Raw genomic sequence first — 57,671 nt, 5'->3', positions numbered from 1 at the left:
AGGCCTTTTGCTTCAGGGGCGGCAGCTTGTTGAAGGGGCCGTGCTGCATGTCCCAGCCATCGGTGCGATGGGTGATGAGGCGCGATTCGACATCATCGCGGCGGGCCAGGTCGAACAGTTCCTGGCGCGGCAGCGGCGCGGTGAAATTGGGGATGGCGTTGCGGATCAGGAGCGGCTTCTTGTGCCAGTAGTCACGCAGGAATTGGGCGGGCGTGATGCCGCCGAGCAGATCGAGTTTTTTCATGGTCGCCATTATAGAGGTGCCAGCGCAGCCGTACGCCATTGGCGGCGGCCAAGTTTGATGCAGGTATAATCGCGGAGTCGAGATACCGTTTTTGAAAGCGTCCTTGCCTCGCGGGAATGGCAAGGGGATGGTTCTTAGGCCCCAACCCGGGTGGCAGGTGTCCCGCGCGACGCTTCCGCAGCAGCTGCCGCTCCCGCACCACTATCGATACAAAGGACCCTTACGATGAAGATCGCGAAGAATACCGTCGTTTCCGTCAACTACAAGCTGTCGGATGCCCAGAACAACCTGATCGAGCAAAGCAGCGAGCCGATGGTCTACCTGCACGGCGGCTATCACAACACCCTGCCCAAGATCGAAGAAGCGCTGGACGGCAAGGAAGTCGGCTACAGCACCACCATCCAGGTCGAACCGGAAGATGCCTTCGGCGAATATGATTCCGAGCTGGTCAAGATCGAGCCGGTCGAGCGCCTGCCGCAACCGCTGGAAGTGGGCATGCAGTTCGAAGGTTCGCCCGATGACGACAGCGAAGAGTCGGTCATCTTCACCGTCACCGAAGTGGCGGACGGCAAGGCCGTGCTCGATGGCAACCACCCGCTGGCCGGCATCGCGCTGCGCTTTGAACTGGCGGTCACCGAAGTGCGCGCCGCCTCCGAAGAAGAAGTGGCCCACGGTCACGTCCACGGTGCCCACGGCCACCATCATCACCACGATGATGAAGATGAAGGCGACGCCGGCGACCACTTCCGCAGCCAGCCGCTGAACTGATCGCTGAATTCTGATCGCAGCGCCGCAAGCCGATCCCGGAAATCGGGATTTTCCTTCCGGCGACCATGCAAAAACGCCCGCAGATGCGCTCTGCGGGCGTTTTTCTTCATTTAAACCGTAAAAATCCGTTTGCCGGCAAGGATCTTGTACCTGGCATCGGGCAGCTAGCGCCGTTCTCCATCCGCATCGGCCACCGCAAACAGCTGTGGCAGATGGTCATCCACCACCACCTTGAGCCAGCGCTCACCCACGCCCACACTGCCCAGGTTGCCGGTCCAGAGGATATGGGCGGGCGTCTTGTTCTTGCCGCCCTGGGCATGTACCACCAGTACCCGCCCCTGGAACTTGCCGGCAAGCTCGGAGAACAGCTTGCGCGTCTCGGCAAAGCCATCGCGCTGGGTGCGGAAGAAGGAACGCTTGGGCGGCGGACCGAAGGGATTGCCATCACTGAAGAAGACGATGGCCGCGCTCTTCTTCAAGGCGGCAAAGGCGAACAGATGCTGCAGCCAGTTGCGGTTGGCGATGAGGCGGTCCTCGAACTCATTGTTGCGGCCGCCATCGAGCAGGAAGTGATTGTTGGCCGCCGGCAGGTTCACGGTGGCAAAGAGCACGTTGCCGATTTCCCAGCGGGTGTTCTCGGCATAGCTGCGGAACTTGGGCGTGAGCGACTGGCGCAGCATCGGCAGCCGGCTCGCGCCCAGCGAGAATTCGCTGGCATAGAAGATCTCGCGCATGCGGGCCAGGCGTTCGATGGCGTCCGAGCGGTTCTCGCGGTCGCGGCAGGTGATCCAGTCGCTGCCGGCCAGCGACACGAAGATGCCGTTCTGTGCCTGCGAGAGCATCTCGTGGCGCTCGGCATAGAGCGCGTCATCACAGCTTTCGGAGGGGGATTTGATGCCATTGACCACCACGAAGGCGAGGTTGTCGGCATCGGTCTCGGTCAGGGCCTGGCGCAGCGCCTGGTCGCCCTTGACGCCGGGCGCGGCATGGTTGATCACGCCGAACGAGAAATCCTGCCCGGCGGCCTGCGCCGCACCGCCCGCCATCAGGATGGCAGCGGTGAAGCAGGTGCACAGCAGGATGCGTCGGATCGGGCGGATCGGCATGCAGTCTCTCTGCGGTTCAAAGGGCGGCACGAAGCCGGCGTCCCCGTGGTGTTGTTATTGTCCCCGGCTCAGGGCCTTCAACTGGTAGAGCGCGTCCAGCGCCTGGCGCGGCGTCAGGGCATCGGGATCGATGCCGTCCAGCGATTGCAGCAGCGCCTGGGCCAGCGGATCGGGTTCGACCGCGCTGGCGGGATTGCGTTCATGGTCCGCTTCTTCAGTTTCCTCTTGCGTTTCCATGAAGGAAGGGGCGCTGAACAGGTCGAACTGCGGCGTCGGCTGCATGGACTGGCTTTCCAGCGCCGACAGATGCTTGCGCGCCGCGCGGATCACCGGTGCCGGCACCCCCGCCAGCTGCGCCACCTGCAGCCCGTAGCTCTGCGAGGCCGGGCCGCTCTGCACGGCATGCAGGAACACGATGCTGTCCTTGTGCTCCACGGCCGACAGGTGCACGTTGGCCGCCGTCGGGTGGATCTCAGGCAGCTGCGTCAGTTCGAAGTAGTGGGTCGCAAACAGCGTGAAGCTGCGCGTCACGTCGATGAGGTGCTTGGCAATCGCCCAGGCCAGGGCCAGGCCGTCGAAGGTCGAGGTGCCGCGTCCGACTTCATCCATCAGCACCAGCGAATGTTCGGTGGCGTTGTTGAGGATGGAGGCTGATTCGGTCATCTCCACCATGAAGGTGGAGCGGCCGCCGGCCAGGTCATCAGCGGCGCCGATCCGGGTGAAGATGCGGTCGATCGGCCCGATCACTGCGCTGGTGGCGGGCACGAAGCTGCCCACGTAGGCCAGCAGCGTGATCAGCGCCACCTGGCGCATGAAGGTCGATTTACCGCCCATGTTGGGACCGGTAATGAGCAGCAGCTTGCGCTCTGCGGCGAGCTGGCAGTCATTGGCGATGAAGCGTTCGATCTGGTTTTCCACCACCGGATGGCGGCCTTGCTCGATCTGGATGCAGGGCTCATCGACCAGTTGCGGCGCGCACCAGTTGTTGCGCACGGCATGGTCGGCCAGGGCCACCAGGGTGTCGAGCTGGGCCAGCGCATGGGCGATGGATTGCAGGCGCACGATGTGCGCGCCCATGTCATTGAGGAGCTGCTCGTAGAGGAATTTCTCGCGCGACAGTGACCGTTCCTGCGCGGAGAGCGCCTTGTCTTCGAAGGCTTTCAGCTCGGGGATGATGTAGCGTTCGGCATTCTTCAGGGTCTGGCGGCGGCGATAGTCTTCCGGCACCTTGTCGGTCTGGCCGTGGGTGACCTCGATGTAGAAGCCATGCACCTTGTTGTATTCCACCCGCAGGTTGGCGATGCCGGTGCGTTCACGCTCGCGTGCTTCCAGTTCCAGCAGGTACTGGCCGGCGTTTTCCGACAGGCCGCGCAGTTCATCGAGTTCAGCGTCATAGCCGCGCGCGATCACGCCGCCGTCGCGCACCATGGCGGCTGGCTCCAGCATGATGGCGCGTTCCAGCAGGTCCAGGCATTCCACGGGCGTGGCCAGGTCTTCGTGCAACTGGCCCAGCAGCGGTGCTTCAGCGTCGCGGGCGCACATCTCCACGTAGGCACGCAATGAACCCAGCTGCTGCAGGCCGCTGCGCAAGCCCGCCAGGTCGCGCGGACGGGCCGAGAGCAGGGCGATGCGGGTGGTGATGCGTTCGATGTCGGGAACGGCTGCCAGCGTGGCCGACAGGCCCGAGCAGGCATCCGTGCGCATCAGTGCATTGATGGCGGCATGGCGTTCGCGCGCGACTTGCTGGTCGCGCAGGGCGTGATGCAGCCAGTGGCGCAGCAGGCGCGAGCCCATCGCGGTACGGCAGTGGTCCAGCGTGGAGAACAGCGTCGGGGCCAGGGCATTGGCATCCTGCGCGCGGATGGTTTCGGTCAGTTCCAGGTTGCGGCGGGTGGCGGCATCCAGGCCGATGAATTCATTTTCGGATTCGACCGTGAGCGTGCGCACGTGCTGCAGGCCGCGTCCCTGGGTCGATTGCGCATAGCGCAGCAGGGCACCGGCGGCACAGATGGCCGGGCCCAGGCCATCGGCACCGAAGCCGTGCAGGGTGGCCACGCCCAGTTGATCGAGCAGGGCCTTCTCGCTGCTGGGCTGGTCGAAATGCCAGTCCGGCACTGTCACGGCGCGGTTGGGCAGGAGCGGCTCGCACTGCTCCAGCTGGCCATCGGCCACCAGCACCTCGGCGGCCGAGATGCGTTCCAGTTCCTGCTTCACGCGGCCATCGAGCGAGCTGCTCTCGACCGTGATTTCCATCATCTTCAGCGCGCCGCTGGCCATGGACAGCCAGGCCAGGCCGACCTGCATCTGCTTGCGCGACTTGGAGGGCAGCAGCTGCATGGCCAGCAGGCAGCGCTCGGATTTCTCGGGCAAGAGGTCGGAATCGGTCAGGGTGCCGGGCGTGACGACCCGCACCACCTTGCGCTCCACCGGGCCCTTGCTGGTAGCCGGGTCGCCGATCTGTTCGCAGATCGCCACCGATTCGCCGAGCTTGATCAGGCGTGCCAGGTATTGCTCCACCGAATGGAAGGGGACACCTGCCATCTTGATCGGGTTGCCGTTGGAGGAGCCGCGCTGGGTGAGGGTGACGCCCATCAGGCGCGAGGCCTTTTCGGCATCCTCGAAGAAGAGTTCATAGAAATCGCCCATGCGGTAGAACACCAGCGTGTTGGGATGGTCGGCCTTGATGCGCAGGTACTGCTGCATCATTGGCGTGTGGGCGGCGAGGTCTTTGGTCATGAGTCTGGGTGGCGATGCAGGGATCGCTTCTTGCAAGTTCGGGAATGCAGGGCCGCGCGGGCAGGCCACGGTGTGATCAGGCCACGGCGGGCGGCGGGAAGTCAGCCTGGCGGCCGCGCCGGGCGGGCCACCATAAATCAAAAATGCGGACCTTGGTCCGCATGCTTGAGCCGGGATTGTACGCGCATTGGGGGAGTGCAGCCAAGGGTAGCGCCCTGCATGGGGTTGAAGCAGGACAAAGAAGCGAGCGCATGTCCAGAAAGTTCGATTTTTTTGACTGTTCAATCAAGCCTTGGGCCCAAAAAAACAGGCGGCCACCGAAGTGGCCGCCTGCCCAGTCCGCAGGGGGGAGACGGACTGTGGGGGGAGAGCTTGTCGATCAGTGCGCCGAGCTCGTATCGGCCACCCGTGTCGGTTTCGGTGCCAGCCACACCGCCAGCGCCGCCAGCGAGAAGGACACCGCCGCCATCATGAAGATGTGGTTGGTGGCCAGCATCACGGCCTGGTTCTGCACCGTCTGCGCCAGCGAGCCCGTTGCCTGCTCGGCACTCATGCCGGAGGCCATCATGGCATTGACCGCATCGCCGCTGCGATCCACCAGGCCGGACAGTTCGGCGTGGAAGTAGGTGGCGTCGTTTTCCCAGCTGGTATTGACGATGGAGGTCGCAATCGCCCCGGCCATGGTGCGGCAGAAACTCATCAGGCCGGCCGCCGATGCGGTCTCTTCCTCGTTCACGCTGGAGAGCGCCAGGCCGGTGAGCGGCACGAAGAACAGCGGCAGTCCGATCCCCTGCAGGAACAGCGGCCAGCCGATCTGGAAGAACGACATGTCGGTGTTGTTGAAGGCCCGCAGGAAGGTGATGAAGCCCAGCCAGGTCACGCCGATGCAGACCAGCTTGCGCGCATCGACGGTGGTGGACATCTTGGCCACCATGGGGGCGGTCAACACGGCCAGGATGCCGGTCAGCGCCGAAATGCAGCCCGACCAGGTGGCGGTGTAGCCCATGTAGCCCTGCAGCCAGAGGGGTGTCAACACCACCGAGCCGAAGAAGGCACCGAAGGCCAGGCAGATAGTGGTCACGCTGGCGGTGAAGCCGCGATGGCGGAACACCCGCAGGTCGACGATGGGATTGTGCTCGGTCAGCTCCCAGATCAGGAAGGCAATGAAGAACACCACGGCGGTCACGGCCAGCAGCACGATCTCGGTGGAGGCGAACCAGTCCTTCTCCTTGCCTTCATCGAGCATCAGCTGCAGGGCGGCCACCCAGACCACCATCAGGATCAGCCCCACGCGGTCGATGGGCAGTTTGCTGGTCTTGGTCTCGAAGCGCTTGAGCATGCGCCAGCCGAGATAGCCGCAGATCAGCGCCACCGGCACGTTGATCCAGAAGATGTAGGGCCAGCTGTACTGGTCGCACAGCACCCCGCCCAGGATCGGGCCGGCAATCGGCGCCACCAGCGTGGTCATGGCCCACAGCCCCACGGCAGCCGGCGCTTTTTCCTTGGGGAAGATGCGCAGCAGCAGGGTTTGCGACAGCGGCATCAGCGGCCCCCCGGCCAGGCCCTGCATGACGCGGAAGGCGATCAGCATGCCCAGCGAATTGGCCAGTCCGCAGAGCGCCGAGAACAGCCCGAACATGACCATCGACAGGATGAACACGCGCACCGTGCCGAAGCGATTGGCCAGCCAGCCGGTCAGGGGCACGGTGATGGCTTCGGCCACCGCATAGGAGGTGATGACGTAGGTGCCCTGGCTGGTCGAGGCGCCCAGAGCCCCGGCGATGGTCGAGACCGAGACGTTGGCAATGGTGGTGTCGAGCACCGCGATGAAGTTGGCGGCGGCCAGCAGGATGCCGGCGCCCACCAGCTGGCCGCCGGTCAGCGGGGCCTCGAAGAGGCCGGGCTGGGCGGCAGGCTTGGGGGCGGGCAGGTCGCCCGCCGCTGCGCTTGTTGTGGATGACATGATGAGTCTTTCCTTGTGCTCGCCGGTTTACAGCGCGCCGGCCCGGGTCTCGGTGCTGGCCGACTTGGGCTGAGCGTCACCGGCCTGCATCTGGCCGCGCGTATCGATCTCCACCACCATCGACAGGCCCACCGACAGCGGACGCTGCGCCAGTTCCTTGGGATCCAGCGAGATGCGCACCGGCAGGCGCTGCACCACCTTGATCCAGTTACCGGTGGCGTTCTGCGCCGGGATCACCGCAAAGGCCGAACCGGTACCACCGGAGAGGCCGGTGACCACGCCGTGGTATTCCACCGAGCCGCCATAGATGTCCGCCTTCATGGTCACCGGCTGGCCGATGCGCACCTTGGTCAGTTGTCCTTCCTTGAAGTTGGCATCCACGTGCATCTGCTGCAGCGGCACCACCGACAGCAGGCTGGCGCCGCTCTGCACGCGCTGGCCGACCTGCACCTGGCGGCGGGCAATGACGCCATCCACCGGGGCGCGCAGCACGGTGCGTTCGAGATCCAGCTTGGCCTGATCCAGCTTGGCGCGGGCCAGGACCACTTCCGGGTTGTCGTCCACGGTGGTATTGGCCGTCAGTACGGTACTGGCCTTTTGCGCACCCTGGGTCGCCTTGATGTTGGCGCGGGACTGCACTTCGGCAGCTTCAGCGGCTTTCAGGTTGGCCTGGGCGGTCAGCAGGGCAGTGCGCGCATTGCTCAGTTCTTCACCCGACACCGAACCCGACTTGGCCAGCGCCTCGCGGCGCTGCAGGTCGATCTCGGCGCGCTTCATATCGGCCTGCGCCGACAGCAACTGGGCACTGGCACGCTTCTGCTCGGCCTCACGGGCCAGCACCTGGGCGGCCAGGCCGGCATCGTTGGCGAAGTAGCCCTTGACCTTGCGCTCGGTGCGGTCCAGGTCGGCCGCGGCCTGGTCCACGGCCAGCTTGGCATCGGCGTCGTCGATGCGCACCAGCACGTCGCCCTTCTTGACGGCCTGGGTATCGACCACGTCAACGGCGGCCACGATGCCATTGATGGCCGGGGTGACGGTGGCCACTTCGGTGGCGGTGTAGGCATTGTCGGTCTCGACGTAGCGCGAGCCGATCAGGTACCAGTAGCTGCCATAGCCGATGGCGGCGATGGCGACCACGCCGCCGAAGATGGCAAAGAGCTTCTTGCGCTTCTGCGCAGCGGCGGCCTTGGTGGCCGCTTCATTGCGCTGACGGGTTTCTTCGGCCAGGGTATGCGCCGCTTGGGAATCGCTGTGGGACATGATGTTCAACCTTTCGCTTGCTGTTCGGTGTGGGGCGCGGTGGCGCTGTCTTGGCTCTTGCTGTCGGCGGCGGCGCGGTAGCCGCCGCCCAGGGCGCGCACCAGCGCGACATCCAGGGTGAACAGGCGCGAGCGCAGGTCGGAGAGCTGGCGCAGGTTGCTGATGAGCGTGTCCTGCGCATTGAGCACGTCGAGGTAGGTGTTGAGGCCGCCGTTGTAGCGGTTGCTGACGATGCGATAGGCCTCTTCGGCAGCGTCGGCTGCAGCTTGTACGTCCTGCAGTCGGCCGGCCAGGGCCTTCTCGCTCACGCCGACGTCGGCCACATCCTGCAGGGCCTGGGTGACGGCCTGGTCATAGTTGGCCACGGCTTCGTCATAGCTGGCGCTGGCCGAGCGGAACTGACCGCGCAGGCGGCCGCCATTGAAGATGGGGAGCGAGATCGCCGGGCCGAAGCTGCCGATGTCGGAGCCGCTGCGGGTAAGCATGTCGATGCCCAGCGACTGGAAGCCGAAGTAGGCCGACAGGTTCACATTCGGATAGAAGGCTGCACGCGCCACCTTGATCTGCTTGCCCGCCGCTTCGGCGCGCAGGCGAGCGGCGACGATGTCGGGACGGCGGCCCAGCAGTTCCACCGGCAATTGCGCGGGCAAGCCAAAGGGTTTGGACAGATCGATCTGCGGACGCGCCAGCTGCAAGCCGCGATCCGGGCCTGCCCCGGCCAGTGCGGCCAGCTTGTTGCGTTGCAGGGCGATGGATTCGTCGGTGGCTTTGAGGTCGGCCTGGGCAATGGCGCGGCGCGCTTCCATCTGCTTGACCGAGCCACGCGTCTCCAGACCATTGGTGAAGCGCTGGTTGAACAGGTCCAGGGTTTCTTCACGCACCTTGAGCGCGGCTTCATTGGTGTCGCGCTGGGCGTAGAGCTGGGCCAGGTCGGCGTAGGCCGAGGCAATCGAGGTGGCCAGGGTGATGCGCGCCTGGGCGGCATCGGCCCGGCTGGCTTCCAGTTCGGAGGTGGCCGCCGCCAGCGCGGCGCGGTTCTTGCCCCAGAAATCGATTTCGTAGCTGAAGTCCAGCGTGGCGCGGGTTTCGTTGTTGTAGCCCTTGGGCACGAAGTCCGGCGGCACGCCATTGTTGTAGGACTGCTTCATGCGGTCCAGCGAGGCATTGCCGCTCACCTGCGGATAGAGTGCCGCACCTTGCTGCTGGGCCGTGCCCTCGGCCTTCATCAGGCGGGCCTTGGCCACGGCCATCGAGGGCGCATTTTGCAGGGCTTCGGCGATGAGGGCATTCAACTGGGCATCACCGTAGACCGTCCACCACTGGTCGCTCGGCCAGGCGGCTTGCACGGCCGTGGCGGCCAGGGTCTGGCTGCTCTGGTAGTGGTCGATGGACTTGGGTTCGGCGCGCGCACCGAGATCGGTGAAGGAAGCACAGCCGGCCATGAGCGCCGCTGCCAGCACGGCCGCCGAGACCGCCGCCGCCCGCCGCCACGGCAGGGTAGGCCGCTCGGACCGCAGCGCCGGATAGGGCGCGCGCTGGTCGGGGAGAGATGAGTTCTTGTTCATTTGCGTGGAGAGTGGAGTGAACGACTGAATCAGAAAATCAGGTGTTTATTAACTGTACAGTTCAGTATAGTATTCGCTTTCATGAAGTGTCAAGGCGCTTTGCGATAAATTGCTCGTCTTTTCGAGGCATTGCCGCAACAGGTTTTTTTGGCCGCGATTTGAGGGCAATCAGGCGGCTTTCGGCGGCATCGTCGCCTATAATTCGGGATTGGCCGGTTTTCTGGCCGGCATTACAGGACAATCATGCGCAAGAAGAGTGAAGAACGGCGGCAGCAGATGATCGACATCGCCGCCGAGGTATTCAACGAAATCGGGTTCGAAGGCGCCTCCATGGCGGAAATCTCGGCCCGTATCGGGGGCTCCAAGGCCACGCTGTACAACTATTTCAGCTCCAAGGAAGAGATCTTCGTGGAGGTGATGATCAAGCAGGTGGGTTGCCAGTTTGAAGAATTGTTCATGGCCTTGCGTAACGAAGACGAAGTACGCGCAGGTTTATTGCGGCTGGCGAATCATTATCTGGGCGTGGTGTTCCGGCCGGAGATTGTGGCGGTGAAGCGGCTGGGGATGTATTACGCCGGCAAGTCGGAACTGGGGCCGCTCTTGTACGAGCGCGGACCCAAACGTGGCTGGACGCGCATTGCCGATTTTCTGAAGGTCAAGATGGACGAGGGCAAGCTGCATGCGGGCGATCCCTGGATTGCCGCCATGCAGTTCCGCGCGCTGATCGAAGCAGAATGGATGGACGTGCGCATGCTCAATGTGGTCACCGAGATTCCGCCGGATCAGCTGCGGACTTCGGCGGAGCGGGCGGTGGAAGCTTTCCTTTATCTTTATCAGCCGCGCTGAGGGGATTCAGAAGCACTCGGTGACCCGGGCGACTGCAAGGCGGGGCAGACCAGAATTGATCCGGCATGGATCTTCCTTTAATTCAAGCTTCCACGCATGCGAAAAAGTTGGATCAATGGTCACAAAATGAAGTCCCTCAGAAAAACCGGACTTGCCTCAACGGCAAGCCCGGCTTCCCCCGCATCGGGGCAGATATGAACGATTTCAGCGCTGATGCACTCGCACCCCCGCCGAATAGGTTGCGGCGATGGCACGGTCGTCACCCAGGATGGCCAGTGCGAACAATTGTTCCTCCAGGCTGTCGGTGGTGGCACTGCGGCGGGCCAGCAAAGGCGTGGCCTGCGGATCAAGCACGATGAAGTCGGCATCACAGCCCGGCGTGAAGCTGCCGATGGTACCTTCCAGCTGAAGCGCGCGGGCACCGCCCAGCGTGGCCAGATAGAACATGCGCTGCGCCGGCAGGTAGGTGCCGCCCATGCGGGCGACCTTGTAGAGCTCGTTCATGGTCTGCAGCATCGAGAAGCTGGTGCCGCCGCCTACATCGGTGGCCAGCGACAGCGGCACCCGCGCCGCATCGGCACGGGCAAAATCGAACAGGCCGCTGCCCAGGAACAGGTTGGACGTCGGGCACAAGGTGGCGGCCGACTGCGTGGCTGCCATGCGGGCGCGATCCTGGTCGTCCAGCCAGATGCAGTGCGCATACAGCGCACGCTGGCGCATCAGGCCGTAGCCGTCATACACGTCCAGGTAGCTGCGGGCATCGGGATAGAGCTCCTTGACCCATTTCACTTCGTCCGTATTTTCGGCCACGTGGGTTTGTATATACGTGTCCGGATACTGCGCCGCCAGCTCCCCGGCCAGCTTCATCTGTTCATGTGTGGAGGTCGGGGCAAAGCGTACGGTGATCGCGTAATGCTGGCGGCCCTTGTTGTGCCAGCGCGCGATCAGCTCCTCGCTCTCGCGCACACCCGACTCGGCCGTATCTCGCAGGAAATCCGATGCATTGCGATCCATCAGGCACTTGCCGGCCACCATGCGCAGGTTGCGTGCATGGCTGGCCGCAAAGAAGGCATCCACCGACTGCGGATGCACCGTGCAATACACGGCCGCACTGGTGGTGCCGTTGCGCAGCAGTTCGGCCAGGAAGAAATCGGCCACCTCGGAGGCGTGTTCCGGCTGCTCGAAGCGGCGCTCGGCCGGGAAGGTGTAGTTGTCCAGCCAGGGCAACAAGCCCGGTGCGGGCGAACCGATGATGTCGGTCTGCGGATAGTGGATGTGGGTGTCGATGAAGCCGGGGCAAAGGATCTTGCCGCGCAGGTCTTCGATGACGGTGCCGGGCGGCAGGGTGGCGGCCAGCGTGGCGTAGTCGCCGGCGGCCTGGATCTTGCCGTCTTGTACCAGCAGCAGGCCATCGCTGTGCCATTGCGTGGCGTGTTCGTCGAAGGCGGGATCGTTGGTGAAATACAGCAGGCTGGCGCGGTAGGCTTGCAGGGATGGGCTCATGGTGTTTCCTCGATGCAGGCGGCGCCGCGCGCACGGGCGCGGGCCGTCGATTCAGTGGTCATCATACTGGAAGGCATGGTCGTGACGATGCTTTCCGTGTTGCGAGAGTGGAATCGAAGGGGAATCCGGTGCGATCAGCCAAAACGTGTCGACAGGATTCCCGGAAGGGGTGACGGCAGGGTGTTCCTTCAGCCTCTGCCGTCCAGAGCGTGTGTGGCCAGACTCAGTGGCCATGCCTTGGGTTTGGGTTGGGTAAAGCGCAGTTCCCACAGTTGCATCAGTTGTGCCACCACCGCAATGGCGATGCTGGCCGGTTCCTTGCCATAGATGCCGGGGATGCCGATGGGGCAGGTGATACGTTCCAGCTGCGCCGCCGAGAAACCGCGCTCCGAGAGGCGATGCTCGAACTGCTTGCGCTTGGTGATGGACCCGATCAGCCCGAACCACGCCGCATCTTCACGCTTGAGGATGCGTTCGCTCAGTTGCTGGTCGAGGGCGTGGCTGTGGGTCATCACGAGATAATACGCGCCGGGTTCGGCCATGTCGACCGCGGCATTGGGCACGTCGGTGGCCTCGATGCGGATCTGCGGCGGCAGGCCCGGCGGGAACATGTCCTCGCGCTCATCCACCCACAGCACCCGGCAAGGCAGGGTCGACAAGACCTTGACGATGGCCGCTCCCACATGCCCGGCGCCGAACAGCACCACCTGCGGCTGATGTGCCCGGCACAGGTCGAGCAGCCAGCGGCGGCCCTGGCCGTCGCGCACCAGCTGTGTCTGGTGTGCGTGTCGGATCACCTCCGGCGGCAGGCCGAGCTCAGATGAATCGTTCTCCAGCAGTTGCAAGGGCGCGTCGTGATCCAGCGGCAAGGCGCGCCAGCGGTCAGTGCCGCTGCACCACGCCTGTTCCAGCGCCTGCCAGGTGTGCAAGGAGGTAGCCTCGGTATCGATGCGCTCGAAACAGAGAAACACCACACCGCCGCAACACTGTCCCAGGCTCGGCCCGAGCGCGATGCGTTCCAGCCGTCGCTGATCGGCCAGCGCGTCGGAATCCGCCGCCAGCATGGCCCGCGCGATCTGCGCCGCACGCCATTCGAGGTGGCCACCGCCGATGGTGTCGAACTGGCCCTCGGCGGTGTAGAGCATGCGCGCCCCTGGCTCGCGCGGGGTCGATCCCTGGATCTGCGCCACCGTCACCAGCACTGCCGGGATGCTGTCCTGCTGCATCAGACGTAATGCGCTCAACCATGTGCTCATGATGTTTCTCCGCCGCGTATTACTGGGTCAGCGTGGCCGCGCGCACGGCATCGACCGCATCGAGGATGGCCTCGCTGGTGGCCGGTGCGCGCAGCGGCGGATTGATGCGATGCGCGCCCACCGACGAGACCGCATCGCGGATCGCCAGGAACACCGAGAACGGCAGCAGCAGCGGCGGTTCACCGACCGCCTTGGAGCGGTGGATGGTGTCGGACACATTGCTGTTGGCATACAGTTCCGTGCGGAAGGCTTCCGGACAATCCGAGATGGCCGGGATCTTGTAGGTGGAAGGTGCATGCGTCATCAGCTTGCCGTCCTTGTTCCACCACAGTTCCTCGGTGGTCAGCCAGCCCATGCCCTGGATGAAACCGCCTTCGACCTGGCCGATGTCCAGCGCCGGGTTCAGGCTTTCGCCGGCGTCATACAGCAGGTCGGCCTGCAGCAGTTTCCATTCGCCGGTGAGGGTGTCGATCACCACTTCCGACACCGCCGCCGCATAGGCGAAATAGAAGAAGGGATGGCCGTGCATGCGCTTTGCATCCCAATGCACCTTCGGTGTGGAATAGAAACCATCGGACCACAATTGCACGCGTTGCAGGTAAGCCTTCATCACCAGCTCGACGAAGGGCAGGGATTGCTCTCCCGCCAGCACCAGGCCATCGGCAAAGCGCACCGTTGCGGCCTCCACGCCAAAATGACGAGCCGCCACATCGGCCAGCCGCGCGCGGATCTGCAGGGCGGCGTCCTGCGCCGCCTTGCCGTTGAGGTCGCTGCCGGTGGAGGCGGCGGTGGCCGAGGTGTTGGCGATCTTGCTGGTATCGGTGGCGGTGCAGCGCACCTGCTCCAGCGGCACGCCCAGGGCGTTGGCCACTACCTGCGCGACCTTGGTATTGAGGCCCTGGCCCATCTCGGTACCACCGTGATTGACCAGCACCGAGCCATCGGTATAGACGTGCACCAGCGAGCCGGCCTGGTTCAGGTGCGGCACGTTGAAGGAAATGCCGAACTTCACCGGCGTGAGCGCCAGGCCTTTTTTCAACACCGTGCTGCCCGCATTGAACTCGGCCACGGCGCGGCGGCGTTCCTGGTAGCGGCTGCTGCGTTCGAGCTGATCAACCAGGCCGTGGATGACGTTGTCTTCCACTTTCTGGCCATAGTGGGTCACGTTGCGCGCCTCCGGTCCCTCGGCATCGCTGGGCCCGTAGAAATTGTTGCGACGGACCTCCAGCGGATCGCGTCCCAGATTGCGGGCGATGTCGTCGAGGATGTATTCGATGGCCAGCGCACCCTGCGGTCCGCCGAAGCCGCGGAAGGCGGTATTGGATTGCGTGTTGGTCTTGCCGCACATGGCGTGGATTTCCACGTCCGAGAGATAGTAGGCATTGTCGAAGTGGCAGACCGCGCGCGTGGCCACCGGGCCGGACAGGTCGGCCGAGAAACCGGCGCGCGAGATCATGTCGATCTTGGCCGCGAGGATGCGCCCGTCATCGTCATACCCGATCTCGTAGTCATAGGCAAAGCAATGGCGCTTGCCGGTGACCATCATGTCGTCATCGCGGTCGGCGCGCAGCTTCACCGGGCGCCGCAGCTTGGCCGCTGCAACCGCCGCTGCGCAAGCCCACAGCGCCGATTGCGATTCCTTGCCGCCGAAGCCGCCGCCCATGCGCCGGCATTCCACCAGCACATCGTGCGAAGCCAGTTTCAGAACGGTGGCAATGTGGTGCTGCATCTCGCTGGGGTGCTGGGTCGAGCAATACACGTGCATGCCGCGTCCCTCCTTGGGGATGGCATAGGAGATCTGTCCTTCCAGATAGAACTGTTCCTGCCCGCCCACATCGAATTGCCCGCGCAGCTTGTGCGGTGCCAGTGCCAGCGCCACCGCCGGTTCGCCGCGCGACAGATGCATCGGCGGCAGCACGTAGGATTGCGCCGCATGGGCATCACGCGGGGTCAGGATGGGCGGCAGTTCTTCGTAGTCGATCACGGCCAGGCGGGCCGCGCGGCGGGCCTGGTCATGGCTGTCGGCCACCACGATGAAGACCGGCTGGCCCACGTATTGCACCAGGCCATCGGCCAGTACCGGGTCGTCGTGAATGATGGCGCCACATTCGTTCTCGCCCGGAATATCGGCAGCGGTGAAGACGGCACGCACACCGGGGGCAGCCTTGACCTTCTCCAGGTCGATGCCGCGCACCCGCGCATGGGCCTTTTGCGACAGGCCCAGCGCTGCATGCAGGGTGCCGTGCAGTTCGGCGATGTCATCGGTATAGGTGGCTTCGCCGGTCACGTGCAGGATCGCCGATTCATGCGGATGCGGCTTGCCCACGGTGGCCCAGTCCTTGGGCGGCTGCACCAGGGTGTTGAGGAATTGTTCGGTTTGCTTGTTCATGCGGTTCTCCTGCAGGTTCGGTCCAAGGGCTTCACGCGGCGCTGATCGCGAAGGCGCGCACATCCTGGCGCGCCAGGGGCGCATCGGTGCGCGTTTCCAGCCAATAGCGATAGAGCAGGTTCTGCGCCGTGCGCAAGCGATAGGCGGCGCTGGCCCGCATGTCCGACAGCGGTGCGTAATCCTGTGCCAGTGCGGCCATGGCCGCCTGCACTTGCGCTTCGCTCCAGGCGCCGCCTTGCAGCAGTGCTTCGGCGTGGGCCGCACGCTTGGGGGTGGCGGCCATGCCGCCGAAGGCGATGCGCGCCTCGGCGATGGTGTCGCCGTCCATGCGCAGCGCGAAGGCGGCACAGACCGCAGAGATGTCCTGATCGAAGCGCTTGGAGAGTTTGTAAACCCGGAAGCGCACGTCCTTGCGCGGCAGCGGGATGCGCACGGCCTGCACCACTTCATCGGCTTGCAGGGCCGACTTCTGATAAGCCAGGTAGAAATCTTCCAGCGGCATGACGCGCTGGCCACGCACGCTGGCCAGCACGATCTGCGCGCCCAGTGCGATCAGCCAGGGCATGGAGTCGCCGATGGGCGACCCGTTGGCGACGTTGCCGCCCAGCGTGCCGGCATTGCGCACGGGCAGGGAGGCGAAGCGCTGCCACAGTTCCGACAGCTCGTCCGGATAGTGGCGCGCGGCTTCGGCGTAAGCCTCTTCCAGCGAGACGCCGGCCCCGATCTCCAGCATGCCGTCCTGCACCTGCATGGCGCGCAGTTCTTCCACGCGGCCGATATAGACGATATCGCCCAGCTCGCGCATCTGCTTGGTCACCCACAAGCCCACATCGGTGGAGCCGGCCAGGATGCGCGCCTTGGGCAGGTCGGCGCGCAGTTGCACCAGTTGTGCCAGCGTGCGCGGGGCGTGGAAGGTCTGGCCGGCATGCGTGACGGCCAGCGGCGTGTCCTGATCGATGGCGCGCAGGGCAGTCTTGACGGCCTCGCGGTCGAACTCGACCTTGGGCAATTCACCCATGCGGCGTGCCGCATCGATGATGGGACGATAGCCGGTGCAGCGGCACAGGTTGCCGGAGAGGGCGTCGTCGATCTCGCGCTTGTCGGGCGTGATGCCGTCCTTGTCATGCTTCAGGTACAGGCCCCACAACGACATCACGAAGCCCGGCGTGCAGAAGCCGCACTGTGAGCCATGGCATTCCACCATGGCCTGCTGCACCGGATGCAGGCAGCCGTCGGCTTGCTTCAGGTCTTCCACGGTGAACAAGGCGCGGCCGTCCAGCGTCGGCAGGAATTGGATGCAGGCATTGACCGTCTTCAGTTCCAGCTGGTCATCGCGCAGTTCACCCACGACCACGGTGCAGGCCCCGCAATCGCCTTCGGCACAGCCTTCCTTGGTGCCGGTGCAATGCAGGTCCTCGCGCAGATGCTGCAGAACGGTGCGGGTCGTGGGTTGGCCTGCTACTTCGTGGGTCTGGCCGCGAAAGTAGAACTGGATGGGGCGGGTGGTCTCTGGCATTTGGCTTTACTCGAATTTGGATTGTCTACAAAACAGACTGCTTTATGGCGCGCTCCAGGGCGTATCGTGGGGCGTGCTTCTTGTTGTTGGATCTGCTTTCAGGCGGCACCTCCGCTTGGGGCGGTGGCCGGCCTGTGGTGTCTCCCGTGGCCAGATGGCATTCAAGAAACGTGCCGGGGTCGTCAAAAGAGGAAACGGATTGTCCGCGCGCGATTGTTGCGGACGATTGTCGGGCTCCCTCTTGTCACGATCCCGAAGAGGCGGCCGGTTTGTTACCGGGCTGCCTCTTCGATTTTTCCTTTTACTTCATGAGGCCGCTTGGCCGCTCATTCACCGCCGAGGTAGATGATCTTGAACAGGAAGATCGCGGCGATGATCCAGATTACCACTGATACATCCTTCATACGACCCGTCAGCAGCTTCAATCCGGCATAGCTGATGAAGCCCAGTGCCAGGCCATTGGCAATGGAGTAGGTGAAGGGCATCACCAATGCGGTGATCACGGCCGGTACGCATTCGGTGGTGTCTTCCCAGTCGATGTGCACCAGTTCGCGCAGCATCAGGCAGGCCACGAAGAACAGTGCCGGTGCCGTGGCGTAGGCGGGGACCACGCCGGCCAGCGGGGCGATGAACAGGCACAGCAGGAACAGCACGGCAATGGCGACCGCAGTCAGGCCGGTGCGGCCACCGGCCTGCACGCCGGCAGCGCTTTCGATGTAGGCGGTGGTGGAGGAGGTGCCCAGCAGGGAGCCGGCGACAATGGCGGTGCTGTCGGCCATGAGGGCCTTGTTCAGGCGTTCCATCTTGCCGTCCTTCATCAGGCCGGCACGGGTGGCCACGCCCATCAGGGTGCCGGTAGCGTCAAACAGCTCGACCAGGAAGAACACCAGCACCACATTCAACAGGCCCATGGAAATGGCACCCTTGATGTCCAGCTGCAGGAAGGTCGGGGCGATCGAGGGCGGGGCGGCGAAGATGCCCGAGAAATGGTTGCCGCCAAAGACGAAGGACAGCACCGTCACCAGCAGGATGCCGATCAGCAGCGCGCCACGCACCTTCAATCGGTCCAGCGCCACGATCACCAGGAAGCCGATGATGGCCATCACCGGGGCCGGCTGGTGCAGGTCGCCGAGGGTGACGAAGGTGGCTGGGTTGGCAGCGACGATGCCGGCGCTCTTCAGGGAAATGATCGCCAGGAACAGTCCGATGCCGGCCGGGATGGCCGTGCGCAAGGACTGCGGGATGCTCTTGATGATCAGCTCACGTACCCGCAGCACGCTCACCAGCAAAAACAGGCAGCCCGAAATCAGCACCGCGCCCAGCGCAGCCTGCCACGGGAAACCCATGCCCTTGACCACGGCATAGGCAAAGTAGGCATTCAAGCCCATGCCAGGCGCCAGGCCAATCGGATAGTTGGCATACAGGCCCATGATCAGCGTGCCCACCGCCGCCGCCACACAGGTGGCCACAAACACCGAGTCCTTGGGCATGCCGGCATCGCCCAAAATGCTGGGGTTGACGAAGATGATGTAAGCCATCGTCAAAAAGGTGGTCAGGCCGGCCAGCAACTCCGTGCGGACGGTGGTGCCGTTCTCTTCCAGGCGGAAGAACTTGTTCAAGGCGTTCATTGTGGGTTGTCTCCGTTTGGTCCGTTTTTATGCGCCGGAAAACTTGCCTGGCATTGGCGCTGTGCATGCGCTTGAGCATGCGTCAGGGCCGGGGGCAGGCAAAAAATGGGCGGTGCTGGTGGGGGTGCTTTTCGCATTGTTTTGGCAGCGTTGCTAATGTCGTTGAATTTCATCTGAGGGATGTAAGGGATGGCACATAGCCATTATTAACCTGGAGTTATAAGTGGGATTTTCGGCGGAAATCAGCGCTGGCGCTGGAGATTGTTGCTGCGCATTGGTGACACGGAGGTATGGAATCTTGTGTTTCGCAGGCGAGATTTTGCCAGTTTTATCTGGCGGGGGCTTTTTGGGGCTTGGTTTGTTGTTTCGTGGAAATTATTTACTTGCTTGCTTGCTTGCTTGCTTAAGTAGTCTGCACGGAATGCTTTCCTGCGCTCTAGCTTAATTATTTTCTCTCTCCGGTCGGGAGAACGCGCCGGGAGCGGCCCGGCAGCCGCTCACTTTTCTTGTCTCGCCAAGAAAAGTAAGCAAAAGAAGGCGACCCCAAAGAGCCAGCCCTCCTGCGGAGGGTCCCCGCCGCAGCAGAGCGAAAAGTGGGAAGGATAGAGTCGCTTCGCTCCCACTATCCTTCTGATCCACTTTTCGCTCCGCTGCGGCGGCTGGCTCTATGGGGACCACCCCATACGGGCTCGCCTTCGGCCTCGCCCTTTCTCGCTCGCCTGCGGCCTCGGCCGTACTCGCCTGCGGCTTCGTCGGCTTTGGTTTTGCCCTTGTTTTATCGACGCCCGTTCGTCCTGAGTAGGCCCGTCAGGCCCGTATCGAAGGCGCACCGTCCCCTGTTTCACACCTTCCGCGCCCGATTCCAGTAATCCTGTTGCCCGTAAACGTCCTTCAAGTAATCAATGAAAAACCGCGTCTTCGCCGGCAAATGCCGCTGCTGCGGATACACCGCCATGATGTCGTAATGCGGCAAAGCATACTCATCCAACACCGTCACCAACTCCCCCGACGCCAACTGCGCCTGGATCTCCCACGTCGACCGCCACGCCAGCCCCAATCCCTCACTGGCCCAACGATGCAGCAATTCCCCATCGTTGCAATCAAGATTACCCTGTACCTTGGCAATCACCGGCTTGCCGCCCTGCTGGAAATACCACCCGCGCTGCTGCCCACCCTGCAAATTGAACGCCAGGCAGTTGTGCTGCGCCAGATCATCCAGCGTGCGCGGAACACCATGACGATGCAAATACTCCGGCGCCGCACACACCACCCGCCGGTTGCTCGCCAACCGCACCGCCACAAAACTCGGCTCAATCGCCCCCCCAATGCGGATGCCCAGGTCATACCCCTCACGCACCAGATCCACCACGCGATCCGTCAGATTGAATGAAATCTGCACCTCCGGATGCGCCGCCAAAAACGCCGGCGCATGCGGCGCCACATGCAGCCGCCCATACGCCGCCGGGGTCGAGACCACCAGGTGGCCTGTGGCCTTGTGGCGCCCCTCGGCAATGCTCTTCTCGGCCGTGTCCATCTGCTCCAGCAACTTGCGGCAATGATCCAGGAACACGCTGCCCTGCTCCGTCAACGTCAAATGCCGCGTCGTGCGATGCATGAGCTTGGTGCCCAAACGCTTCTCCAACGCATCAATGCGCCGCCCCATCATCACCGGCGTCACCTTGTCTTCCAGCGCCGCCGCTGCCAGGCTGCCCTTGTCCACCACCAGCACGAATGCTTCGATCTGCTTGAGTTTGTCCATCAATCCCTCCCGGCCTGAGTGTAATTCAATACTTTTTGGATGTTTCCATACTTTTTCTCAGTAATCAGTGGACTGTGATGATACTTATCATCCGGATTTGTAATGACTAGCATGGCCTCCAGCGATCACACATCCACCAACGGACATCCTGGAGAACGAGCATGGCAAAGATGAGAGCAGTCGACGCGGCAGTGCACGTATTGGTCAAGGAAGGCTGCCTGCAAGCCTTCGGCGTGCCCGGCGCCGCCATCAATCCCTTCTACTCGGCATTGAAGAAACACGGCGGCATCAGCCACATCCTCGCCCGCCACGTGGAGGGCGCCTCCCACATGGCCGAAGGCTATACCCGCGCCAAGGCCGGCAACATCGGGCTGTGCATCGGTACCTCGGGGCCGGCCGGGACCGACATGATCACCGGGCTCTATTCCGCCCAGGCCGATTCCATCCCCATCCTCTGCGTCACCGGCCAGGCCCCCCGCGCCCGGCTCTACAAGGAAGACTTCCAGGCCGTCGACATCGAATCCATCGCCAAGCCCGTCACCAAATGGGCCGTCACCGTGCGCGAACCAGCCCTGGTGCCGCGCGTGTTCCAGCAAGCCTTCCACCTCATGCGCTCCGGCCGCCCCGGCCCGGTCCTGATCGACCTGCCCTTCGATGTGCAGATGGCCGAGATCGATTTCGACCCCGATACCTACGCGCCGCTCCCGGTCTATCGTCCCGCCGCCACCCGCACCCAGATCGAGAAGGCCTTCGACATGCTTAACGCGGCCCAGCGCCCGCTGCTGACCATCGGCGGCGGCGTGGTCAACGCCGATGCGTCCGCACTGGCCGTGGAGTTCGCCGAGATCACCGGCATCCCCGTGATCCCGACCCTCATGGCCTGGGGTGCGATCGCCGATGATCACCCGCAGATGGCCGGCATGGTCGGCCTGCAAACCAGCCACCGCTATGGCAACGCGACCCTGCTGGCCTCGGACTTCGTGCTCGGCATCGGCAACCGCTGGGCCAATCGCCATACCGGTTCCATCGATGTCTTCACCAAGGGCCGTACCTTCGTCCACGTCGATATCGAACCGACCCAGATCGGCCGCGTCTTCGGTCCGGATTACGGCATCGTCAGCGATGCCGGTGCCGCGCTGAAACTCTTCGTCGAAGTGGCCAAAGAGTGGAAGACCGCCGGCCGCCTGCCCGACCGTTCTGCCTGGCTGGCCGAATGCCAGCAGCGCAAGAAGTCGCTGCAACGGCGCACCCACTTCAATAACACGCCCGTCAAGCCGCAACGCGTGTATGAGGAAATGAACCGCGCCTTCGGCCGTGAGACCTGCTATGTAGCAACCATCGGTCTGTCGCAGATCGCCGCCGCGCAATTCCTGCACGTCTATCGCGATCGCCACTGGATCAATTGCGGCCAGGCCGGGCCGCTGGGCTGGACCATTCCCGCTGCACTGGGCGTGGTGGCGGCCGATCCGCAGAAGAAGGTGGTGGCCATCTCGGGCGACTATGACTTCCAGTTCATGATCGAGGAACTGGCCGTGGGCGCGCAGTTCAAGCTGCCTTACCTGCACGTGCTGGTCAACAACTCCTACCTCGGCCTGATTCGCCAGGCGCAGCGCGGTTTCGAAATGGATTACTGCGTGCAGCTGGCCTTCGAGAACATCAACGCCCCCGAACTGAACGGCTATGGCGTGGACCACGTGGCGGTGGTCGAGGGCCTGGGTTGCAAGGCCATCCGCGTCACCGATCCCAATGCCATCCAGGATGCCTTCGCCCAGGCCCGGCGCTGGATGGCCGAATACCGCGTGCCGGTGGTGGTGGAAATCATCCTCGAACGCGTCACCAATATCGCCATGGGCACCGAGATCGATGCCATCAATGAATTCGAACCCCTGGCCGAACGCGCCGATGATGCGCCCACTGCCATCAGCCTGCTCGACTGAAAACCAAGGAGACTCGCATGACCAAACTCGCCGCCAATCTCACCATGCTGTTTACTGAACAGCCTTTCCTGGAACGCTTCCAGGCCGCATCGCAGGCCGGCTTTCGTGCAGTGGAATTCCTCTTCCCCTACGCCTTCGCGCCGGAACAGATCGCCGATCAATTACGCACGCATCGCCTGCAACTCGTGCTGCACAACCTCCCGGCCGGCAACTGGGACGCCGGTGAACGCGGCATCGCCTGCCATCCCGATCGCGTGGCGGAGTTTCGTGCCGGGGTCGATGAGGCGATCCGCTATGCCCGCGCGCTGGAGGTGCCGCAACTCAACTGCCTGGTCGGCATCCTGCCTCCGGGCGTCTCGCGCGAAGCGGCGCGCGAGGTGCTGGTCGGCAATTTGAAATACGCGGCCACGCGCCTGAAGGAGCAGGGCATCCGTCTGCTGATCGAGCCGATCAATCACTTCGACATTCCCGGCTTCTTCCTCAACACCACGCGCCAGGCGGTGGAGCTGATCCTGGCCACGGGCTCGGACAATCTCTTCGTGCAATACGACATCTATCACATGCAGCGCATGGAGGGCGAACTGGCCAACACGCTCAAGGCCAACCTCTCCCTGATCGGCCACGTGCAACTGGCCGACAACCCCGGACGCGGCGAACCCGGTAGCGGCGAAATCAATTACCGCTACCTGTTCAAGTGGCTGGAGGAGATCGGCTATCGCGGCTGGATCGGCTGCGAATACAAACCGCAGGCCGGGACCACCGCCGGACTGGGCTGGATCGCGCAACACGGATTGCAGACAGCTTGATCACATGACAGCAGGATTTCATCTTTCTTGAGGAGATACAGCATGGCAAAAGTTGGATTCATCGGCCTGGGCATCATGGGTGCACCCATGGCGGACAACCTGCAGAAGGGCGGCCACAAGCTCTACCTGCACGACCAGAAAAATCCCCCGGCGCCCTTGCTGGAGGGCGGGGCCACCGTCTGCACGTCGGGTGCGGAAGTGGCGCGGCGCGCCGACATCGTCATCGTCATGGTGCCGGACACGCCCCATGTGCAGGCCGTTCTCTTTGGCGAGAAGGGCGTGGCCGAAGGCCTGTCGCCGGGCAAGATCGTGGTGGACATGAGCTCCATCTCGCCCATCGCCACCAAGGAGTTCGCGCAGAAGATCAATGCGCTCGGCTGCCAATATCTGGACGCGCCGGTCTCGGGCGGTGAAGTGGGCGCCAAGGCGGCCTCGCTCACCATCATGGTCGGCGGTTCGGAATCGGCCTTCAACGACGTCAAGCCGCTGTTTGAACTGATGGGCAAGAACATCACCCTGGTCGGCGGCAACGGCGATGGCCAGACCACCAAGGTCGCCAACCAGATCATCGTGGCCCTGAACATCCAGGCCGTGGCCGAGGCCTTGCTCTTCGCTTCCAAGGCCGGAGCCGATCCGGCACGGGTGCGGCAGGCGCTCATGGGTGGATTTGCCTCCTCGCGCATCCTTGAAGTGCACGGCGAGCGCATGGTCAAACGGACTTTCGCGCCGGGCTTCCGCATCGAGCTGCACCAGAAGGATTTGAACCTGGCCCTGCAAGGCGCCAAGGCACTGGGCATCAGCTTGCCCAATACTGCCGCGGCCCAGGAGCTGATGAACGCCTGCGCGGCCAATGGGCTGGCGGGGATGGATCACTCGGCGCTGTGCCGGGCGGTGGAGATCCTGTCCAATCACGAGATCGCCAAGGCTTCCTGAGCGGGCCGCATCATCGCCAAGAGGGCTTGCCGGGGGCAAGCCCTCATCGCTTGCGCCTTCGCGCATGTCGTCCACGCCATCACAACCTGTATTACGGGAGATTCCTATGCGCCGCCTGCGCCAGGCCAAAATCGTCGCCACCCTGGGTCCCTCCAGCGCCACGCCGGAGATGATCCGCGCGCTCTTCGACGCCGGGGCTGACGTATTTCGTTTCAACTTCAGCCACGGCAGCCACGCCGATCATCACGCGCGTTACCAGATCGTGCGCCAGGTGGAGCGCGAAATCGGCCGCCCCATCGGCGTGCTGGCCGACCTGCAGGGACCCAAGCTGCGCATCGGCCAGTTCGACGGGGGCAGGGCAGTGCTGCAGGCCGGACAGGCGTTCACGCTCGATCGTGATGCCTCCCCCGGCGACCAGCACCGCGTCTGCCTGCCCCATCCAGAATTGTTCGAGGCCATTCAAGCAGGACAAAGCCTGCTCATTGATGACGGCAAGCTGCGCCTGCAGGTAGAAGCCAGCGATGGCCATGCCATTCGCACGCGCGTGGTCAATGGCGGCGTGGTCTCCGACCGCAAGGGCGTCAATGTGCCCGACGCGGTCTTGCCGATTCCTGCGCTCACCGCCAAGGATCGCCGTGATCTGGACTTCGCGCTGGAGATGGGGGCGGACTGGATCGCGCTGTCCTTCGTGCAGCGCCCCGAGGATGTGCTGGAGGCGCGGGCGTTGGTAGCGGGCCGCGCGGCCATCCTCTCCAAGCTGGAGAAACCGGCCGCGCTGGAGCGGCTCGACGAGATCGTGGCGGTGTCGGACGCCATCATGGTGGCACGCGGCGACCTCGGCGTGGAGCTGCCGCCGGAGTGCGTGCCGGGCACGCAAAAGCGCATCCTGCGCGCCTGCCGCCAGCAGGGCAAGCCCATCGTGATCGCCACGCAAATGCTGGAATCGATGATTGCCGCACCGGTACCCACGCGCGCCGAAGTCTCGGATGTGGCCAGTGCCATCTATGACGGATCGGATGCGGTGATGCTGTCGGCCGAGTCGGCCAATGGCAGCTATCCCTTGCAGGCGGTCACGATGATGGACCGGGTGATTGCGGAGGTGGAGAAGGATCCGCTGTATCGCACCCTGATGCAGGCGCAATACGCCACCCCCGAGCGCAACCGGCCCGACGCCATCTGCGCGGCGCTGCGCGACGTCACCGGCATCCTCGGGGCCAGCGCCACCGTGACCTATACCAGCTCGGGGCATACCAGCCTGCGCGCGGCGCGTGAACGGCCTGCTGCGCCCATTTTGAGCATCACGCCGCAACTGGCCACGGCACGGCGGCTGGCGCTGGTGTGGGGCGTGCATTCCACCATCAGCGAAGCCGTGCATGACGAGCGCCAGATGGTCAGCGCCGCCTGCCAGGCGGCCGTGCGGGAAGGATTTGCGCGCAAGGGAGATCAGATCGCGATCACCGCGGGCATGCCCTTCGGACAGCCGGGCAGTACCAATCTGTTGCGGGTGGCGGAGGTGTGGGGGTAGGGGGCCGACACAATGAAAACGACCCCTTGCGACGTTCTGGAGGAGGACGTCACAAGGGGCCGTGCTTCATCATGGCGGCTTACTTTGATTCAGCCAGCTTGCTTTCCTTGACGCCGGCCTGTCCTTCTTCTTCATCGACCAGGTGCAACTTGTTGCGCGCCATCAGGATACCCATCTTCACTTCCTGCCAGATATAGGTCAGTACGCCCGGCTTGGCATCGATCTCCAGCGTTTCGGTATTTTCGGCGGTGGAGGTGATGACGTGCTTGCCAGGCGTCAGCTCCTTGTAGAGATAAGTGTGTGCAGCCGTGCGGCCCAGGGGCGCGCCATCCACCGCGACATCCATGCGCACGGCCGCGCCCATGGTTTCATTGCGATAGATGTAGACGGCACTCTTGTCCTTGTCGATCTTGAATTCCTTGAGTTGTGCATCCTTGGCCGGATCGGCCATGGGTACGGCGCAACCGGACAGCGCTGAGACCAGCGCGAGACTGAACAGCATGGCTTTCATTGGTTTTCCCCTTGGGTTGTGACGGCGATGTCTTTCTTGCTTCTTATTTCTGGAAGGCGCCTGCTTTGGCGGAGCCATTCGTCTCGATCTTCTTGTCGATCACGGTATGCGTTTGTTCTTCCTCGATCCATACCGCGGAATAATCTTCGCCCAGTTCCCCCTTGACCACGTAGACCTTGCCGGCTTCCGGCGTGAACTGGACCTTGCCCTCAACGCGATAGACAGGATTGGTCAAGGCCAGGATGGGCGCGGCATATTGCGTCTCGCCGCGAATGCCCAAGGTGGTGGGTTGGATCGGGAAATCGTGGCTGATCAGGTAGACACGCATGAACAAAAACTTGCCCTGGTTCTCCGCGCGCGTACGCATGGGGGAAGTGAGGACTGACTCGCCATCAACGGTATCGATGTAGAAGATATCGGCTTTTTGGGACGAGTGGCGCTTGGTCGAATCCTTGATGGTTGCCTTCGGCCCCTGATAGTTTTCCGGCAGCGTCTGCTTGAGACTTGCGCAGCCTGTCAATGCGATGGCCGTGGCCAAAGCCAATCCAGTCAATCTCATTTTTCCCCTGACATCTGTGTTGTTGAATGTCTTATTTTTCTACTTCTTCATTTTTCGCCACTGCCCTGCGCTCTCGGCGCAGCTCAGCAATGACGGGAGAAATAATAATCCATCTTGCAAGAGTTGTCAGGGCACCGCTTGCACCTGCGCCGGTTGCAGAGGATCGTGGCGAACCGGCGTTGCGCTCCCCGAGCCTCACGCCTCAAGCCTGAACACTTCCACCGCCTCCCGCAACTGTCCGGCCTGATGGTGCATGGCCTGGGCCGCTGCGGCTGCTTCTTCCACCAGCGCCGCATTCTGCTGGGTCGATTCGTCCATGAGGGTGATGGCACGGTGGATCTCTTCGATGCCACTGCTCTGTTCCCGGCTGGCGGCGCTGATTTCCGTAATGATGGCGTTGACCCGCTGCACGCTCTGCACCACGTCATGCATGGTGCTGCCGGCCTGCTGTACCAGCGTGGCGCCGCTGTCGATGCGGCCCACCGAATCGTTGATCAGCTCCTTGATTTCACGGGCGGCGGTGGCACTGCGTTGTGCCAGTGACCGCACTTCGGAGGCCACCACCGCGAAGCCGCGTCCCTGTTCGCCCGCGCGCGCCGCCTCCACGGCCGCATTCAGGGCCAGGATGTTGGTCTGGAAGGCAATCCCATCAATGACGCTGATGATGTCCACGATCTGGCGCGAGGAGGCATTGATGTCGGCCATCGTCCTGACCACCTGCTCCACCACTGTGCCGCCCTGTACCGCAATGTGCGAAGCATTTCCGGCCAGCTCGGTGGCCTGGCGGGCATTGTCGGCGTTCTGCCTGACGGTGGAGGTCAGTTCTTCCATGGCGGCCGCAGTCTCTTCGATGGAGCCTGCCTGCTGCTCGGTACGCGCCGACAGGTCCAGGTTGCCGCTGGCGATTTCTTCAGCAGCATGATGGATGGTGTCGGTGCCAAGGCGCACGCGGCTGACGATGTTGCGCAGGTTGTCGTTCATCAGTTTCAAGGCCATCATCAGTTCGCCTGTCTCGTCCCGTGACCTCACCTCGACCCGCGCCGACAAGTCGCCTTGCGCCACCCGCCGCGCCACGTCCACCGCATTGACCAGCGGCCGCGCAATGCTGCGCGAGACCAGCCATGCCACGCCCGCCGCCAGCAGCAGGGCAGCCAGCGCCAGGCCGTTGATGATGTTGCGGGCGCTGGCGGAGTCCTGGGTGGCGGCCTCGCCGGCTGCATCCATCAGGCCGCCCTGGTAGTCGAACATGGCATCGAGCGCGATGAAGTACTTGATCTGTACCGGCATGAATTGCTGCGGCAGGTATTGTTTGGCCTCGTCCACCTGGCCCGCCAGTGCCAGGGCCAGGAGCTTGTCGCGCGCCGGTACGTAGGCCTGGCGCGCGGTCATGGCAGCCTCGACGTAGCGCTTGTCTTCTTCGGACCGCGCTACCTCCTTGAGCCTGGCCAGCGACTCGTTCATCTTGCGGTCCGCTGCGGTGGCGTCGGCGACCAGGGCCTTGATGCGTTGCGGATCATCAGTGAGCAGGATGTCGCGGATGTCGAGCGCGATCTTGTTGACCTGGATCTGTACCGTGTTGGCCATCACTGTCTTGGGGTAGCGGTCCTTGACAATCAGGCCGATCCCATCGGCCAGTCGCCCCAGTTGAAGATTGCCCAGTACCGCAATGGCCAGCAACAGCACCATGACGGCTCCGAAACCCAGCGCCAGTCGCGCCCCTATTTTCATGTCTGCAATACGCATGCTGCTTTTCCTTTTGCCCATGTCAGCGCGCCGCTTCGGCGAGCTGGTACGCGAGATGATTGTGCCGCTCCAGCACCGCCCCCAGGTCAATGGTGGTGAGCTGTCCCTCGCGCACGATCACGCGGCCGTTGATGATGCTGGTGTTCACGTTGGCCGGGGTGCAGAAAACGAGTGCGGCCACCGGATCATGCAGTGCGCCGGCAAAGGCGATCTGGCGCGTGTCGAACATCACGACGTCGGCGGACATGCCGGGCTTGAGCGCGCCGATGTCGTCGCGATTCAAGACCTTGGCGCCGCCCAGCGTAGCCACTTCCAGCGCCTGGCGTGCGGTCATGGCGTCGGGGCCGAAGCCGACACGCTGCAGCAGCATGGCCTGGCGGACTTCGCCCAGCATGTGGGCACTGTCATTGGACGCACTGCCGTCCACGCCCAGGCCGACCGGTACGCCCGCATCCAGCATCTTGCGGATGGGCGCAATGCCGGAGGCCAGCCGCATGTTGGAACAGGGACAGTGCGCCACGCCCGTGCCGGTGCGGGCAAACAGCTCGATGCCATGCTCGTCGAGCTGCACGCAGTGGGCGTGCCAGACGTCGTGGCCGACCCAGCCGCAATCTTCGGCATATTCCGCCGGCGTCATGTTGAATTTCTCGCGGCTGTAGGCAATGTCGTTGACGTTCTCGGCCAGGTGCGTGTGCAGCGATACGCCATAGTGACGCGCCAGGTCGGCGGCCTCGCGCATCAGGTCGCGTGAGACCGAGAAGGGGGAGCAAGGGGCGACGACGATGCGCTGCATGGCGTGGCGCTGGCTGTCGTGGTAAGTCTCGATGAGACGCTGCGTGTCCTTCAGGATGGCAGGCTCTTCTTCCACCACACGGTCCGGCGGCAATCCTCCCTTGGACTGGCCTACGCTCATGGCACCTCGCGCTCCGTGGAATCGCATGCCGATCTGGGCCGCGGCCTCCAGGCTGTCGTCCAGGCGGGTCTGGTTGGGGTAGATGTAGAGGTGGTCGCTGCTGGTGGTACAGCCCGACAGGATCAACTCTGCCATGGCCGTCAGCGTCGATACCCGGATCATCTCCGGCGTCAGGCCCGCCCAGATCGGATACAGATTGGTCAGCCAGTTGAACAGCTCGCCATTCTGCGCGCTGGGGATCGCACGCGTCAGGCTCTGGTACATGTGGTGGTGCGTGTTGATCAGGCCCGGGATGACCACGTGATTACTGGCATCAATGATCTCGTCCGCCTCTTGCGGCAGATCCTCCGTCTTGCCAACCTGCTCGATGACCTTGCCCCTGATGTAAAGCGCACCATCGGCGATCTCTTCACGGCCCTCGTTCATCGTGACCAGGACGCGCGCGTTCCTGATCAACAGCGTCTTGCCTGTTGCTTGCTCTTGCATGATGTTGGACTCCTTCTTGGCTTCCTTGTTGATGTGTTTGACTTGCGGGTCGGCGCAGGTGACAGGGGGGAGTCCCTTTCTTGCCCTATTAACGACTGCGACGGGTGGGGTTGTTGGGAGGGTTTAGGTCCGTTTAATGCTGGTTTTGTTTTGCGTTAAGGTTTGCTTAATGCTGGTGTTTCGCTGTTTTTGCTGTTTTTGCTGGTTTTGTGTTTTGGGTAGTCTGCACGGATCGCTTTCCTGCGCTCTAGCTTAATTACTTTCTCTCTCCGGTCGGAAGAACGCGCCGGGAGCGGCCCGGCAGCCGCTCACTTTTCTTGTCTCGCCAAGAAAAGTAAGCAAAAGAAGGCGACCCCAAAGAGCCAGCCCTCCTCCGGAGGGTCCCCGCCGCAGCGAAGCGAAAAGTGGGAAGGATAGAGTCGCTTCGCTCCGGCTATCCTTCTGATCCACTTTTCGCTCCGCTGCGGCGGCTGGCTCTATGGGGACCACCCCCACTCGGGCTCGCCTGCGGCTTCGCCCTTTTTTGCTCGCCTGCGGCTTCGGTCGTACTCGCCTGCGGCGTCGTCCGGCCCGGTGCTGCAAGTTCCCGTTCGGACTGAGTAGCGGCGCAGCCGCGTATCGAAGACGCGCAGAACGCTAAATCATATAAATCATTAACGCTTCGCCTCAAAACTGCGCAGGAAATCCAGCAAAATCTGCCCCGATACCTCCGCATCATCCGCCGTCATCGTCTCCAGAGGATTGTGGCTGATGCCGCCATTGCCACATCGCGTAAACAACATGCAGACATCCGTCAGCTTGGCTATCGCCATCGCATCATGCCCGGCTCCGGAAGCCAACTCGAACGGCGTCACCCCCGCACGCTCCGTCGCGGCACGCAACTGATCCATCAGCCACGGCGCACACGGCGCTGCCGCTGCGCTCAAGGTCTCCTCCAGCTTGAAATCAATGCTGCGCCGGCCACAGATCTCCTCGATCTTGCTCAGGATGTCCTTCACCGCCGCCATACGCACATCATCCACCGCCGCACGTATGTCCAGCGACAACTGGCACGCACCCGGAATCACGTTCGTCGACCCGCGCGGTACCTGCAACTGGCCCACCGTGCCCACCAGCGCCGCATGCTGGTCCTGCGAACAACGCTGTTCCACATAAAGGATGATCTCGGCCGCCGCTGCCGCCGCATCCTTGCGCATGTCCATCGGCGTAGTACCGGCGTGGCTGGCCACACCCTTCAACTCCACCAGGTAGCGCGAACTGCCCGCAATCGAGGTGACAATGCCCACCGGCAAATCACGATTGAGCAATACCGGTCCCTGCTCGATGTGTACCTCCACATAGCCCAGGATGTCGGCCGGATCGCGCGCAATCTGCGGGATGGCCGCCACATCATGGCCCGCCTGGGAGATCACCTCGCGCATGCTGATGCCATCCTTGTCCTGCAGGTCCAGCAGCTTCATGTCGAAATGGCCGGTCACCGCATTGCTGCCCAGGAAGGTGCTCTTGAAACGTACGCCTTCTTCTTCCGAAAATCCAATCACCTCGAAATGGAAAGGCAAGGTCTCGCCACGTTCATGCAAATGCTTCACCACCGCAATGGGCAGCAAGATTCCCTCGCGCCCATCGTACTTGCCGCCATTGCGCACCGTGTCGTAGTGCGAACCGGTCAACAAAGTCCTGGCCTGCGGATCGGTGGAAAGATAGCGCCCCACCACGTTGCCCACCGCATCGATATGCACATGCATGCCCGCCTCGCGCATCCACTGCGCAATCTGCTCGGCAGTACGCTGGTGCGTCTCGGTGAGATAAGTGCAGGTGAGCGCGCCTTCGTCTTCCGACAGGGCGCCGATTTCTTCCGCCCACTGCATCACCGTCGCCCCCATCGCCGGGCGATAGCCCAGCAGGTCGTTGATGCGCATCTCGGCAATGCGGCCGATCTGGCGCAGGGCTTCACGCAGTTCGTCTTCCGGCTGGTTGCGCAGGCGGCGGGCAAAGGTGGCGATGATCTGCTGGCGCGTCAGGCCCGCACCAGTGGGGCCCTTCACCGCCAGGATGAAGGGAAAACCGAATTTCGCGTTGTAGTCGGCATTGAGCTGTTGCAGCCGGGCAAATTCTTCCGGGCTGCACAGGTTCAGTCCGGCCTTGGCCTGCTCACCCGTGGACTCGGCCGTCAGCTCGCCGGCAATCGCGGCGCGACCCGCCAGTTCCGGGTGGGCGCGGATCAGGCCCAACTGCTCGGCTCGGCTGGCGTCGGTCACGACCTTGTGCAAGGCCAGCTTGAAGGCGGTGAGATTGCGGAACGGACGCTGCAGCGCCGCCCGCTCGGGAATCCAGGGAGAGTGCTCGTAAATGCCGTGCAAGGCGGCGATGAAGGCCGAAGTCTCGGCTGCGTTCAGGTGTTCCAGTGTCGTCGTCATGTGCTGGCCGGTCGGCTCGCCGCCGGCTCCCTCGCTGTGTTCATGGGTGATGCCGCAAAGCCGACGCCGACATCCCTCATGAAAATCAGGATTGTCGGCACCGATTGTTGTCTGCGGCTGTCGTCTCACGGTCTGCGCCAAAGCCCGCCCGGTGCGGTCTGCAGCGCAGATGAGACTTTAAAACATCTTGGCCCGGATGGCATCAACGGTTTCATCTGGGCCGTATGCGCAGCGGCATATCTCGCCGCACCCGCTTCAGTGATCCGAACTCTGCGCCGCCGCCACCGCATAGCGGGCCACGTCCTCTTCACTGCCCCGGCCATTGAAGAACAGGTTCAATCCGACCGCCATGGCCGAGGCCAGCAGGATGCCGCTGTGGAAGATGGTGCCCAGCAGATGCGGCATCTTGTCGAAGAAGGTCGGCGCAACGATGGGGATCATGCCCACGCCAATGCTGATGGCGACGATGAAGAGATTGTTGCGGTTGCCGTGGAAATCGACCTTGGACAGGATCTTGATGCCGGTCGCCGCCACCATCCCGAACATCACGATGCCGGCACCGCCCAGCACGAATTGCGGAATCGACGCGGCCACGTGCGCCATCTTGGGGAACAGGCCAAACGCAATCAGGATCACCCCGGCCGCCACACAGACGAAACGGCTGCGAATGCCGGTCACGCCCACCAGCCCGACGTTCTGCGAGAAGGAGGTGTAAGGGAAGGTGTTGAAGAGACCGCCGATCACCGTGCCCAGGCCATCCACGCGCAAGCCGCTGGCCAGCGTGCGGTCGTCGATGCGGCGGCCGACGATGTCGCCCAGGGCCATGAACATGCCGGTCGATTCGATCATCGTCACGATCATCACCAGGCACATGCTGATGATGGAGGCAATGTCGAATTGCGGCAGCCCATAGTGAAAGGGCTGGATGAAGGCGAACCAGTCCGCCGCATCCAGCCCGTCAAAGCTGATCTTGCCCAAGGCAAAGGCAATCACGAAACCGACCACCATGCCCATCAACACCGATATGTTGGAGATGAACCCCCGCGTGTACTTGGTGATGAGCAGGATCGAGACCAGCACCACCGCCGCAATCGAAAGCGACAGCGGCGAGCCGTAGTCGGGATTGGGCACCTTCACGAACACCCCGTCGACCAGCTTGCCGATCACCGGCTGTCCACCTGCGGCCCAGTTGATGCCCACGCCCATGAGCGAGACGCCGATCACCGTGATGACGGTACCCGTGACCACCGGCGGAAAGTAGCGCATGAGCTTGCTCATGTAGGGCGAGGCGAGGATGCAGAACACGCCCGAAGCAATCACCGCCCCGTAGATATGCAGGATGTTCAGCTGCGGATTGTTGGCCATGGCCACCATCGGCCCCACGGCGGCAAAGGTCACGCCCATCATGACGGGCATGCGGATGCCGAATTTCCAGAGACCGGCACTCTGGATGATGGTCACCAGCCCGCAGCAGAACAGGTCGGCACTGATGAGGTAGGCGATCTCGGACTTGGGCAGGTTGAGCGCACCACCGATGATGAGCGGCACGGCAATCGCACCGGCATACATCACCAGCACGTGCTGCATGCCGAGGGCAAAGAGCTTGAATACGGGTAGGCGTTCATCCACCGGATGGCGAGTGGCTTGCATGGGATTGTCTCCTGGTATTTTTTATCGATGGAACCTGGCATGTGACCGCGCCACCGTGATCATTCTGAGAGGGTGGCGTGCCTTGCCGCTTGAAGGTGGTTCCGGCCCAGTACCGTGCTCCGCGTCTTGGTGGGGCTTGTGTGCGGATGCCGGTCTGATGCTGGCGATACTAATGCAATCCGGGGAGTGCGATATATAAGCCCCGGCATACCGGCTGGCGCGCCGCCGATATATGCCGGAATGCCCGTTTCCTTTGCCGGAGCGGCCCGGCACCGCTTCAGGCGCGGCCCTGCGCCATCATCTTGGCCGCCGCGCTGACCTGGGCGCGCAGCCATTTGTGCTCGGTGGCCTGGTGCACCCGCTCGTGCCACAGCTGGTAAAAACGCAGCGGCGGGAACTTGATGGGTACCGTATAGCTTTTCAGGCCCAGGAGTTTTTCGTAGAAGCTGGCGAACTGCTGGCCAGCCGTCAGCACCAGGTCGGTCTGCGCCACCATGTAGGGCAGCATGCGGAAGTGCGCCGATTCCACCACCACGTTGCGATGCAGGTTCTGCTTTTCGAGGAAGGTATCGATGGTGCCGTGATAGCCGGGCAGGATCTGCGAGGGCGCGGCGTGCGGCAGCGAAAGATAGTCCTCGATGCTCATGGCGTCGCGCGCGGTGCGCTTGGCGTAGGCGCAGTCAGCGCGCATCAGGCAGACGATGGGATCGTCAAACAGCTTTGACAGGTGCAAATGCGCAGGCGGCTCGTCCCAGTTGGCAATCACCAGGTCCAGTTCCCCGTCCGAGAGCAGGCGCACGTAATCGTTATCCGGACCCAGCGCATGGATGACGATGCGGCTGCGCGGCGACTCGCGCCGCAGGCGGGCGATCACCTCAGTGAAGAAGGGCGTGTTCATGTAGTCGGGCGCGGCGATATGGAAGGTGCGCTCTTCCTCCTGCGGCACGAAGGCAGTCTTGGGCACGAACAGGCGCTCGGTCTCGTCGAGGATGCGCTTGGCGGGTTTCAAGAGGCTCTCGCCATGCTGGGTCGGCACCATGCCGCGCGCGCCGCGCACCAGCAGCGGGTCGCCGGTCAGTTCGCGCAGCTTGCGCAGCGAGGCTGAAATCGAGGGCTGCGGCTGGTTCAGTTTCAGGGCGACCCGCGATACGTTCTTCTCGCAGAGCAGGAGATAGAGAATGCGGATGAGGTGGATGTCGAGATGGTCAGGCAGCCTGGACATGGGAATGTCTCCGGGGTCTTGTGGTGCGGGGCAGGTGACGGTTTTTCGTTCACTCTGGGGCGGCTGCATCGGGGGCAGGCGCATTATCGTTGTCGTGTGCCGGGCCGGCTCGGGCGGCGGCCTGGCGTGATGCGAGCGCAAGCGTCCCACATCCAGGGGGCATTTTTGTATATCGTCATTCGTATGTCAAATATACGTTGATGGCCATGTTTTGCGTGACCCTCACGTTTATCTTTCCTGCAACCGTCCCGCATCAGCAGGATGGCCAAAAAAACAGATGGCATCAGCCATCGGGTCGTAGCGGCAGCACGACGGGAGACCAGCCAGGGCGCCATCAAGGCGCCTGCGCTTCCCGGCGCGCGGGAAGCCTTCACTCCACTCATCCAGTTGCAGCCTTGGTACACGCAGGGCGGTGGGAAGACTTCCATGGCGGCCCATTCCTGAGGCAATGCCTCGCCTGTCCGGAGTAGGTCGCGGTGGCGGACAGCAATCCTGCGTGGGGAAGACATGGAAGCACTCCTGGTTTCATATGGCATCGACTGGGCCAACCTGCTGGTCCGCTGGCTGCACCTGATCACGGGCATCGCCTGGATCGGTGCCTCGTTCTATTTCGTCTGGCTGGACAACTCCATCCGCCCGCCCAAGCCGGGCAGCGACCTGGAGAAGAAGGGCGTCTCCGGCGAGCTGTGGGCCGTGCACGGCGGCGGTTTCTACAATCCGCAAAAGTATCTCGTCGCGCCGGCCGAGCTGCCGGAAGAACTCCACTGGTTCAAGTGGGAAGCCTATGCCACCTGGATCACCGGTGTGGCCATGCTCTTCATCGTCTATTACTTCAACGCCTCGGCCATGATGGTCGACAAGTCCGTAGCCAACCTCACCGGGCCGGAAGCCGTCGGTGTGGGCATCGGTACCCTGGTGCTGGGCTGGATCGTCTACGACCTGCTGTGCAAGTCGCCGCTGGGCAAGCGCGAAGGGCTGCTGGGGCTGGTGATGTTCGTCTTCATCGTGGCGGTGGCCTATCTGCTCACGCACCTGCTGTCGGGCCGCGCGGCGTATATCCACGTGGGCGCGATGATCGGCACCATCATGGTGGGCAATGTGCTCATGGTCATCATCCCCGGCCAGCGCAAGCTGGTGGAGGCGATGAAGGCCGGCCGCTCGCCCGACCCCATCCACGGCCGCAAGGGCAAGCAGCGCAGCGTGCACAACAACTACTTCACGCTGCCCATCCTCTTCATCATGATCAGCAACCACTACGCGATGACCTACACGCATGCCCATAGCTGGCTGGTGCTGGCGGCGATCATGGCGGCCGGTGTGCTGATTCGTCACTTCTTCAATTTGCGGCACAAGGGCAAGGTGTCGGTGGGCTATCCCATCGCCGGAGTAGTCCTGTTGCTGGCGGTGGCCGTGGCGATTGCCCCGCGTCCCGTGGCACCTGCTGCACCTGCTGCCTCCACAGGTGAGGGCGCAGCGCCGGTGGCCGCTGCCGCACCGGACTTTGCCCGCATCCAGGCCATCGTCACCCAGCGTTGCGCCAGCTGCCATTCGGACAAGCCGACCCAGGCCGGCTTCGCCACCGCACCAGCCGGGATGATGCTGCAAACGCCCGAGCTGATTCATCAGCACGCGGCCAAGATCTTCCAGCGCGCCGTCCAGACCAAGGACATGCCGCTGGCCAACATGACCCAGATGACCGATGCGGAACGCGCCGAGCTGGCCGCATGGTTCCAGGCTGGGGCCAAGTAATCGCACCCGATTCCATCAGAGAGCACTCATGCAAACCATTACCATCGACGGATTCAATCTCACCGCCGCGCAAGTTGTCAGCGTGGCTCGTGCGCCTCACCTGAAAGTGGCGCTGGCCGATTCTTCGCGTGCCGCCCTCAAGCAAAGCCGCGACTACATCGAATCGACCTGGATGCACGATGAAGCGCCCATGATGTACAGCTTCAATACCGGCGTGGGCCTGCTCAAGGACACCCGCATCAAGGTCGAGCATATCGAGCTGTTCCAGACCCAGCTGATCCGCGCGCACAGTGCGGGCATCGGCGAGCCGTTCTCAGAAGAGGTCAGCCGCGCCACCATGCTGCTGCGGGCCAATGCATTCGCCTCGAATTATTCCGCGCCACGCGTGGAAGTGGTGGATCGCCTGCTGGCTTTCATCAATGCGGGTATCCACCCGATCATGCCGCAGAAGGGATCGGTGGGTGCTTCCGGCGATCTGGCGCCGCTGGCTTATCTGGCCGCTGCCATTGCCGGCTTCGATGAAGCTGAAGTGATGTATCAAGGCCAGCGCATGCGCGCCACGCAGGCCATCGAGCAGGCCGGGATAGGTTCGGTCAAATTTGATCTTAAGGCCAAGGATGCCTCGGCCCTCATCAATGGCTGCACCGCTTCGCTGGCCGTCGCCATCCTCGCCGCGCACGATGCGCGCCATCTGCTGACCGATGCCTGCCTGTCGCTCGGGCTGACGCTGGAAGCGATGCGGGCCGAGATGTCGGCCTTCGATCCGCGTATCCAGCAGGCGCGTCCGCATGCGGGCCAGATCAAGACGGCGGAAGTCATCCGCACGCTGCTCAAGGGCTCCACCCGTACCACGCATGAAGCGCGCGCCGTGCAATTGCCCGATGAATTGCGCCGCACCGATATCCCTTACACCGCGCGCATTCAGGATGTGTATTCTCTGCGTTGCGCTCCGCAGGTGTATGGCCCGGTATTCGATGCGCTGGACTATATCGACACCATCATCGAGAAGGAAACCAACTCCGCTACCGACAATCCGCTGATCTTCAACAAGGAAGACGGCGAAGGTTTCGAAATCATTTCCGGCGGCAACTTCCACGGACAGTATCTGGCGCAGGCGATGGACTTGCTGGCTATGGCCATCACCGACTTGGGCAGCATCTGCGAACGCCGCATCGCGCGCCTGATCGATCCGACCCTGTCGTGGGGATTGCCGCGCAACCTGATGAGCGGCGTGCGCGGCGTCAACACCGGCTATCCGGTGGTGCAGTGTTCCATGAGTTCGCTGGTGATGGAAAACCGCACCCTGTGCATGCCCGGCAGCGTCGACAGCATCCCCTCCAAGGGCAACAGCGAGGATCACATCTCCAACTCGACCTGGTGCGCCCGCAAGGCGATGACGGTGGTGCAGAACACGCAATACATCGTCGGCGTGGAAATGCTGCTGGCGGCGCAGGCGCTGACCATGACCGAGGACTTGCTCAAGGACTTCAAGCTGGGGCAGGGTACGCAGGCGGCCTATGAGGAGATCCGCCGGCAGATTCCTGCGTGTCTGGAGGGCGATCGCTGGTTCCATGATGACGTGCGCGCTGCGCATGACTTCGTGGTCAGCGGATCGGTGCGGGAGGCAGTGATCGGTGCAATCGGGCGTTTCGTCTGATCCCGCACTGGCTTGCATGAAAAAGGCCGTCCGGTGCAATGCCGGACGGCCTTCGTATTTGGCGTATCGAGCTACGCCAATTCAAAAACGATATAAAACAAATAAACAATTTGGCGTGGTCATACATCCGCCCACTGTCGCAGCAGGTTGTGATAATGCCCGGTCAGTCCCACCACTTCTTCGGTATCGCCCAGTTTCTGCCGCAGGCCGAAGATGTTGCGATCCAGTTCGAAGAGCATGCTGCGTTTCCAGTCGTCGCGGATCATGCTCTGGGTCCAGAAGAAGGAGCACACGCGCGCCCCGCGCGTGACTGGTTCGACCCGGTGCAGGCTGGTGGAGGGATAGACGATCATGTCTCCCGCCGGCAGTTTCACTTCATGGGTGCCATAGGTATCGACCACCACCAGTTCACCGCCATCGTATTCGTCCGGCTCCGACAGGAACACGGTGGTCGAGACATCGGTACGGATGCTGCCCGCCGCATTGGGCAGCAGGCGCACCGAGCCATCCACGTGCAGGCCATAGTGCTCGCCGCCTTCATAGCTGTTGAACAGCGGCGGCATGGTCTTCTTGGGCAGCGCGGCGGCAAAGAACAGGGGATTTCTGCGCAGTGCTTCCAGGATGATCTCGCCCAGCTGGAAACCCAGCGGCGAATGTTCCGGCAACTGCCGGTTGCGCTTCACGCGCGCCCCCTGTTCACCCACGGTCTCGCGCCCGTCCACCCAGTCGGCGCGCTGCAGTTCGGAGCGGATGTGGCTGACCTGTTGCGGGGTCAGGACCTGGGGGATGTGCAGCATCATGATGGAATTCTCCTGTAGCGAATGAAAAAACCCCTCCGCACGGGAGGGGCCGTCAAGTCGCCGATCACTGGCTCACCGGAGGGGACACGAACTCTTGCGAGTCAGAGCACCCCGCCCGGTGAGGGCTTCAATGCCAGGGGCAGGATCAGAACTTGAAGTTGGCGGTCAGCGCCACCGAACGCGGCGTGCCTGGGGTGTAACGATAGCCGCTCTTGTTGATTGCCGCTACGTAGTCTTTATCGAAAATATTGTAGATATTGAGCTGTAGATCAACGTTCTTGTTCACGATATAACCAACCATGCCATCGAAGACCCAATAGCTGTTGGCGTACTTGGGCGTACCGACCGCACCATCGGTGCCGCGCAGCAGCGAACTGACGTAACGTGCACCACCGCCGACGGTGAAGCCCTGCGGCAGGCGATAAGTGGCCCACGAAGTGAAGGCCTGCTTCGGCGTATAGGCAAGATTGTTCTCGCCGGCGGCCGTGGTGATGGCACCGTTGTTCACTTTGGTGTCCATCCAGGTGTAGCCCGCTGCCAGCGACAGGGTGCTGGTCACGTCACCGGTGACGCCCAGTTCGATACCCTGCACGGTCTTCTTGCCGGTCTGGAAGTACTGCAGCGAGGTCGGATCCTGCTCGACTTCATTGGTCACTTCGGTGTGGAACAGGGCCGCCGTGAGGGCCAGCTTCTTGTTCATCAGATCCCACTTGGTGCCCAGTTCGGAGGTCTTGGTCTTTTGCGGGGCGTAGTTGCTGTTGGCCGCGCTGTTGGCCGAGGCCGACAGGGCAAAGTTGCTGCCGCCCGGCGGCTGCTGCGAGGTGGCGTACAGGGCATAGATGCTGCTGTAGTCGGTCGGCTTGTAGATTGCGGCCAGCTTCCAGTTGAACAGATTGCCCGAGGTCGACAGGTTGGTGATGGTGCCGGCGGCGTTGGAATAGTACGTGGTGCGGTAATGGTCCTCGCGGATGCCGGCGTTGATCGACCACTGGTCGTTGAACTTGACGGTGTCGAACAGATAGGCCGAGACGGTGTCGGTCTTGCCGTCGTTGTAGCCGGTGGCCGTCATCGTGTAGGTCTTGGCGTCGTTCGGATTCGGGTTGTACAGGTTGGCCACCGACAGCGTGCCGCTGCGGGTGAAGGACAGCGCGTGCTGCTTCTCCTGGGTGAATTCGACACCGCCCACCAGCGTGTGCTTGAGGCTGCCGGATTGCAGATCGGCCGTGATGTTGGTCTGGTTGGTGATGATTTCGTTGCTCTGGTCCTTGCGCGTCGGGTTGGAGCGCGACAGGGTCCAGGCCGAGGGATTGCTGGCCGACGGCGTGACCAGGTTGGCCGATGTGCCCATGAAGGCGGTCAGCAGGTAATCCTGGCTGGTCTTGGCATAGCGGGTGGTGTTCTGCAGCTTGACGTCCTGCGAGAAGTCATGCTCCACGCGCGCCGTGAACATGTCGGCAGTCACCTTGTCGTAGTCGCCCGACAGGCCGTAGAAATTCGACGAGTTCACCCGCGCCGCGCCGCTCAGGAAGGAGCGCGAGGCATCCGGCGAGGTATAGCCCGGCAGGCCGATGGTGGGCACGCCGCCATCGGGCACGTTGTCCTGGTCGATGTGCAGATAGTTCAGGAACACGCGGGTCGGGCTGTTCAGGCCAAAGGCCAGCGAGGGCGCCACGCCCCAGCGGTCGTTCTTGACTTCATGGCGGCCGGGGACGCCGCTGTCCTGCTTCATCACGTTCAGGCGCATGGCGATGCCGCGCTCTTCATCGATCACCTTGTTCCAGTCGGCGGTGGCGCGCTTCTGGTTCCAGCTGCCATAGGTGGCGGAGGAATTGAAGAAGTTGTTCATCTCGGCCTGCTTGGTGACCATGTTGATCGAACCGGTCGGCGAGCCGCGTCCGTTGTCGGTGCCCGCCGGACCCTTCAGGACTTCCACTTGCTGAATGTTGAACATGTCGCGCGAGATCGAACCGAGGTCGCGCACGTTGTCCACGAAGATCGCGCTGGAACTGTCGAAGCCGCGCATGTAGATGGCGTCGCCGGTGTTGGTAGTACCGTTTTCGCCGAGGAAGAAGGTGCCGACGCCCGGGCTGTTGCGCAGGGCTTCGGTCAGCGTGGTGGCGCCCTGCTGGTCGATCAGCTGCTTCTTGATCACGGTCAGGGTCTGCGGGGTGTCGACCAGCGGTTGGCTGTACTTGGCCGAGGAGGCCTTGTCGGCCTTGTAGTCCGATTCCTGGGTGGCGGTCACTTCGACCTTGGGCAGGGCGGTGCTGGTCTGTGCGTGCACGCCCACGGCCGGCAGCAGCAGGGCGCCGGCAACGGCGGCGGACAGACGGGTCGAAGCAAAGGCAGGCTGCGCGTGCTTGCGGCTCTTGATGTAACTCATGGCAGGGTTCCGAGAGAAAATGTTGAGAGTTCTCTTGGCTGGCTATGAGTCGAACGGGCAATCGCATGGTCTGGTGAGACCTGGCAGGCTCCGCCGTAATGGCTGGCGAGATTGTAGTTTTTGTATCTCGTTGATATCGCAATGTTTCAAATTGCTACGAGATTTTTACAATTATAGCCACGGTGCCAAATAAAAGTGATTCTTATTCTAAAAATTTCTGTTCCCTGATCGTCTGCTCTTGGTCTTCCATTCAGAACATCCCGCGCAAAGCCGCACCGCATCCGGGAAGGCGGACGGGGCAAGCCGACACTACATTTGTTGCATAAAAAACACGAAGCCTCACGGCAGTGCGCTGCGTGATGCAGTGGGCTGGTCGTGAGGGAGGTGTGGGAGCAGTTCAGCGGTGGCGGCAGAACGCCGCCACCGCCGGGCAGGAGATCAGAAGCGGAAGTTGCCGGTCAGCGAGAAGGCACGCGTGCCGCCCGGTGTGTAGCGATATCCGCTCTTGTTGATCGCAGCGGCGTACTGCTTGTTGAACAGGTTGGTCACGTTGAACTGCAGCTCCACGGTCTTGTTGATGGCATAGCTGGCCATGGCATCGACCAGCCAGTAGGCATCGGTCCGGGTGGGCGTGCCCAGCGCATTGCTGTCGGTGCCGCGCAGCAGGCCGTCGGTATAGCGCAGGCCGCCGCCCAGCGCCAGGCCCGGTGCCGCGCGCCAGGTGGCCCACGAGGTCAGGGACTGGCGCGGTGCGTAGGCCAGGTAGTTCTCGCCGTTGGCGGTGACCACGCGTCCCTTGTTGACGCGGCTGTTCATGCGGCTGTAGCCGGCGGTGAGCGAAATGTCCCGGGTGAGCTCGCCGGTGACGCCCAGTTCCACCCCTTCGGTACGTTTCTCGCCGATCTGGAACCAGGTGTCGGCCAGCGTTCCCGGCTCGATCTCATTGTGCACGTCGGTGCGATAGAGCGCGCCGGTGACGGCCAGGCGGCGGTCGAGCAGGTCCCACTTGGTGCCGATTTCGGCGGTACGGGTCTTTTGTGGCGCGTAGTCGGGGTGGGAGGGATTCCTGCGGCTGGCACTGAGCAAGAGATTGTTGCCGCCCGGCGGCTGCTGCGAACTCGCCAGCAGGGCGTAGACGCTGCTGTAGCTGGTGGGCTTGAAGACAGCCGCCAGCTTCCAGCTCAGCAGGTTGCCCGAGGTTTTCAGTGCAGTGGCGGTGCCGGACGCGATGCCGTCGAAGGAGGTGCGGTAATGGTCCTCGCGCAAGCCCAGGTTCAGTGACCAGCGCTCGTCGAACTTGAGCGTGTCCAGCACGTACAGCGCGACGGTATCGATCTGGCCCTCGTTGCGGCCGGTGGCCTGGATGCTGACTTCCGATTCGTCGAAGCGGGGATTCGGCTGGTACAGGTTGGCCGGGGGACGGAATCCGTCCACCGTGAAGGCCAGCGCATGCTGGCGTTCGCGCGTCAGTTCCAGGCCCCCAACCAGGGTGTGCCGGATCGCGCCGGTATTGAACTGCGCCGTGGCATGGGTCTGGTTGCTGAGGATCTCGTTGGCCTGGTCGCGCCGCGTGACGATGTTGCGCGCCAGTAGCCAGGTGGTGCGGTCAGTGGCCGAGGGCGTGCGGATGCCGGACTTGTACTTGCCCCGGTCGCTGCCGGTGGCAATGAAGGAGGCCAGGCGGTAATCCTGGTCGGTGCGGGCGTAGCGGGTGCTGTTTTCCAGCTTCAGGGTGGGCGAGAAGTCGTGCTGCACCCGCAGGGTGTACATGTCGGCGTTGACCCGGTCATAGTCGTCCACGTGGCCATAGTAGTTGCTCGGATTCACCTTGGGCGCGTCGCCAATGAAGGGACGCGCCGGATCCGGCGAGCGATAGCCGGGCAGGCCGAGGGTGACCACGCCGCCATCGGGGACGTTGTCCTGCTGCATGTGCACGTAGTTGAAGAGGATGCGGGTGGGGCCGTTCAGGCCCCAGGCCAGCGAGGGCGCGAAGCCGTCGCGGCTGCTGTGCACCTGGTGGCGGCCGGGTACGCCGCTGTGCTGTTTCATCAGGTTCAGGCGCAGCGCCAGGCCCTGATCGGGGTCCAGGACCTTGTTCCAGTCCACGGTGGCGCGCTTCTGGTTCCAGCTGCCATAGGTGCCGCTGGCGCTGACCGCATCGGCCAGTTCGGGCTGTTTGGTGACCAGGTTGACGGAGCCGGTCGGAGAACCCCGGCCGTTGTCGGTGCCCGCGGCTCCCTTCAGGACCTCCACCTGCTGCAGGTTGAAGACGTCGCGCGAGATCGCGCCAAGGTCGCGCACGTTGTCCACGAAGATGGCGCTGGAGATGTCGAAGCCGCGCATGTAGATGGTGTCGCCGGTACTGGTGCTGCCGTTCTCGCCGAGGAAGAAGGTGCCCACGCCGGGCGTATTGCGCAGCACCTCGGTGAGCGTGGTGGCACCCTGCTGTTCCATCAGCGGACGCTTGAAGACCTGCAGCGTCTGCGGCGTATCCACCAGCGGCTGCGTGTGCTTGGGGGAGGCCGATTGCTCGGCCTTGTAGGGCGATTCCTTGACGGCATCGACCTGTACCGAAGGCAGTGTGCCGCCAGCGGACTGGGCCTGGGCGGTGACTGCCGGCAGCAGCAGGACGCCCGCCAGCGCCGCCGACAGGCAGCAGCTGGATGAGGCAGGAGAGGGCGGGGAAGAGGGGTGCTTTTTGCTCTTGATGAAGCTCATGTCAGGTTCCGAGAGTAAGGGTGGCGAAATCTCTGGGCTGGCGATGAGCGGTGTCCGGGACGATATGAAGCTTTGTGAAAAAAGCGGGATGCGCGTCCGGGCGGGGGCTGGCGGTCAGATGTCAGGGGGAATCCGGCCGGCGATGGCGACGTGCCGGGAGCGGATCCGGCTGAGTATAGGAAGCGGGGAGAAAAAAAGAACTCCTGCAAATTTCGATTTTTTGCAGGAGTTTTTGAAGATTGAAATTTGTATCGGAAGCTCGATTTTTTTCAATCAGGAGCGGCCAACTCCTTGGCGCAACGGGCGGCTTCCCGCTGCCGGAGGCGATCAGAAGTGATATTCGGCGCGCACCATCGGTGTCTTGGCCAGCGAGCCCGGCACGTTGCTCGGGTTGCCGAACTTGTTGCGCCAGTACTGATATTCCAGGCCGAGGCGCAAGGTGTTCTTGCCCAGTCCCATGGCCGTGCCGAGGTCGTACATGAGCTGTCCGTCGAAATTCAGTTCGGGCGCAGTCGACCCGCCGAACTCGTTCCTGCCCTTGGACGCGATGTAGTTCATGTAGCCCTCGAAGGCCCATCCGCTGCCGCCCAGCGGGATCCCCCAGGCCAGGTTCAGCATCGGATGCGTGTCATAGGTGTAGCGGCTGCTGATGCCCTTGGGCTGGTTGCTTTCGAACAGCGCCAGCACGCTCACGTTGAGAAAACCCGGCACATCCATCATCAGGGTCGGGCCGACCACCCACATGCGTTTCTTCGAGGCATAGCTGTTGTCGTTCTTGGTGTTCCAGTCGAAGCCCAGCGTCAGGCCCACCCCGCGCGCCGGTCCGAAGGACAGGTCGCGGCCGCTGATCTTGCCGATGTCCAGCGTATGGCGATAGGTGACATAGGCTTCCTGGGCATTGTCATCCTTGCTGTCCGACATCAGCAGGTCGACGTTGAGGAAATTGGTGCCGTACTTGTAGCCGCTGGCATGCTGGAAGTTGACGATGTTCTTGCTGATGTCCTGCGTATTGAAGGGCTCGGCAAACTTCGTGCCGTAGCGGTAGCCGATCGAGTTGTCGGCCCAGTCGGCCGCCATGGTGCTGCCGCCGGCCATGAGCAGGACGCCCGCGAGCGTGCCGTGCAGGCGCAGGGATGGAATGGGCATGGTGTCTCCTCCAGTGATGGATGTTGTTTGATATAAATGATTTAAATGATTGCCGCGCCGGGCCCTTGCTGGTATCTGCGGTCCGGATGTCGGCTCCGGTTTGGCAGGGGGCTGCGCGGTAAGGCATTATGTCCGCTGCATCGATGGCCGGTATAAGCGCACTCGTATAGGGTTTGGCGGGCGGCGGTATATCATCGGCGCTCACGATCACTCATCCATTACACAGCGAAAGGACAGCAACATGGGCAAACTGAGCACGCACGTGCTGGATATCACCAAGGGCAAGCCCGGCGCGGGCGTCAAGCTGGCGCTCTACGCGGTGACTGGCGGCGGCAAGACGCTGCTCAAGCACGCCGTCACCAACAGCGATGGCCGCTGCGATGCGCCGCTGCTGGAAGGCGAGGCGCTGCAGCCCGGCAAGTACGAACTGGTCTTTGCGGCCGGTGATTATTTTGCGGAACAGGGCGTGAGCCTGCCGGAACCGCGTTTCGTCGACGAAGTGGTGATTGCCTTCGGCGTGGCCGATGCCTCGCAGAACTATCATGTGCCTCTGGTGGTGTCGCCGTGGGCTTATTCGACTTATCGCGGCAGTTGATGATGCGCACCTGATTCATCTCTGGAATCGATGAATGAAAAATCCGGCCTTCGCGCAAGAAGCTGGATTTTTTTTATTTCCGCAAGAAGAGGCGCAGGCGTGACGATGCGCAATTCACCCGCGGCTTCTGGTGGCGTGACCGGATGTTGTGCGTGAAGGTAAAAGGGCAAGGATCAGCGCAGCGTGTTTGATGTGGATTAAGGGACGGAGGACGGAAATCGGGTCCAATCACCCCTCCTCTCTGTTGTATTTGCGGGCTGCGGCAATATGTCGCAGCCCATTTTTTTTGTTGTTCGCTGCCGCTAACTGCTTGTGCCAAAAGGACTTTCTTCGGATCCGCAAGCCGCTCTTGCCGGACGGCAGCACGGCCACGGGATTGCAGCGCACAGGCTGCGTGATAGATTGCGCCGATGAAAAAACAGGGAGTGCGAACGTCACGGCGGTCGCGGGTGCGGCTGCGCGCGCTTCCCTCACAACACCAAGAAAAGCCAGACATCCTCGCCATGAACACGCTGCCTGTTTGCTCCTCATTGTCTCCGTCTTCGCCGGCTTCTGCCGTCTCCCGTCCGCTTCGCCTGCATCCCTTGCTGCTGGCCGTGCTCTGCGCCTGGAGCGGCAGCACCCTGGCCCAGCAGGCCGCCGCCAGTGACGGCAGCAGCGAGGCCGCGACTTTGCCCACCATCGAAGTGCGCAGCAGTGGCTCGGTCGCCGAGCGCAAGCAACTGCCGCAGACCACGGCCAGCGTCACTGCCGATACCGCTGCCAACAGCATCAACGTCACCGACAGCTCGGATGCGCTGAAGTATCTGCCCAGCCTCTCGGTGCGCAAGCGCTACATCGGCGATACGCAATCCCCGCTGGCCACTCGCACCACGGGCGTGAACGCCAGTGCGCGCAGCCTGATCTATGCCGACGGCATCCTGCTCTCGGCGCTGGTGAACAACAACAATGGCAATGGCTCGCCGCGCTGGTTCATGGTGGCACCGGAAGAGATCGAGCGCATCGACGTGATGTATGGACCGTTTGCGGCGGAGTATCCGGGCAATTCCTACGGTGCGGTCACCGAGATCACCACGCGCATGCCGCAGCAGTTCGAGGCCAGCATCAAGGCGCAATATGCGCAGCAGGATTTCAGCCAGTACGGCGCGTCCGGTACCTATCGCGCGCAGGAGTACAACGTCGGCTTGGGCAATCGCAGCGGGGCGCTGGCCTGGCGCTTCTCGGTCAATCATCTGGACAGCTACTCGCAGCCGGTGACCTGGATCACCGCCACCAGCCTGCCGGCCGGCACTACCGGCGCGGTGCTGGCGCAGGATCGTACCGGCAAGAACCTGTATGTGCTGGGGGCCGGCAATCTAACCCATACGGTGCAGGACACGGCGCGGCTGAAGGTCTCCTACGACTTCACGCCAGCGCTCACGGCCACCTATACCCTGGGCTTCTGGCAGAACCAGGCCAGTGCCAATCCGCAGAGTTTCCTGAAGACCGCCAGTGGCGCCACGGCCTATACCAGCGGCTTTTCCAGCAACGACGTGGACCAGCAGCAATGGATGCAATCGCTGGAATTGCGCAGCAAGACCGGGGGCGAGTGGGACTGGCAACTGGCGGCGTCGACCTTGTCCGCGTCGCGTGACCTGACGCGCACCTCGACGGCCACCTTCCCGGCCGGCCAGAGCGGCGGGGCCGGCACCATCGCCGATGCCAGCGGCACCGGCTGGAGCACGGTCGATGCCAAGGGCATCTGGCGTCCACAGGGCAGTGCCCAGGTCATCAGCTTTGGTGCGCATGTGGATCGCTACACCCTGGCCACGCCGACCTGGAACACCAGCAACTGGATCAGCGGTGGCAACGGCACGCTGGCCTCCGACTCGCGCGGCAAGACCGAGACGTCGGCGCTGTGGGCACAGGATGTGTGGCGCTTGTCGTCTTCCCTGAAGGCCACGCTGGGCGCACGGTACGAATGGTGGCGTGCCTTCGATGGCCGCAATGTCTCGACCTCAGGCAGCACCGTCTTCGCGGTGAACCAGCCGGAGGTCAGCCACAGCGGACTCTCGCCCAAAGCCTCGCTGGCCTGGGCCCTGGCGGACGACTGGGTGACGACGCTCTCTACCGGCCGCGCGCTGCGCTTCCCGACCGTGGGCGAGCTGTACCAGAACGTGCTGCTCAATGGCGTCTATCTGCAGGCCAATCCCAACCTGAAGCCCGAGAAGGTCTGGTCCACCGAACTGGCCATCGAAAAGCAGTTGCAGGAAGGGCAGGGCAAGTGGCGCGTTTCGCTGTTCGAAGAGCGGGTGTCGGATGCGCTGATTTCGCAGAGTTCCACCATCGGCAGCGGTGTCGCCTCCTTCACGCAGAACGTGGATCGCACCCGCCAGCGCGGCATCGAGGCGGCCTTCGAGCGCAACGATCTGCTGGTACGCGGTTTCTCGCTGAACGGCAGCGTGACCTGGGTCGATGCCCGCATCCTGGAAAACAAGGGCTATGTCGCCACAACGGCGGGCGCGACCTCGGTGGGCAAGCGCACGCCCTACGTGCCGGAATGGCGTGCCACGCTGGTGGCCAGCTACAAGCCGGATGACCGCTGGACCTATACGGTGGCAGGGCGCTACAGCGGGCGGGTCTACGCGACCGTCGACAATACCGACATCAACACGCACACCTATCAGGGCTTCGATGGCTATACCGTCTTCGATGCCCGCGTGCGTTATCGCATCGACCGCCACTGGAGCGGTGCGGTGGGCGTGGACAACCTGACCAACCGGGATTACTTCCTGTTCCATCCCTTCCCGCAGCGCACGGTCTTTGCCGAACTGAAATATGACTTTTGATGAGGGAGGCCGCTGCTGTGGCTGGGTGGCCGGTTAGCCGGGCAGGCCGGAATGAATCCGGCTGCCGGATGAGGTGAGTTGAAGGGAGATGCGGGCGCGGCGTGGACTCAGCTGCCGCGCGCCTTCTCGATGGTTTCGCGGGCCGCTTCCATGAGGGCGGCCGGTTCCGGGGCGTTGGATTCCAGGTAGGAATTTTCCAGCGTGACCGAGAGATTGCTCATCTTCTCCGACAATTCCGCCAGCGCCACGCTGAGCTCACACATCAGGGCCGAGATGTTTTTGGGTGACTGCGTCATTACGTTTCCTTTTCAGATGTCGCACCTGGGCGGCCTGTCCAGGGCGACGAAAAGGGGGAATTCATCGCGCATCAAGCCGGTGCGTACCAATCGATTACGTCGTGAGCTTTGGCTATTCTAAGCCATGCCGGATGCCGGTACGACTGTACCTTGGTCTAAAAGTGCGACAAAAAGTGAAACTTTCTTCATCCGTGTTGCACGGTGGATATGGCTCGTGCCCCTGCGTTGCCGTCCTGGCATGCTTGGGGCGGCAGGCTTGCCGCGATGCGATGCAGGATCCATGCCACGCGTCCTGATCGACGCCTGCTTCAGGTCAGGATCTGCTGCTGCAGCATGATCTCCTCGACGAAATCAGCAAAGGCACGCGCCTTGGCACTGGCCAGCCTGCCGGTGGGAAAGACCGCCCACAGGGAGATGTCCGGCAGCGTCCATTTTTCCAGGACGCGTACCACGCTGCCGGCCGCCAGTTCAGGGGCGAACATCCAGTCAGAGGCAATGGCCAGACCCATGTCGGCCAGCACGGCCGCGCGGATGCCCTCGGCGGCGTTGAAACGCACCCGCCCCTGCACCATGACCGAGACTGCGGTACTGGCACGGGTGAAGGTCCAGACATTGTCCAATTGGCTCAAGGCCAGGGTCTCGTGCCTGGCCAGATCTGCCGGTACCCTTGGTGCCGGAACCCGCTCCAGATAGGCGCGGGTAGCCAGTACCGAGCGCCGCGTCGTGGCCAGTTTGCGCGCGACGCTGGCGGAATCGGCCAGGTTCCCCATGCGCAGGGAGACGTCGATGCCTTCGGCCACCAGGTCGATGGTGCGGTCATCCAGGATCACGTCCACCTCCAGTGCGGGATGACGTGCCAGAAACAGCGGCAGGAAGGGAATCACGAACAGCCGCGCAAAGGTGGGGGCGGCCGAAACCCGCAAGCGTCCGGCCAGGCCTGCACCGGCACCGCGTGCGGCCAGTTCCGCTTCCTCCGCTTCCTGGATGGCCACGCGGGCGCGCTCGAAGAAACGCATCCCCGCTTCGGTCGGCGTGAGACCGTGGGTGGAGCGCAGCAGCAGCCTGACCTTGAGCTTGTCTTCCAGCTGCGCCACGGTCTTGGAGACTGCCGGCTGTCCCACGCCCAGTACCCGCGCCGCCGCCGAGAACGATCCCGCCTCCACCACCCGTACAAAGGCCGTCATGGCCAGCAAGCGATCCATAGTGATCTCATTTATTCCAAAGTGGAATAAGCATTATAGCCATTGCCTGTCTGCCATTCTCGTCGGCAGAGGACCAGAATGCGCTGCATCGGTGGTGAGGAACACCGCCGAGCAGCCTTATCCCATTTACCTACCTCAATGACAGGAGCCTCTTCATGACTCTGCAAGACAAGCTGGACGCCTTCAAAGCCGACTTCGTGGCCGGCAAGCCACCCTACAACGTACCCGCACCGGTCATTGCCACCATGCAGCGCGCCACCGATGAACTGATCGCATCAGGGGCGGCCGCACGGGCGCTCAAGGCGGGTGACCGTGCACCGCAGTTCACGCTGGCCGATCCGGATGGCAAGCCGGTCTCCTCCGCCGAGCTGCTGGCCCGAGGACCGCTGGCGGTGAGTTTCTATCGTGGTGTGTGGTGCCCTTACTGCAATATGGAATTGCAGGCGCTGCAGGAAGTCCTGCCGCAGTTGCAGCAGGCCGGAGCCAGCCTGGTGGCGATCTCGCCGCAGCTGCCGGCCAACAGCCGCAAGGCGATGCGCCAGAACGGGCTGGAATTCCCCATCCTCTCGGACGCGGGCAATGAGGTAGCCGCCGCCTTCGGACTGCGCTTCACCTTGCCGGATTATCTGGTGGAGCTGTATCGCTCGCTCAAGAATGAATTGCCGGCTTTCAATGGCGATGCCAGCTGGACGCTGCCCATGCCGGCCCGCTACGTGATCGCGCCGGATGGCGTGATCGTTTATGCCGAAGTCAATCCTGACTACACCCGCCGTCCGGAACCGTCGGACATGTTGCCGGCCATCGCTCGCGCCATCGCCTGAGCGCGGCCAAGTCGCGCCGACGCTCCGGCGCGATCGTTCACCCCCGTGCCAGGACAACCAGTCCCGGCACGGCCTGCTGCATTTCGACGCGCAGGCTTTCTTCGCGCACCAGCAGCACCTCCAGGCCCGCGGCTTGCAGGCAGTGTTCGACATAACTGCGCTGGTGGCGGAAGCGGCCGCTGGGATGGAGCGTGTAGGGAGCGGCGTGTTCTTCACCAGCCAGTTCCACCGTGAAGATCAGATGGCCCTGCGTCTGCAGGGAGCGTCGCGCCGCTGCGAAGAAGGACGCCAGCTCCCCGCAGTAGATCAGCACGTCACAGGCGGCGATCAGGCCATAGCGTGCCGGATGGGCTGCCATCCATTCCACCACGTCCGCCTGTGCCAGCGCCGTGTACTGCGGGTGTTGCGCGGCATGACGCAACATGTTGGGGGAAAGGTCCACGCCTTCCAGAGCCAGCGCGTAAGGCGCGAGGACCGGCGCACACAGCCCGGTGCCGCAGCCGGCGTCCAGCACCACACTTGGCGCCATCCCCGGCAGGAAGGCGTTAAGCAACGTGCCCAGCACTTCCGGTCCGCGATAGTCCAGGTGGCTGACCAGGTTGCTGTCGAAGTGATCGGCATACTCATCGAAGCGACGCACGATGTAATCGCGCGGTACGCTGTGGCTGGGCAGACCCGCGTACGCCGCATGCATGTGGCTGGCGATGGGGTGGCCCGGCTCTTCCTGCAGCCACTGGCGGCAGACTTGCGCCGCTTCTTCCATCCGTCCCAGGAAGTAGAAGGAAATGGCCAGCAGCTCGCGTGACTTCCCCTCATGCGGAGGCAGTACGAAGGCCAGGCACTGGTAACGCGAACTCCGCATGCGGTCGCCCAGCGCAGCGTAGAGGTCAGCCAGCTGGTACAGGGCAGGGAGGCAATGCGGATCTCGCAACAGGGCCTGCTCGCAGGCGGCGATGGCAGCCTGCGGCTGGTGCTGCGCACGCCGCGCGGCGGCCAGGTTGGTCCACAGTTGGGCATCGTCGGAGCGCAAGGTCAGGGCTTGTCCGTAGGCCAGCTCCGCCTGGTCGAAACGCCCGCAGGCGAACAGGACGTTGCCCAGATCATTGCACCAGTCGGCATCGGGCGGGCTGGTGCGCGCGGCTTCGTGCATCAGCGCCAGGCCTTCTTCGTGCCGTCCGCACTGGTGCAGCAGTACGCCCAGGTAGTGCTGGGCCGGGGCGTACTGCTCCTCCATGGCGAGGACCAGGCGATAGTCCTCCTCGGCAGCTTGCAGGCGGCCCGCAGCATGGTGGTTGAAGGCCGAAGTGAAGCTTTCTTCAATGATGTCGGCCAGCAGGCCGGTGGACGGGCGATCCATCGTGTTTCCGTTCAGCGCAGACTGAAGCATCGGTCCAGCGACCACTTGCCACCGCCGCGCGCCACCAGGAGCAGCAGCAAGCCCGCCCAGGACAGGTGCGTGGGCCAGGCATCGGGATAGACGAAGATCTCGATGACGGTGGTCATGCCCAGCAAAGCCAGGGCCGCGCCCCGGGTGAAGAGGCCGAGGATCAGCAGCAGCGGGAAGAAGTGTTCCGCATAGGTCGCCAGGTGTGCGGCCAGGTCGGGTGGTACCAGCGGCAGGTGGTATTCCTCCTGGAACAGGACATAGGTGCTGTCCTTGATGTCAAGGAAACCGCTGACCTTGGTGCGGCCCGAGAGGAAGAAGATCGCTGCGATCGCCACGCGGGCGACCAGCGTCAGCACGTTGTCGCTGATCACCCTGGTGGCCAGGTCGGCAGCGCGCGACCACAGCGAGGGAGAGGGCTGCACGTCGGCAGGCAGGGTGGCGGGCTGGTTCATGAAAGTCTCCGTTCAGTGAAACGAGGTAAAGGCATCGGCCTGGATCAACTGGCCCAGCATGGTGCCGATCTCCAGGCCGGGCTCCCGGGCCAGCGCCTGGCCGGCAGCGCTGGCGATGCCGCAGCCATCGCGGCAGGCATCGAGAAAGCGTGCTGCACCCGCACTCAGCGGGCGCCACTGCACCTGGCCGTGCGGGCGTGTGAGCAGGGCTCCTTCGCCCTGCCATTCGGGGGCGATTTCGGTGTCGTCAGCATCGCTGCGGTTGATGCTCCAGATGGTGTAGACCGGATGCTGCGGATCGTGATGCCAGCGGCTGGCGGCATGCGGTACCAGCCTGATGTCCTGGCCGGCGGCCAGCGCCGTGTGCAGGGCCGACACGTCCAGCAGCGGGTCGTCGGCGGCCAGGTGCGCTTCGGTCCAGCAGCGGTCCAGGGTGGCGACGCCCGGCAGGTAGGGCAATTCCCGTGCCGCTTCCAGCGTGGCAAGGAAATCGGCAAAGCCCGCCCCATAGCAGATGAGGCTGGCTTCTTGTGGCAAGTGCTCGCGCGCAAAGGCTTGCGCTGCAGATTCCATCCAGGGGCTGCCGACCAGCCGGTGCACCGCCGGATAGTTGGCCAGCAGGGCGTCGACGCAGCCCTTGAAGACGGTATTGCGATAGACCGCGAAGGCCGGTTGCGCCAGCAGCGCGGCAACGCCAGGGTCGTCGCTCTGCCCGTTCAGGAGGGCCTGCAGGAAGCTGGCGTAGTAGCGATGGTCGGGGGCATTCATGCGGCTTGCTCCTCGTGCGCGGCAACTGCCGGATGCAGCAAGGTGCCGGCCATGTTGCGCTCGGCCAGCAGCACGTCGAAAGCGGGCACGTTGCCATCCCGTTCGATCAGGGTGGGACGCTCCCCGGTGCGTGCCAGCAGATGCGCGTAGAGCTCCCAGACCGCTGCCGCCACCGGGGCGTCATGGGAATCGACCAGCAGGCCGGGCAGGCTGGCATCGGCACTGTGGCCGGCCAGATGGATTTCGAGAATGTCTTCGAACGGCAACTGGTCCAGGTAGTGGCGCGCATCGGTGCCGAGATTGCAGGCGCTCACGTGCACATTGTTGACGTCGACCAGCAAGCCGCAGCCGGTCCGGCGCACCAGTTCGCGCAGGAAGTCCGGCTCGCTCCAGCTGTGCTGTTCCATGTGCAGGTAATGCGACGGGTTCTCCAGCGCGATCCGGCGCTGCAGAACATCCTGGGTGCGGCTGATGTTGTCAGCCAGGCGTGCCAGTGTGTCGTTGGTACGCGGCACCGGCAGCAGGTCGGGCAGGTAGTGGCCGCCGATGCGCGACCAAGCGAGGTGTTCGGACACCAGCGCCGGTTCGATGCGCGACACCAGTTGTGCCAGTTTGCGCAGATGCAGCGGATCGGGCGCGTCGGGCCCGGCCAGTGACATCGACACCCCGTGCAGGGCCACCGGATGATGCTCCCGGATCGCCTGCAGCCAGGCCAGGCGGGGGCCGCCGTCCATCAGGTAGTTTTCCGGATGGACTTCGAACCACAGTCCCGCGGCCTTGCAGGCCAGCGCTGCATCGAAATGCTGGGGTTTGAGACCCAGGCCGGCGGTGAGGGGTGACGTTGTCATGGCCGATGGCTCCGGAACGATCAGACCGGCTTGAGCGAGCCCATGCCGCGCGGAGTCTTGATCGAGGTGCAGGTGCCGGCCGGGACGTTCTTCCAGGCATTGCCCTGGTAATCCATCTTGGCGGTGCCGGCGCAGGTGGTGCCTTCACCAGCCTTGCAGTCGTTCTGGCCGGCCAGGGAGACGCCGTAGCACTTCTCGACGGCGGTCTTGTTCATCGGTTGCTTGTCTTGCGCCATGGCGACGCCGGAGGCGAGGGTGGCGAGGGTCAGTGCGGCGGTGGCGACGAAGTGGTTCATGGTGTGCTCCTGAAAATGGATGAAGTGGAAGATGACACTGACCGGCGTTTCGCTTGCTGCTGCTTTGCGTCCGATCTGCTTGTTAATTCGCAGGGAGTGGCTGGCCGGTTACAGCGCGATGAAGATTTTTTGAAAAAATATTTTTCGCGTCTGCTGTAACCGCAGCGCTGTTGTGAACGAATACAAAAGAGAGCGCGCCATTGCGCAGTCCGCCCGCAGGGGCACTAAGGGGATGTGAATGAAAACGATGGAACTGGTCAACATGCTGGCAACCGGAACGGGCGAGCCCCCCGGCCCCGTCCAGCGCAGCCTGGTGCGCAACGTGGCCGCGCGCATGGCGGTGGCGCTGGCCCTGGGCCTGATGGGTGCGGCCCTGCTGCTGGCCATACTCTATGGGGTGCGCAGCGACCTGCGTGAACTGTTGCAGCAGCCGCTGTTCTGGATGAAGGTCTCGTTCCCGCTGGCGGCCCTGCTGGCCGGGCAGCTGGCTGCCTCGCGCCTGGCGCTGCCGGGCATGCGCATGGGGCTGGCTCCGGCGGCAGGACTGCTGCTGCCACCGGCCTTGCTGTGGCTGGCCGGTGGCAGCTGGCTGGCGCTGGCGCCGCCCTCGCAGCGGCTGGACCTGCTGCTGGGCAGCAGCTGGGAAGTGTGTTCGGCCAATGTGGCCTTGCTGTCCTTGCCCACGCTGGCGAGCATGCTGTGGTTCCTGCGCGGGATGGCCCCCACGCAATTGCGTGCGGCGGGTGCGGTGGCTGGATTGGTGGCCGGCGCACAGGGCGTGCTAGTCTATTCGCTTTATTGCGTGGAGATGGCGCCGCCGTTCTGGGGTGTCTGGTATGTACTGGGGGTGGCGCTGCCGACGGGGGCCGGCGCCTTGTGCGGCCCGTGGCTGCTTCGTTGGTGATCTGGTGGCGTGCCCATGACTGAAAGTCCTTTCCTGTTGGCGACTGGCGGCCCGGCCTTGCCGGATGAGGTGGCAGGCCGTCCCGGCAAGCCCTCGCATCCCGCCGAGGAGCGCCTGCGCATGCTGCTGCTGGCCGGTCTCGACGGCGACGCCGTGGCCTATCGCCAGTTTCTGGCCGAATTGAGCGGCCGCCTGCGCGCCTTCCTGCGCAAGCGCCTGGTGCATCTGCAGGATGACGTCGAGGATGTGGTGCAGGAAACCCTGCTGGCCATCCACAACGCCCGCCATACCTATCGCCCCGATCAGCCGCTGACGGCCTGGGTGCATGCCATCGCGCGCTACAAGCTGATGGACTTCCTGCGCGCCCGTTCGCGCCGCGAAGCCTTCAACGACCCGCTGGACGAAGAGCACGACCTGCTCACCACCTGTGATGATGAACCGGCGCAGGCGCGGCGCGATGTCGGTGCGCTGCTGGAGGAATTGCCCGACAAGCAGCGTTTGCCGATCGTTCACGTCAAGCTGGAAGGCCTGTCGGTGGCCGAGACGGCACAACTGACCGGGATGTCGGAATCGGCCGTGAAGGTCGGCATCCATCGTGGCCTCAAGGCCCTGGCCCTGAAGATCCGGGAGAAACTGCAAGCATGAAGACTGAAGACCTTATTTCGATGATGGCCAGCGGCGTGGCACCGGTGGACCGGCGTTTGCCGGTCAAGCAGATGGCCCAGGCCCTGGTGCTGGGCGGCTTGGGTTCGCTGTTGCTGATGCTGAAGATCTACGGGCTGCGTCCCGATCTGGCGGTGATGCTGGGCGTGCCTCTGTTCTGGATCAAGCTGGCCTTTCCCACCACATTGGCCGTGGGGGCCATGCTGGTGCTGCGACGCCTGGTGCGTCCGGGATTGCGCGTGGGTGCCAATTGGGCAGGCATCGCCCTGCCTGCCATGGCAGTGTGGCTCGGTGGCGCAGCCGTGTTGCTCAGTGCACCGGTAGCCCAGCGGCTGCCGCTGCTGATGGGGATCAGCTGGCGCAGCTGCCCGTTCAACATCGCGCTGCTGTCGATTCCACTCTTCATCGGCATCTTCTGGGCCGTGCGCGGCATGGCCCCGACCCGGCTGCGCCTGAGCGGTGCGGTGGCTGGCCTGCTGGCCGGTGCCACGGCGACCATGGTGTATTGCCTGCATTGCCCGGAGATGGGCGTGCCGTTCTGGGGAATCTGGTATTTCCTCGGGATCCTCATTCCGGCAGCACTTGGCCTGCTGCTGGGTCCGCGCCTGTTGCGCTGGTAAGTCCTGGAGAGATTGAGCATGAGCGTGATCCATACCGCATTCGTCGCTGGTCTCAGTGGAGGCTGGCGTATCCTGCGCGTCGACGCCGTGGTCGGCGAATCGCTGGCAATGGCGGGAAGGCTTGCCGTCGCCGGTCCCGGCGAGGCGCAGTCCACCGCTACGACTGGCGTGCAGTGGCGCCTGGACGGTGCCACCGGTCATGCGCGTTATGCCACGCGGCACGAACTCGATACGCTGGGCGCGGTGCAACAGGGTCTGGGGCGGCCCGAGGCGCGCTGCGCAGCCCTCATCCCGATC

The 57,671-nt window shown here is 63.4% G+C and carries 46 protein-coding genes (2 of these 46 cut by a window edge); 16 read left to right on the top strand and 30 right to left on the bottom strand.

Annotated features, from left to right (window positions below; genetic code table 11):
• Positions 1–244: the start of a cupin domain-containing protein gene (locus J2X56_RS08440; RefSeq protein ID WP_310159579.1), read on the bottom strand. 884 nt of this gene lie to the left of the window's left edge; the window shows 244 of its 1,128 coding nt (coding positions 1–244); its start codon is at positions 242–244; its stop codon lies off the left edge, out of view.
• Between the two features lie 225 nt (positions 245–469).
• Here J2X56_RS08440 and J2X56_RS08435 point away from each other — a divergent pair, with 225 nt between their 5' ends.
• Complete coding sequence (locus J2X56_RS08435) at positions 470–1,012, top strand: peptidylprolyl isomerase (RefSeq protein WP_088754969.1); 543 nt, start codon at positions 470–472, stop codon at positions 1,010–1,012.
• Positions 1,013–1,176: 164 nt separating this feature from the next.
• Here J2X56_RS08435 and J2X56_RS08430 read toward each other — a convergent pair whose 3' ends face one another.
• The 5 genes from J2X56_RS08430 to J2X56_RS08410 form a co-directional block, all read right to left on the bottom strand.
• On the bottom strand, positions 1,177–2,118 hold the full coding sequence (locus J2X56_RS08430) for a hypothetical protein (protein ID WP_134137352.1): 942 nt from the start codon (positions 2,116–2,118) through the stop codon (positions 1,177–1,179).
• Between the two features lie 54 nt (positions 2,119–2,172).
• Positions 2,173–4,854 carry a DNA mismatch repair protein MutS gene (gene mutS / locus J2X56_RS08425; protein WP_310159577.1) on the bottom strand — a complete coding sequence of 894 codons (2,682 nt, stop codon included), beginning with the start codon at positions 4,852–4,854 and terminating at the stop codon, positions 2,173–2,175.
• Between the two features lie 379 nt (positions 4,855–5,233).
• Positions 5,234–6,817: a DHA2 family efflux MFS transporter permease subunit gene (locus tag J2X56_RS08420; protein ID WP_209567204.1), complete on the bottom strand. Its 1,584-nt coding sequence runs from the start codon at positions 6,815–6,817 to the stop codon at positions 5,234–5,236.
• A 27-nt stretch (positions 6,818–6,844) separates the two neighbouring features.
• Complete coding sequence (locus J2X56_RS08415) at positions 6,845–8,077, bottom strand: HlyD family efflux transporter periplasmic adaptor subunit (protein ID WP_209567201.1); 1,233 nt, start codon at positions 8,075–8,077, stop codon at positions 6,845–6,847.
• 5 nt (positions 8,078–8,082) lie between these two features.
• Positions 8,083–9,642, bottom strand: a complete 1,560-nt coding sequence (locus J2X56_RS08410; RefSeq protein WP_310159573.1) for an efflux transporter outer membrane subunit — start codon at positions 9,640–9,642, stop codon at positions 8,083–8,085.
• 243 nt (positions 9,643–9,885) lie between these two features.
• Here J2X56_RS08410 and J2X56_RS08405 point away from each other — a divergent pair, with 243 nt between their 5' ends.
• On the top strand, positions 9,886–10,488 hold the full coding sequence (locus tag J2X56_RS08405; RefSeq protein WP_039784739.1) for a TetR/AcrR family transcriptional regulator: 603 nt from the start codon (positions 9,886–9,888) through the stop codon (positions 10,486–10,488).
• A gap of 204 nt (positions 10,489–10,692) precedes the next feature.
• Here J2X56_RS08405 and guaD read toward each other — a convergent pair whose 3' ends face one another.
• The 6 genes from guaD to J2X56_RS08375 form a co-directional block, all read right to left on the bottom strand.
• Complete coding sequence (gene guaD, locus J2X56_RS08400; RefSeq protein ID WP_310159571.1) at positions 10,693–11,991, bottom strand: guanine deaminase; 1,299 nt, start codon at positions 11,989–11,991, stop codon at positions 10,693–10,695.
• A gap of 188 nt (positions 11,992–12,179) precedes the next feature.
• Positions 12,180–13,247 carry a xanthine dehydrogenase accessory protein XdhC gene (xdhC, locus tag J2X56_RS08395; RefSeq protein ID WP_134137348.1) on the bottom strand — a complete coding sequence of 356 codons (1,068 nt, stop codon included), beginning with the start codon at positions 13,245–13,247 and terminating at the stop codon, positions 12,180–12,182.
• A 19-nt stretch (positions 13,248–13,266) separates the two neighbouring features.
• Positions 13,267–15,636 (bottom strand): xanthine dehydrogenase molybdopterin binding subunit, encoded by a 2,370-nt coding sequence (gene xdhB, locus J2X56_RS08390; protein WP_204725757.1) that lies wholly within the window; start codon positions 15,634–15,636, stop codon positions 13,267–13,269.
• Between the two features lie 31 nt (positions 15,637–15,667).
• Positions 15,668–17,152: a xanthine dehydrogenase small subunit gene (xdhA, locus tag J2X56_RS08385; RefSeq protein ID WP_209567197.1), complete on the bottom strand. Its 1,485-nt coding sequence runs from the start codon at positions 17,150–17,152 to the stop codon at positions 15,668–15,670.
• Between the two features lie 326 nt (positions 17,153–17,478).
• Entirely contained in the window at positions 17,479–18,780 is a 1,302-nt protein-coding gene (locus J2X56_RS08380; protein ID WP_039784743.1) for an NCS2 family permease, read from the bottom strand.
• A gap of 841 nt (positions 18,781–19,621) precedes the next feature.
• Positions 19,622–20,539 carry a LysR family transcriptional regulator gene (locus J2X56_RS08375; RefSeq protein WP_121044884.1) on the bottom strand — a complete coding sequence of 306 codons (918 nt, stop codon included), beginning with the start codon at positions 20,537–20,539 and terminating at the stop codon, positions 19,622–19,624.
• Positions 20,540–20,700: 161 nt separating this feature from the next.
• On the opposite strand from J2X56_RS08375, the gene gcl reads away from it, so the two are divergent.
• From gcl to pyk, 4 genes are all read left to right on the top strand, one after another.
• Positions 20,701–22,476 carry a glyoxylate carboligase gene (gene gcl, locus J2X56_RS08370; protein WP_209567195.1) on the top strand — a complete coding sequence of 592 codons (1,776 nt, stop codon included), beginning with the start codon at positions 20,701–20,703 and terminating at the stop codon, positions 22,474–22,476.
• 17 nt (positions 22,477–22,493) lie between these two features.
• On the top strand, positions 22,494–23,282 hold the full coding sequence (gene hyi / locus J2X56_RS08365; protein ID WP_121044880.1) for a hydroxypyruvate isomerase: 789 nt from the start codon (positions 22,494–22,496) through the stop codon (positions 23,280–23,282).
• Positions 23,283–23,324: 42 nt separating this feature from the next.
• On the top strand, positions 23,325–24,215 hold the full coding sequence (locus J2X56_RS08360) for a 2-hydroxy-3-oxopropionate reductase (RefSeq protein WP_088754984.1): 891 nt from the start codon (positions 23,325–23,327) through the stop codon (positions 24,213–24,215).
• Between the two features lie 106 nt (positions 24,216–24,321).
• Positions 24,322–25,740, top strand: coding sequence for a pyruvate kinase (gene pyk / locus J2X56_RS08355; protein WP_209567193.1), 1,419 nt, complete (start codon positions 24,322–24,324; stop codon positions 25,738–25,740).
• A gap of 79 nt (positions 25,741–25,819) precedes the next feature.
• On the opposite strand, the gene J2X56_RS08350 is transcribed toward pyk, so the two are convergent.
• The 7 genes from J2X56_RS08350 to J2X56_RS08320 form a co-directional block, all read right to left on the bottom strand.
• Entirely contained in the window at positions 25,820–26,242 is a 423-nt protein-coding gene (locus tag J2X56_RS08350) for a DUF2846 domain-containing protein (protein WP_245202013.1), read from the bottom strand.
• A gap of 52 nt (positions 26,243–26,294) precedes the next feature.
• Positions 26,295–26,810, bottom strand: a complete 516-nt coding sequence (locus J2X56_RS08345; protein WP_134137341.1) for a hypothetical protein — start codon at positions 26,808–26,810, stop codon at positions 26,295–26,297.
• Positions 26,811–27,005: 195 nt separating this feature from the next.
• Positions 27,006–28,553 carry a methyl-accepting chemotaxis protein gene (locus tag J2X56_RS08340; RefSeq protein WP_209567189.1) on the bottom strand — a complete coding sequence of 516 codons (1,548 nt, stop codon included), beginning with the start codon at positions 28,551–28,553 and terminating at the stop codon, positions 27,006–27,008.
• 22 nt (positions 28,554–28,575) lie between these two features.
• Positions 28,576–29,952, bottom strand: a complete 1,377-nt coding sequence (locus J2X56_RS08335; protein WP_209567186.1) for an 8-oxoguanine deaminase — start codon at positions 29,950–29,952, stop codon at positions 28,576–28,578.
• Between the two features lie 653 nt (positions 29,953–30,605).
• Positions 30,606–32,369 carry an allantoate amidohydrolase gene (locus tag J2X56_RS08330; protein WP_209567184.1) on the bottom strand — a complete coding sequence of 588 codons (1,764 nt, stop codon included), beginning with the start codon at positions 32,367–32,369 and terminating at the stop codon, positions 30,606–30,608.
• 255 nt (positions 32,370–32,624) lie between these two features.
• A complete protein-coding gene (locus tag J2X56_RS08325) occupies positions 32,625–34,019 on the bottom strand; it encodes a nucleobase:cation symporter-2 family protein (protein WP_121044866.1) in 1,395 nt (464 codons plus the stop codon).
• Positions 34,020–34,296: 277 nt separating this feature from the next.
• The gene (locus tag J2X56_RS08320; RefSeq protein ID WP_209567182.1) at positions 34,297–35,241 is read right to left on the bottom strand and encodes a LysR substrate-binding domain-containing protein; all 945 of its coding nucleotides are present in this window, start codon (positions 35,239–35,241) and stop codon (positions 34,297–34,299) included.
• A gap of 507 nt (positions 35,242–35,748) precedes the next feature.
• On the opposite strand from J2X56_RS08320, the gene J2X56_RS08315 reads away from it, so the two are divergent.
• Both J2X56_RS08315 and hutH read left to right on the top strand, forming a co-directional pair.
• Complete coding sequence (locus J2X56_RS08315; protein ID WP_209567180.1) at positions 35,749–36,990, top strand: urate hydroxylase PuuD; 1,242 nt, start codon at positions 35,749–35,751, stop codon at positions 36,988–36,990.
• Positions 36,991–37,018: 28 nt separating this feature from the next.
• Positions 37,019–38,647, top strand: coding sequence for a histidine ammonia-lyase (gene hutH / locus J2X56_RS08310; protein ID WP_209567178.1), 1,629 nt, complete (start codon positions 37,019–37,021; stop codon positions 38,645–38,647).
• 119 nt (positions 38,648–38,766) lie between these two features.
• Here the strand turns inward: hutH and J2X56_RS08305 are convergent, their stop codons facing one another.
• The 3 genes from J2X56_RS08305 to J2X56_RS08295 form a co-directional block, all read right to left on the bottom strand.
• Complete coding sequence (locus tag J2X56_RS08305) at positions 38,767–39,447, bottom strand: Fe2+-dependent dioxygenase (RefSeq protein ID WP_204725745.1); 681 nt, start codon at positions 39,445–39,447, stop codon at positions 38,767–38,769.
• A 145-nt stretch (positions 39,448–39,592) separates the two neighbouring features.
• Positions 39,593–41,830, bottom strand: a complete 2,238-nt coding sequence (locus J2X56_RS08300; protein ID WP_310159552.1) for a catecholate siderophore receptor Fiu — start codon at positions 41,828–41,830, stop codon at positions 39,593–39,595.
• Positions 41,831–42,268: 438 nt separating this feature from the next.
• Complete coding sequence (locus tag J2X56_RS08295) at positions 42,269–44,548, bottom strand: catecholate siderophore receptor Fiu (RefSeq protein ID WP_310159549.1); 2,280 nt, start codon at positions 44,546–44,548, stop codon at positions 42,269–42,271.
• Here J2X56_RS08295 and J2X56_RS08290 point away from each other — a divergent pair.
• The gene (locus J2X56_RS08290; protein ID WP_209567172.1) at positions 44,547–44,885 is read left to right on the top strand and encodes a hypothetical protein; all 339 of its coding nucleotides are present in this window, start codon (positions 44,547–44,549) and stop codon (positions 44,883–44,885) included. The two genes, J2X56_RS08295 and J2X56_RS08290, sit on opposite strands and share 2 nt — an antisense overlap.
• Here J2X56_RS08290 and J2X56_RS08285 read toward each other — a convergent pair.
• Positions 44,876–45,643 (bottom strand): outer envelope protein, encoded by a 768-nt coding sequence (locus tag J2X56_RS08285; RefSeq protein ID WP_310160458.1) that lies wholly within the window; start codon positions 45,641–45,643, stop codon positions 44,876–44,878. The genes J2X56_RS08290 and J2X56_RS08285 overlap by 10 nt on opposite strands.
• 292 nt (positions 45,644–45,935) lie before the next feature.
• On the opposite strand from J2X56_RS08285, the gene uraH reads away from it, so the two are divergent.
• On the top strand, positions 45,936–46,289 hold the full coding sequence (gene uraH, locus J2X56_RS08280; RefSeq protein WP_034333215.1) for a hydroxyisourate hydrolase: 354 nt from the start codon (positions 45,936–45,938) through the stop codon (positions 46,287–46,289).
• Positions 46,290–46,792: 503 nt separating this feature from the next.
• On the top strand, positions 46,793–49,117 hold the full coding sequence (locus tag J2X56_RS08275) for a TonB-dependent receptor (RefSeq protein ID WP_310159542.1): 2,325 nt from the start codon (positions 46,793–46,795) through the stop codon (positions 49,115–49,117).
• Between the two features lie 107 nt (positions 49,118–49,224).
• On the opposite strand, the gene J2X56_RS08270 is transcribed toward J2X56_RS08275, so the two are convergent.
• Positions 49,225–49,413: a hypothetical protein gene (locus J2X56_RS08270; RefSeq protein WP_034333213.1), complete on the bottom strand. Its 189-nt coding sequence runs from the start codon at positions 49,411–49,413 to the stop codon at positions 49,225–49,227.
• Positions 49,414–49,721: 308 nt separating this feature from the next.
• Positions 49,722–50,615 carry a LysR family transcriptional regulator gene (locus J2X56_RS08265; RefSeq protein ID WP_310159539.1) on the bottom strand — a complete coding sequence of 298 codons (894 nt, stop codon included), beginning with the start codon at positions 50,613–50,615 and terminating at the stop codon, positions 49,722–49,724.
• A 155-nt stretch (positions 50,616–50,770) separates the two neighbouring features.
• Here J2X56_RS08265 and J2X56_RS08260 point away from each other — a divergent pair, with 155 nt between their 5' ends.
• Positions 50,771–51,436, top strand: a complete 666-nt coding sequence (locus J2X56_RS08260) for a peroxiredoxin-like family protein (protein ID WP_121044845.1) — start codon at positions 50,771–50,773, stop codon at positions 51,434–51,436.
• Between the two features lie 37 nt (positions 51,437–51,473).
• Here the strand turns inward: J2X56_RS08260 and J2X56_RS08255 are convergent, their stop codons facing one another.
• The 5 genes from J2X56_RS08255 to J2X56_RS08235 are packed head-to-tail and all read right to left on the bottom strand — an operon-like array spanning position 51,474 to position 55,187.
• On the bottom strand, positions 51,474–52,793 hold the full coding sequence (locus J2X56_RS08255; RefSeq protein ID WP_310159535.1) for a tetratricopeptide repeat protein: 1,320 nt from the start codon (positions 52,791–52,793) through the stop codon (positions 51,474–51,476).
• 11 nt (positions 52,794–52,804) lie between these two features.
• A complete protein-coding gene (locus tag J2X56_RS08250; protein ID WP_310159532.1) occupies positions 52,805–53,275 on the bottom strand; it encodes a DoxX family protein in 471 nt (156 codons plus the stop codon).
• A gap of 12 nt (positions 53,276–53,287) precedes the next feature.
• Positions 53,288–54,043, bottom strand: coding sequence for a DNA-binding domain-containing protein (locus J2X56_RS08245; RefSeq protein WP_134134563.1), 756 nt, complete (start codon positions 54,041–54,043; stop codon positions 53,288–53,290).
• Positions 54,040–54,891, bottom strand: coding sequence for a DUF692 domain-containing protein (locus J2X56_RS08240; protein ID WP_134134564.1), 852 nt, complete (start codon positions 54,889–54,891; stop codon positions 54,040–54,042). The genes J2X56_RS08245 and J2X56_RS08240 overlap by 4 nt, the downstream gene beginning before the upstream one ends.
• Before the next feature lie 20 nt (positions 54,892–54,911).
• Positions 54,912–55,187: a DUF2282 domain-containing protein gene (locus J2X56_RS08235; RefSeq protein WP_121044835.1), complete on the bottom strand. Its 276-nt coding sequence runs from the start codon at positions 55,185–55,187 to the stop codon at positions 54,912–54,914.
• 238 nt (positions 55,188–55,425) lie between these two features.
• Between J2X56_RS08235 and J2X56_RS08230 the strand changes: the two genes are divergently transcribed.
• The 4 genes in view from J2X56_RS08230 to J2X56_RS08215 are tightly spaced (at most 18 nt apart) and all read left to right on the top strand, a layout consistent with a single transcriptional unit that may run on beyond the window.
• On the top strand, positions 55,426–56,091 hold the full coding sequence (locus J2X56_RS08230) for a DUF1109 domain-containing protein (RefSeq protein WP_227022575.1): 666 nt from the start codon (positions 55,426–55,428) through the stop codon (positions 56,089–56,091).
• A 15-nt stretch (positions 56,092–56,106) separates the two neighbouring features.
• Positions 56,107–56,736, top strand: a complete 630-nt coding sequence (locus J2X56_RS08225; protein ID WP_039784802.1) for a sigma-70 family RNA polymerase sigma factor — start codon at positions 56,107–56,109, stop codon at positions 56,734–56,736.
• Positions 56,733–57,374, top strand: coding sequence for a DUF1109 domain-containing protein (locus J2X56_RS08220; protein ID WP_134134565.1), 642 nt, complete (start codon positions 56,733–56,735; stop codon positions 57,372–57,374). Before J2X56_RS08225 ends, J2X56_RS08220 begins: the two co-directional genes overlap by 4 nt.
• An 18-nt stretch (positions 57,375–57,392) precedes the next feature.
• A protein-coding gene (locus J2X56_RS08215) for a chlorite dismutase family protein (RefSeq protein ID WP_199725122.1) crosses the window boundary here: on the top strand, positions 57,393–57,671 show its 5' end (the start). 306 nt of this gene lie beyond the right edge of the window; 279 of the gene's 585 nt are visible here — the first part of the coding sequence; its start codon is at positions 57,393–57,395; its stop codon lies beyond the right edge, outside the window.

The sequence above is a fragment of the Herbaspirillum sp. 1173 genome, assembly GCF_031455335.1.
GTDB lineage: Bacteria > Pseudomonadota > Gammaproteobacteria > Burkholderiales > Burkholderiaceae_D > Herbaspirillum > Herbaspirillum huttiense.
The sequence above is the reverse complement of the archived record's forward strand: the minus strand, read 5'-3'. Positions and strand labels throughout refer to the sequence as shown.

What these genes read in the sequence shown, in the direction of transcription:
- J2X56_RS08435 (WP_088754969.1), top strand. Translation starts at nt 470, where the DNA reads ATGAAGATCGCGAAGAATACCGTCGTTTCCGTCAACTACAAGCTGTCG.
- J2X56_RS08430 (WP_134137352.1), bottom strand. Translation starts at nt 2,118, where the DNA reads ATGCCGATCCGCCCGATCCGACGCATCCTGCTGTGCACCTGCTTCACC.
- mutS (WP_310159577.1), bottom strand. Translation starts at nt 4,854, where the DNA reads ATGACCAAAGACCTCGCCGCCCACACGCCAATGATGCAGCAGTACCTG.
- J2X56_RS08420 (WP_209567204.1), bottom strand. Translation starts at nt 6,817, where the DNA reads ATGTCATCCACAACAAGCGCAGCGGCGGGCGACCTGCCCGCCCCCAAG.
- J2X56_RS08415 (WP_209567201.1), bottom strand. Translation starts at nt 8,077, where the DNA reads ATGTCCCACAGCGATTCCCAAGCGGCGCATACCCTGGCCGAAGAAACC.
- J2X56_RS08410 (WP_310159573.1), bottom strand. Translation starts at nt 9,642, where the DNA reads ATGAACAAGAACTCATCTCTCCCCGACCAGCGCGCGCCCTATCCGGCG.
- J2X56_RS08405 (WP_039784739.1), top strand. Translation starts at nt 9,886, where the DNA reads ATGCGCAAGAAGAGTGAAGAACGGCGGCAGCAGATGATCGACATCGCC.
- guaD (WP_310159571.1), bottom strand. Translation starts at nt 11,991, where the DNA reads ATGAGCCCATCCCTGCAAGCCTACCGCGCCAGCCTGCTGTATTTCACC.
- xdhC (WP_134137348.1), bottom strand. Translation starts at nt 13,247, where the DNA reads ATGAGCACATGGTTGAGCGCATTACGTCTGATGCAGCAGGACAGCATC.
- xdhB (WP_204725757.1), bottom strand. Translation starts at nt 15,636, where the DNA reads ATGAACAAGCAAACCGAACAATTCCTCAACACCCTGGTGCAGCCGCCC.
- xdhA (WP_209567197.1), bottom strand. Translation starts at nt 17,152, where the DNA reads ATGCCAGAGACCACCCGCCCCATCCAGTTCTACTTTCGCGGCCAGACC.
- J2X56_RS08380 (WP_039784743.1), bottom strand. Translation starts at nt 18,780, where the DNA reads ATGAACGCCTTGAACAAGTTCTTCCGCCTGGAAGAGAACGGCACCACC.
- J2X56_RS08375 (WP_121044884.1), bottom strand. Translation starts at nt 20,539, where the DNA reads ATGGACAAACTCAAGCAGATCGAAGCATTCGTGCTGGTGGTGGACAAG.
- gcl (WP_209567195.1), top strand. Translation starts at nt 20,701, where the DNA reads ATGGCAAAGATGAGAGCAGTCGACGCGGCAGTGCACGTATTGGTCAAG.
- hyi (WP_121044880.1), top strand. Translation starts at nt 22,494, where the DNA reads ATGACCAAACTCGCCGCCAATCTCACCATGCTGTTTACTGAACAGCCT.
- J2X56_RS08360 (WP_088754984.1), top strand. Translation starts at nt 23,325, where the DNA reads ATGGCAAAAGTTGGATTCATCGGCCTGGGCATCATGGGTGCACCCATG.
- pyk (WP_209567193.1), top strand. Translation starts at nt 24,322, where the DNA reads ATGCGCCGCCTGCGCCAGGCCAAAATCGTCGCCACCCTGGGTCCCTCC.
- J2X56_RS08350 (WP_245202013.1), bottom strand. Translation starts at nt 26,242, where the DNA reads ATGCTGTTCAGTCTCGCGCTGGTCTCAGCGCTGTCCGGTTGCGCCGTA.
- J2X56_RS08345 (WP_134137341.1), bottom strand. Translation starts at nt 26,810, where the DNA reads ATGAGATTGACTGGATTGGCTTTGGCCACGGCCATCGCATTGACAGGC.
- J2X56_RS08340 (WP_209567189.1), bottom strand. Translation starts at nt 28,553, where the DNA reads ATGCGTATTGCAGACATGAAAATAGGGGCGCGACTGGCGCTGGGTTTC.
- J2X56_RS08335 (WP_209567186.1), bottom strand. Translation starts at nt 29,952, where the DNA reads ATGCAAGAGCAAGCAACAGGCAAGACGCTGTTGATCAGGAACGCGCGC.
- J2X56_RS08330 (WP_209567184.1), bottom strand. Translation starts at nt 32,369, where the DNA reads ATGACGACGACACTGGAACACCTGAACGCAGCCGAGACTTCGGCCTTC.
- J2X56_RS08325 (WP_121044866.1), bottom strand. Translation starts at nt 34,019, where the DNA reads ATGCAAGCCACTCGCCATCCGGTGGATGAACGCCTACCCGTATTCAAG.
- J2X56_RS08320 (WP_209567182.1), bottom strand. Translation starts at nt 35,241, where the DNA reads ATGTCCAGGCTGCCTGACCATCTCGACATCCACCTCATCCGCATTCTC.
- J2X56_RS08315 (WP_209567180.1), top strand. Translation starts at nt 35,749, where the DNA reads ATGGAAGCACTCCTGGTTTCATATGGCATCGACTGGGCCAACCTGCTG.
- hutH (WP_209567178.1), top strand. Translation starts at nt 37,019, where the DNA reads ATGCAAACCATTACCATCGACGGATTCAATCTCACCGCCGCGCAAGTT.
- J2X56_RS08305 (WP_204725745.1), bottom strand. Translation starts at nt 39,447, where the DNA reads ATGATGCTGCACATCCCCCAGGTCCTGACCCCGCAACAGGTCAGCCAC.
- J2X56_RS08300 (WP_310159552.1), bottom strand. Translation starts at nt 41,830, where the DNA reads ATGAGTTACATCAAGAGCCGCAAGCACGCGCAGCCTGCCTTTGCTTCG.
- J2X56_RS08290 (WP_209567172.1), top strand. Translation starts at nt 44,547, where the DNA reads ATGTCAGGTTCCGAGAGTAAGGGTGGCGAAATCTCTGGGCTGGCGATG.
- J2X56_RS08295 (WP_310159549.1), bottom strand. Translation starts at nt 44,548, where the DNA reads ATGAGCTTCATCAAGAGCAAAAAGCACCCCTCTTCCCCGCCCTCTCCT.
- J2X56_RS08285 (WP_310160458.1), bottom strand. Translation starts at nt 45,643, where the DNA reads ATGGCCGGCGGCAGCACCATGGCGGCCGACTGGGCCGACAACTCGATC.
- uraH (WP_034333215.1), top strand. Translation starts at nt 45,936, where the DNA reads ATGGGCAAACTGAGCACGCACGTGCTGGATATCACCAAGGGCAAGCCC.
- J2X56_RS08275 (WP_310159542.1), top strand. Translation starts at nt 46,793, where the DNA reads ATGAACACGCTGCCTGTTTGCTCCTCATTGTCTCCGTCTTCGCCGGCT.
- J2X56_RS08270 (WP_034333213.1), bottom strand. Translation starts at nt 49,413, where the DNA reads ATGACGCAGTCACCCAAAAACATCTCGGCCCTGATGTGTGAGCTCAGC.
- J2X56_RS08265 (WP_310159539.1), bottom strand. Translation starts at nt 50,615, where the DNA reads ATGGATCGCTTGCTGGCCATGACGGCCTTTGTACGGGTGGTGGAGGCG.
- J2X56_RS08260 (WP_121044845.1), top strand. Translation starts at nt 50,771, where the DNA reads ATGACTCTGCAAGACAAGCTGGACGCCTTCAAAGCCGACTTCGTGGCC.
- J2X56_RS08255 (WP_310159535.1), bottom strand. Translation starts at nt 52,793, where the DNA reads ATGGATCGCCCGTCCACCGGCCTGCTGGCCGACATCATTGAAGAAAGC.
- J2X56_RS08250 (WP_310159532.1), bottom strand. Translation starts at nt 53,275, where the DNA reads ATGAACCAGCCCGCCACCCTGCCTGCCGACGTGCAGCCCTCTCCCTCG.
- J2X56_RS08245 (WP_134134563.1), bottom strand. Translation starts at nt 54,043, where the DNA reads ATGAATGCCCCCGACCATCGCTACTACGCCAGCTTCCTGCAGGCCCTC.
- J2X56_RS08240 (WP_134134564.1), bottom strand. Translation starts at nt 54,891, where the DNA reads ATGACAACGTCACCCCTCACCGCCGGCCTGGGTCTCAAACCCCAGCAT.
- J2X56_RS08235 (WP_121044835.1), bottom strand. Translation starts at nt 55,187, where the DNA reads ATGAACCACTTCGTCGCCACCGCCGCACTGACCCTCGCCACCCTCGCC.
- J2X56_RS08230 (WP_227022575.1), top strand. Translation starts at nt 55,426, where the DNA reads ATGAAAACGATGGAACTGGTCAACATGCTGGCAACCGGAACGGGCGAG.
- J2X56_RS08225 (WP_039784802.1), top strand. Translation starts at nt 56,107, where the DNA reads ATGACTGAAAGTCCTTTCCTGTTGGCGACTGGCGGCCCGGCCTTGCCG.
- J2X56_RS08220 (WP_134134565.1), top strand. Translation starts at nt 56,733, where the DNA reads ATGAAGACTGAAGACCTTATTTCGATGATGGCCAGCGGCGTGGCACCG.